The 48,069-nt window shown below is 74.3% G+C and carries 46 protein-coding genes and 1 riboswitch; of the genes, 24 read left to right on the top strand and 22 right to left on the bottom strand.

Going from position 1 to position 48,069, the window contains the following annotated elements; all coding sequences use genetic code 11:
• Positions 1–110 precede the first annotated feature (110 nt).
• A complete protein-coding gene (locus AB0O40_RS24235; protein ID WP_365045403.1) occupies positions 111–554 on the bottom strand; it encodes a subtilase-type protease inhibitor in 444 nt (147 codons plus the stop codon).
• 415 nt (positions 555–969) lie between these two features.
• Between AB0O40_RS24235 and AB0O40_RS24230 the strand changes: the two genes are divergently transcribed.
• Positions 970–1,884 carry a glycoside hydrolase family 19 protein gene (locus AB0O40_RS24230; protein ID WP_365045400.1) on the top strand — a complete coding sequence of 305 codons (915 nt, stop codon included), beginning with the start codon at positions 970–972 and terminating at the stop codon, positions 1,882–1,884.
• A 36-nt stretch (positions 1,885–1,920) separates the two neighbouring features.
• On the opposite strand, the gene AB0O40_RS24225 is transcribed toward AB0O40_RS24230, so the two are convergent.
• Positions 1,921–2,523 carry a short chain dehydrogenase gene (locus tag AB0O40_RS24225; protein WP_365045397.1) on the bottom strand — a complete coding sequence of 201 codons (603 nt, stop codon included), beginning with the start codon at positions 2,521–2,523 and terminating at the stop codon, positions 1,921–1,923.
• 81 nt (positions 2,524–2,604) lie between these two features.
• Between AB0O40_RS24225 and AB0O40_RS24220 the strand changes: the two genes are divergently transcribed.
• The 3 genes from AB0O40_RS24220 to merB all read left to right on the top strand — a co-directional run bounded on the left by AB0O40_RS24220 (position 2,605) and on the right by merB (position 4,879).
• A complete protein-coding gene (locus AB0O40_RS24220) occupies positions 2,605–3,474 on the top strand; it encodes a LysR family transcriptional regulator (RefSeq protein ID WP_365045394.1) in 870 nt (289 codons plus the stop codon).
• Positions 3,475–3,566: 92 nt separating this feature from the next.
• Positions 3,567–4,121: a GNAT family protein gene (locus AB0O40_RS24215; RefSeq protein ID WP_365045392.1), complete on the top strand. Its 555-nt coding sequence runs from the start codon at positions 3,567–3,569 to the stop codon at positions 4,119–4,121.
• A 137-nt stretch (positions 4,122–4,258) separates the two neighbouring features.
• Positions 4,259–4,879, top strand: coding sequence for an organomercurial lyase (gene merB, locus AB0O40_RS24210; RefSeq protein WP_365045389.1), 621 nt, complete (start codon positions 4,259–4,261; stop codon positions 4,877–4,879).
• A gap of 44 nt (positions 4,880–4,923) precedes the next feature.
• Here merB and AB0O40_RS24205 read toward each other — a convergent pair whose 3' ends face one another.
• From AB0O40_RS24205 to AB0O40_RS24195, 3 genes are all read right to left on the bottom strand, one after another.
• On the bottom strand, positions 4,924–5,655 hold the full coding sequence (locus AB0O40_RS24205) for a GNAT family protein (RefSeq protein ID WP_365045387.1): 732 nt from the start codon (positions 5,653–5,655) through the stop codon (positions 4,924–4,926).
• A gap of 429 nt (positions 5,656–6,084) precedes the next feature.
• Entirely contained in the window at positions 6,085–7,824 is a 1,740-nt protein-coding gene (locus AB0O40_RS24200; protein WP_365045385.1) for a serine/threonine-protein kinase, read from the bottom strand.
• A gap of 93 nt (positions 7,825–7,917) precedes the next feature.
• Complete coding sequence (locus tag AB0O40_RS24195; RefSeq protein WP_365045383.1) at positions 7,918–8,547, bottom strand: alpha-ketoglutarate-dependent dioxygenase AlkB; 630 nt, start codon at positions 8,545–8,547, stop codon at positions 7,918–7,920.
• An 88-nt stretch (positions 8,548–8,635) separates the two neighbouring features.
• On the opposite strand from AB0O40_RS24195, the gene AB0O40_RS24190 reads away from it, so the two are divergent.
• On the top strand, positions 8,636–10,177 hold the full coding sequence (locus tag AB0O40_RS24190; RefSeq protein ID WP_365045380.1) for an ATP-dependent DNA ligase: 1,542 nt from the start codon (positions 8,636–8,638) through the stop codon (positions 10,175–10,177).
• 81 nt (positions 10,178–10,258) lie between these two features.
• Positions 10,259–11,320 (top strand): alpha/beta hydrolase-fold protein, encoded by a 1,062-nt coding sequence (locus tag AB0O40_RS24185; protein WP_365045377.1) that lies wholly within the window; start codon positions 10,259–10,261, stop codon positions 11,318–11,320.
• 39 nt (positions 11,321–11,359) lie between these two features.
• Here AB0O40_RS24185 and AB0O40_RS24180 read toward each other — a convergent pair whose 3' ends face one another.
• The 4 genes from AB0O40_RS24180 to AB0O40_RS24165 form a co-directional block, all read right to left on the bottom strand.
• A complete protein-coding gene (locus AB0O40_RS24180) occupies positions 11,360–13,030 on the bottom strand; it encodes a PA14 domain-containing protein (protein ID WP_365045374.1) in 1,671 nt (556 codons plus the stop codon).
• Between the two features lie 9 nt (positions 13,031–13,039).
• On the bottom strand, positions 13,040–13,639 hold the full coding sequence (locus AB0O40_RS24175; protein ID WP_365045371.1) for a CBS domain-containing protein: 600 nt from the start codon (positions 13,637–13,639) through the stop codon (positions 13,040–13,042).
• A gap of 124 nt (positions 13,640–13,763) precedes the next feature.
• Positions 13,764–15,920, bottom strand: a complete 2,157-nt coding sequence (locus AB0O40_RS24170) for an alpha/beta fold hydrolase (RefSeq protein WP_365045368.1) — start codon at positions 15,918–15,920, stop codon at positions 13,764–13,766.
• A 287-nt stretch (positions 15,921–16,207) separates the two neighbouring features.
• Positions 16,208–16,693: a universal stress protein gene (locus AB0O40_RS24165; RefSeq protein WP_365045414.1), complete on the bottom strand. Its 486-nt coding sequence runs from the start codon at positions 16,691–16,693 to the stop codon at positions 16,208–16,210.
• Between the two features lie 251 nt (positions 16,694–16,944).
• Here AB0O40_RS24165 and AB0O40_RS24160 point away from each other — a divergent pair, with 251 nt between their 5' ends.
• From AB0O40_RS24160 to AB0O40_RS24150, 3 genes are read left to right on the top strand one after another with little or no spacing between them, the layout of a single operon-like run.
• Positions 16,945–17,184 carry a hypothetical protein gene (locus AB0O40_RS24160; RefSeq protein ID WP_365045365.1) on the top strand — a complete coding sequence of 80 codons (240 nt, stop codon included), beginning with the start codon at positions 16,945–16,947 and terminating at the stop codon, positions 17,182–17,184.
• Between the two features lie 2 nt (positions 17,185–17,186).
• The gene (locus AB0O40_RS24155; RefSeq protein WP_365045363.1) at positions 17,187–17,756 is read left to right on the top strand and encodes a sigma-70 family RNA polymerase sigma factor; all 570 of its coding nucleotides are present in this window, start codon (positions 17,187–17,189) and stop codon (positions 17,754–17,756) included.
• A complete protein-coding gene (locus AB0O40_RS24150) occupies positions 17,749–18,411 on the top strand; it encodes a hypothetical protein (RefSeq protein WP_365045360.1) in 663 nt (220 codons plus the stop codon). The genes AB0O40_RS24155 and AB0O40_RS24150 overlap by 8 nt, the downstream gene beginning before the upstream one ends.
• Before the next feature lie 11 nt (positions 18,412–18,422).
• Here the strand turns inward: AB0O40_RS24150 and AB0O40_RS24145 are convergent, their stop codons facing one another.
• On the bottom strand, positions 18,423–18,815 hold the full coding sequence (locus tag AB0O40_RS24145) for a TOBE domain-containing protein (RefSeq protein WP_365045357.1): 393 nt from the start codon (positions 18,813–18,815) through the stop codon (positions 18,423–18,425).
• A 51-nt stretch (positions 18,816–18,866) separates the two neighbouring features.
• Positions 18,867–19,694 (bottom strand): slipin family protein, encoded by an 828-nt coding sequence (locus AB0O40_RS24140; protein WP_365045354.1) that lies wholly within the window; start codon positions 19,692–19,694, stop codon positions 18,867–18,869.
• A 280-nt stretch (positions 19,695–19,974) separates the two neighbouring features.
• On the opposite strand from AB0O40_RS24140, the gene AB0O40_RS24135 reads away from it, so the two are divergent.
• Positions 19,975–20,565, top strand: coding sequence for a SigE family RNA polymerase sigma factor (locus AB0O40_RS24135; RefSeq protein WP_365045351.1), 591 nt, complete (start codon positions 19,975–19,977; stop codon positions 20,563–20,565).
• Positions 20,562–21,473 (top strand): hypothetical protein, encoded by a 912-nt coding sequence (locus tag AB0O40_RS24130; RefSeq protein ID WP_365045348.1) that lies wholly within the window; start codon positions 20,562–20,564, stop codon positions 21,471–21,473. Before AB0O40_RS24135 ends, AB0O40_RS24130 begins: the two co-directional genes overlap by 4 nt.
• On the opposite strand, the gene AB0O40_RS24125 is transcribed toward AB0O40_RS24130, so the two are convergent.
• On the bottom strand, positions 21,470–22,108 hold the full coding sequence (locus AB0O40_RS24125; RefSeq protein ID WP_365045346.1) for a DUF6629 family protein: 639 nt from the start codon (positions 22,106–22,108) through the stop codon (positions 21,470–21,472). The genes AB0O40_RS24130 and AB0O40_RS24125 overlap by 4 nt on opposite strands.
• A 172-nt stretch (positions 22,109–22,280) precedes the next feature.
• On the opposite strand from AB0O40_RS24125, the gene AB0O40_RS24120 reads away from it, so the two are divergent.
• Positions 22,281–23,138 (top strand): GNAT family N-acetyltransferase, encoded by an 858-nt coding sequence (locus AB0O40_RS24120; protein ID WP_365045343.1) that lies wholly within the window; start codon positions 22,281–22,283, stop codon positions 23,136–23,138.
• Positions 23,139–23,159: 21 nt separating this feature from the next.
• On the opposite strand, the gene AB0O40_RS24115 is transcribed toward AB0O40_RS24120, so the two are convergent.
• Positions 23,160–23,774: a histidine phosphatase family protein gene (locus tag AB0O40_RS24115; RefSeq protein WP_365045411.1), complete on the bottom strand. Its 615-nt coding sequence runs from the start codon at positions 23,772–23,774 to the stop codon at positions 23,160–23,162.
• Between the two features lie 201 nt (positions 23,775–23,975).
• On the opposite strand from AB0O40_RS24115, the gene AB0O40_RS24110 reads away from it, so the two are divergent.
• Positions 23,976–24,935 carry a D-2-hydroxyacid dehydrogenase family protein gene (locus AB0O40_RS24110; protein WP_365045340.1) on the top strand — a complete coding sequence of 320 codons (960 nt, stop codon included), beginning with the start codon at positions 23,976–23,978 and terminating at the stop codon, positions 24,933–24,935.
• A gap of 28 nt (positions 24,936–24,963) precedes the next feature.
• Here the strand turns inward: AB0O40_RS24110 and AB0O40_RS24105 are convergent, their stop codons facing one another.
• Positions 24,964–25,440, bottom strand: coding sequence for a MarR family transcriptional regulator (locus AB0O40_RS24105; protein WP_365045337.1), 477 nt, complete (start codon positions 25,438–25,440; stop codon positions 24,964–24,966).
• Positions 25,441–25,591: 151 nt separating this feature from the next.
• On the opposite strand from AB0O40_RS24105, the gene AB0O40_RS24100 reads away from it, so the two are divergent.
• Positions 25,592–26,146, top strand: coding sequence for a DoxX family protein (locus AB0O40_RS24100; RefSeq protein ID WP_365045334.1), 555 nt, complete (start codon positions 25,592–25,594; stop codon positions 26,144–26,146).
• 14 nt (positions 26,147–26,160) lie between these two features.
• Here AB0O40_RS24100 and AB0O40_RS24095 read toward each other — a convergent pair whose 3' ends face one another.
• Positions 26,161–26,631, bottom strand: coding sequence for a hypothetical protein (locus AB0O40_RS24095; RefSeq protein WP_365045332.1), 471 nt, complete (start codon positions 26,629–26,631; stop codon positions 26,161–26,163).
• A complete protein-coding gene (locus AB0O40_RS24090; RefSeq protein WP_365045329.1) occupies positions 26,628–27,653 on the bottom strand; it encodes a MerR family transcriptional regulator in 1,026 nt (341 codons plus the stop codon). The genes AB0O40_RS24095 and AB0O40_RS24090 overlap by 4 nt, the downstream gene beginning before the upstream one ends.
• A 109-nt stretch (positions 27,654–27,762) precedes the next feature.
• On the opposite strand from AB0O40_RS24090, the gene AB0O40_RS24085 reads away from it, so the two are divergent.
• From AB0O40_RS24085 to AB0O40_RS24070, 4 genes are all read left to right on the top strand, one after another.
• Positions 27,763–28,011, top strand: coding sequence for a hypothetical protein (locus AB0O40_RS24085; RefSeq protein WP_365045326.1), 249 nt, complete (start codon positions 27,763–27,765; stop codon positions 28,009–28,011).
• Positions 28,012–28,361: 350 nt separating this feature from the next.
• Positions 28,362–28,829, top strand: a complete 468-nt coding sequence (locus AB0O40_RS24080; RefSeq protein WP_365045323.1) for a DUF6232 family protein — start codon at positions 28,362–28,364, stop codon at positions 28,827–28,829.
• Entirely contained in the window at positions 28,829–29,173 is a 345-nt protein-coding gene (locus AB0O40_RS24075) for a hypothetical protein (RefSeq protein WP_365045320.1), read from the top strand. Before AB0O40_RS24080 ends, AB0O40_RS24075 begins: the two co-directional genes overlap by 1 nt.
• Before the next feature lie 144 nt (positions 29,174–29,317).
• Complete coding sequence (locus AB0O40_RS24070; RefSeq protein ID WP_365045318.1) at positions 29,318–29,971, top strand: DUF6232 family protein; 654 nt, start codon at positions 29,318–29,320, stop codon at positions 29,969–29,971.
• 45 nt (positions 29,972–30,016) lie between these two features.
• On the opposite strand, the gene AB0O40_RS24065 is transcribed toward AB0O40_RS24070, so the two are convergent.
• Positions 30,017–30,964 (bottom strand): XdhC family protein, encoded by a 948-nt coding sequence (locus AB0O40_RS24065; protein WP_365045315.1) that lies wholly within the window; start codon positions 30,962–30,964, stop codon positions 30,017–30,019.
• 290 nt (positions 30,965–31,254) lie between these two features.
• On the opposite strand from AB0O40_RS24065, the gene AB0O40_RS24060 reads away from it, so the two are divergent.
• Positions 31,255–31,590 (top strand): hypothetical protein, encoded by a 336-nt coding sequence (locus tag AB0O40_RS24060; RefSeq protein ID WP_365045313.1) that lies wholly within the window; start codon positions 31,255–31,257, stop codon positions 31,588–31,590.
• A 24-nt stretch (positions 31,591–31,614) separates the two neighbouring features.
• On the opposite strand, the gene AB0O40_RS24055 is transcribed toward AB0O40_RS24060, so the two are convergent.
• Complete coding sequence (locus AB0O40_RS24055) at positions 31,615–32,286, bottom strand: NAD(P)H-dependent oxidoreductase (RefSeq protein ID WP_365045310.1); 672 nt, start codon at positions 32,284–32,286, stop codon at positions 31,615–31,617.
• Positions 32,287–32,733: 447 nt separating this feature from the next.
• Positions 32,734–32,893, top strand: a riboswitch (cyclic di-AMP (ydaO/yuaA leader).
• A 4-nt stretch (positions 32,894–32,897) separates the two neighbouring features.
• On the opposite strand from AB0O40_RS24055, the gene AB0O40_RS24050 reads away from it, so the two are divergent.
• The gene (locus AB0O40_RS24050) at positions 32,898–33,707 is read left to right on the top strand and encodes a transglycosylase SLT domain-containing protein (protein ID WP_365045307.1); all 810 of its coding nucleotides are present in this window, start codon (positions 32,898–32,900) and stop codon (positions 33,705–33,707) included.
• Between the two features lie 10 nt (positions 33,708–33,717).
• Here the strand turns inward: AB0O40_RS24050 and AB0O40_RS24045 are convergent, their stop codons facing one another.
• A complete protein-coding gene (locus tag AB0O40_RS24045) occupies positions 33,718–35,304 on the bottom strand; it encodes an FAD-binding oxidoreductase (RefSeq protein WP_365045304.1) in 1,587 nt (528 codons plus the stop codon).
• A gap of 365 nt (positions 35,305–35,669) precedes the next feature.
• Here AB0O40_RS24045 and AB0O40_RS24040 point away from each other — a divergent pair, with 365 nt between their 5' ends.
• A complete protein-coding gene (locus tag AB0O40_RS24040; protein WP_365045301.1) occupies positions 35,670–37,067 on the top strand; it encodes an APC family permease in 1,398 nt (465 codons plus the stop codon).
• 67 nt (positions 37,068–37,134) lie between these two features.
• On the opposite strand, the gene AB0O40_RS24035 is transcribed toward AB0O40_RS24040, so the two are convergent.
• Complete coding sequence (locus tag AB0O40_RS24035; protein ID WP_365045298.1) at positions 37,135–38,025, bottom strand: squalene/phytoene synthase family protein; 891 nt, start codon at positions 38,023–38,025, stop codon at positions 37,135–37,137.
• 104 nt (positions 38,026–38,129) lie between these two features.
• Positions 38,130–40,313 (bottom strand): M4 family metallopeptidase, encoded by a 2,184-nt coding sequence (locus tag AB0O40_RS24030; RefSeq protein ID WP_365045295.1) that lies wholly within the window; start codon positions 40,311–40,313, stop codon positions 38,130–38,132.
• Positions 40,314–40,447: 134 nt separating this feature from the next.
• Between AB0O40_RS24030 and AB0O40_RS24025 the strand changes: the two genes are divergently transcribed.
• The gene (locus AB0O40_RS24025) at positions 40,448–41,407 is read left to right on the top strand and encodes a LysR family transcriptional regulator (protein WP_365045292.1); all 960 of its coding nucleotides are present in this window, start codon (positions 40,448–40,450) and stop codon (positions 41,405–41,407) included.
• Between the two features lie 284 nt (positions 41,408–41,691).
• Here AB0O40_RS24025 and AB0O40_RS24020 read toward each other — a convergent pair whose 3' ends face one another.
• The gene (locus AB0O40_RS24020) at positions 41,692–42,348 is read right to left on the bottom strand and encodes an HAD-IA family hydrolase (RefSeq protein ID WP_365045408.1); all 657 of its coding nucleotides are present in this window, start codon (positions 42,346–42,348) and stop codon (positions 41,692–41,694) included.
• Positions 42,349–42,945: 597 nt separating this feature from the next.
• On the opposite strand from AB0O40_RS24020, the gene AB0O40_RS24015 reads away from it, so the two are divergent.
• Both AB0O40_RS24015 and AB0O40_RS24010 read left to right on the top strand, forming a co-directional pair.
• Complete coding sequence (locus AB0O40_RS24015; protein ID WP_365045406.1) at positions 42,946–44,514, top strand: alpha/beta hydrolase; 1,569 nt, start codon at positions 42,946–42,948, stop codon at positions 44,512–44,514.
• A gap of 297 nt (positions 44,515–44,811) precedes the next feature.
• The gene (locus AB0O40_RS24010; protein ID WP_365045289.1) at positions 44,812–48,021 is read left to right on the top strand and encodes a TIM-barrel domain-containing protein; all 3,210 of its coding nucleotides are present in this window, start codon (positions 44,812–44,814) and stop codon (positions 48,019–48,021) included.
• Positions 48,022–48,069: the final 48 nt, after the last annotated feature.

Here is a 48,069-nt window from a genome sequence, read left to right as displayed (position 1 = left end):
GCCGCGGCCGGGGCAGGTACGGCAGCGCCCCGAGCGCGCCCGGCAGCCGCAGCGGGTACGAGGTCGCACGACCTGCCCGCCCCGCCCCGGTACCCCCCTGGCCCGGTGGGTCAGAAGGTGAACACCGTGCCGCTGCCGTGTTCGAGGTCGCAGCGGTTCGCGAAGGTGTGGGTGTAGGCGACCCGGGTGCCCTCCCAGACGCCGTCGACGGTGACCGTCATCGGCATCCACTCGCGGGTGCACATCGCGGTCGAGCCGCTTCGGGTGATGCTGTCGAACTCGCCGCCGCGGGCCCGCAGTTCGTCGCAGGCGCCCTTCGGGTCGGGGTGGGTCCCGCTCGGGCCGGGCCGACAGCTGAGCGTCACCGCGCGCAGGATGGTGCCCTCGGTGGGGGTGTCGCCGTCGACGAGCGTGAGGACGAGCGCGGACGGTGCGTACAGCCGGGCCGCTCCCGTCGGGGCGGCGTCGGCCGCCCCGACGCCGGTGACGGCGGTGGCCGCCGCGAGCGCCATGGTGGTGGCCGCCAGACCCAGACCCCTTGCGATGGACCGCATGTCGAACACTCCCTGTGTGTGGGTTTCGGATTCCGGACGGGAGTCTTGCGGAGTCCGGGGCGCATTGCATGGTCACACCATCGTTTTCGGTCGCGCCATGTGACCGCCCGTGTGCGGGTGGTGGCCGCCCCGACGCGCTGACCAGTGCGAATGCCTGTTCGTAGAACGGCCGGAAGAAAGCCCTCCGGGTTAATTGATCAAGCAAACGTAAGGTGAATAAACCCTTGAACCGTTGAACAGAAGGCCGCGCGGGGGAGTGGCCGCTGTGACGTGCGGGGGTGACGGTCCATCAGCGGGGCGGCGGTCCGGGGGAGTTCTGTGTGGGAGCTGGTCTAGACCTTGACAGGTTCAGACCAGTTCGGTTCAGTGACGTCAGCCCCCCCACGGCAACTCCCCCCACACGAGGAGCGGTTCCATGTCCCGTGCGTTCCACCGTCGTGCCCTCGCCCTGCTGGCCGCCGCCACCGCCGCGGCCGGCGCGCTGACCGTCGCCCTGCCGGCCTCGCCGGCCGCCGCGGCCGCCTGCGCCAGTCCCTGGAGCTCCGGCGCCGTCTACACCAACGGCATGACCGCCGCCTACAACGGCCACAACTGGCTGGCCAAGTGGTGGACCCAGGGGGAGACCCCGGGCACCACCGGCCAGTGGGGCGTCTGGTCCGACCAGGGCACCTGCGGCGGCGGCACCCCGCCGACCGACCCCGGCACCCCCAGCGGATTCGTCGTCAGCGAAGCCCAGTTCAACCAGATGTTCCCGAACCGGAGCGCCTTCTACACCTACTCCGGGCTGACCGCCGCCCTCTCCGCGTACCCCGGCTTCGCCGGCACCGGCAGCGACACGGTCCGGCGCCAGGAGGCCGCGGCCTTCCTGGCCAACGTCTCCCACGAGACCGGCGGGCTCTACTACGTGGTCGAGCAGAACACCGCCAACTACCCCCACTACTGCGACGGTTCGCAGCCCTACGGCTGTCCCGCCGGGCAGGCCGCGTACTACGGCCGGGGACCGATCCAGCTCAGCTGGAACTTCAACTACAAGGCCGCCGGCGACGCCCTGGGCATCAACCTGCTGGCCGACCCTTACCTCGTCGAGCGCGACGCGGCCGTGGCCTGGAAGACCGCCCTGTGGTACTGGAACACCCAGAACGGCCCCGGCACCATGACCGCGCACGCCGCGATGGTGAACGGCGCCGGCTTCGGCGAGACCATCCGCTCCATCAACGGCTCGCTCGAGTGCAACGGTGGCAACCCCGCCCAGGTCCAGAGCCGGATCGACAACTACCGGCGCTTCACCCAGATCCTGGGCGTCGACCCGGGCGGCAACCTGAGCTGCTGACCGCCGCCCGCCCGCCGGCCGGGCCCGGGGGCCCCGCTACTGGCCGAGTTCGAAGACCCGGCCGGTCTCGGAGCCCTCGATGGACCGGACGTACGTCTGTGCCACCTCGGCCAGCGGGACCGGCGTGAAGCCGGGGAAGAAGTCGCCGTAGGCGTCCAGGGACTCGGTGAAGACCGTCGGGCTGACGGCGTTGATCCGACGCGGGGCGATCTCCGGCGCGGCCGCCTGCACGAAGGCCTCGACCGCCCCGCTCGCCATCGCGGCGGCGGTGGCCGTGGCCACCGGGCGGCGCGCGGTGATGCCCGTGATCAGGGTGAAGGAACCGCCCGGCGCGAGCCGGTCCAGGCCCTGCCGGACCAGCTCCAGCTGGCTGAGCACCTTCCCCCGGAAGGCGGCGGTCCAGTCCTGCGGCGTCATCTCGGCCACCGGCTTGTACGGCACGTCGCCGGCCGCGCTCGCCACCGCGTCCAGCGGCCCCGCAGCCTCGTACAGGGCGGCGATCTGCGCCGGGTCGGTGATGTCGTGGCGCAGGTCGCCGCGGGTGCGGCCGACGGTCAGCACCTCGTGGCCGCGGGCGGACAGGGTCGTGTGCAGGGCGGAGCCGAGCGTGCCGGCCGCGCCGATCAGGAGGATTCGCATGCCCCGACGCTAGGCGAGCCCCGCCCGGCGAGGGAAATACCTCTCGTGCAGCACTTATGCTTGGACGTTATGAATGTGGGCGTGACCAATGTGGAGCTGCGGCACCTGCGGGCCCTGGCCGCCATCGGCGACGAGGGGACCATCACCGGGGCCGCGGCCGTCCTGCACATCAGCCAGCCGGCCCTCTCCCGGACCCTGGAACAGCTCGAGTCCCGGCTCGGCACCCGGCTGGTGCAGCGCACCACCCGGAGCCTGTGCCTGACCGACGCCGGCCGGCGGCTGTACGAGCAGTCCCACCGGATCCTGCACCAGGTCGAGGACGCCCTCACCGAGGCGGCCGCCGGCTCCCGCCCGCTGCGGGTGGGATTCGCCTGGGCGGCCCTGGGACCGTACACCGTCGGCCTGCTGCGCGAGTGGCGCGCGGCCCATCCGGACACGCCCGTCAAGGTGCACCGCCTCGAGGACCCCGAGGCGGCGCTGCGGCGCGGCGAGCTCGACGCCGCCTTCCTGCGCGAGCTGCCCGCCGGCCGCGACCTGGACAGCCTGGCGCTGTACCGGGAGCCCCGGATCGCGGCGCTGTGCGAGGACGATCCGCTGGCCGCCCGCCCGGAGGTGACGGTGGCCGAGGTCGCCCGGCGGACCGTGGTGCTGTGCGCCACCGCGGCCACCACCGGCGAGGACCTGTGGCCGGCCGGGGCCCGCCCGCCGGCCACCCTGGAGGTGTCCAACGTCGACGAGTGGCTGACCGTCATCGCCACCGGGGACGCGGTGGGCGTCACCGCCGCGGCCACCGAGCACAGCCACCCGCACCCCGGCGTGGTCTACCGTCCGCTGGCCGGGGCCGGACCGGTCACCGTCCGGCTGGCCTGGCCGCGGGTCCCGGCCCACCCGGCCACCGCCGCCTTCCGCGAGCACACCCGCCGCACCCTCGCGGCCCTGCGCACCGCCTGACCGGCCCCGCCGCCCCCGCGCGCCGGGGCGCCCGTCCGCACCGCACCGGAAATCGGTTGTCCGGCACCGCACCGGTGGCCTAGAACGGCCCGGTGATATACGGACAGAAGACCGGGCTCCGGGCCCGCACCGCGGCCGACACCCCTGTGCTGCACGCCGAGTTGTACGACCACGTGCCCACCCAGGCGCGCTCCGACACCCGCCCCTGGCGACCCCTGCCGGCGGACAGCGAACACGGCCCGTACGCCGTGCGCGCCCCCGACGCCACGGCCGAGCCGTTCTCCGTCGTCGAACTGGCCTCCGGCGAGCTCGCCGGCGAGGCCATCCTGTGGAGCATCGACCTGCACAACCGCTCCGCCCACCTCGGCCTGGCCCTGCGCCCGGCCTTCCGCGGCCGGGGCCTGGGCGCCGACGTGGTCCAGGCGCTGTGCCGGTACGGGCTCACGGTCCGCGGGCTCCAGCGCCTCCAGGTCGAGACCCTGACCGACAACGCCGCGATGATCAGGGCGGCGGAGAAGGCCGGCTTCGTGCGCGAGGGCGTGCGGCGCCGGGCCGGCTGGGTGTACGGCCAGTGGAAGGACGAGGTGATCCTGGGCCTGCTCGCCGAGGACTGGACCGAGGTCCCCGAGGCCCGCCCGGCCGCGTAGCCCCGGAACCGGAGGGCGCCCGCCCCGGGAATTCACCCGACCGGCTGTGGACCCCGGGCGCGGGGCGCCCCGCCCGCCCCACTGCGGTTACGTTGAGCGCAGGGGGATCCCGTCCGATCCGAGGTGAGGAGCGCGGCATGGACCTCCGCGTGCGCGAGCTGTCCGACCACCTGGTGGCCAAATGGACCTCCCCCACGGGCACCGAGCTGATGGCCGCCGGCGCCGCCCTGGTCGGCGGCCTGCTGGACCAGGGCGCGCTGTCCCCGGCCCGGGCCGGCGCCCTGCTCGGCTGGCCCGAGGACGAGGTGCTGGCCCGCTTCCACGAGATGCGCTTCGACCTGGAGACCGACCCGGTGGGGCACATCATCGGCGCCGGGGTCTCCCTCGACGGGTCCCGGCCGCACAGCATGGAGCTCCAGGGCCGCACGCTGCACGGCTGGTGCGCCATGGACGTGCTGATGTTCCCGGTGGTCTTCAAGGAGACCGCCAGCCGGGTCGGCTCCCGTTGCGCCGCCTCCGGGGCCCCGGTCACGCTGACCGTCACGCCGGACGGCGTCCGCGACCTCAGCCCGGCCACGGCCGTGGTCACCCTGGCGCCGGCCACCGGGGCGGACATCCGCCAGGTGTTCTGCGACCGGGTGAACTTCTACGCCACCCCCGAGCTGGGCCGCCGGGCCGTGGACGAGGACCACGACCTGGCGTACTGCACGGTGGCCGAGGCCTGGGCCATCGGCAAGCGGCTGGCCGACCTCTTCTGACCCCGGCGCCCGGCCCCCGACGGGGGCCGGGCGGTGGCGGGCCCTCAGGCCAGGATGAGCCGCCCGGCCGCGCCGCCGTCATGACCGATGCACTCCCGGTCGATGGCCCGGTTGATCGCCGAGGGCGAGGTGATGGTCGCGATCCGCAGCTCGATGATCGCGCGGACCGCCGGCCACTCCTCGTCGAGGATCGAGTAGAAGGCGGTACTGCGCACCGCGCCGTCCAGACCCCGGGAATGGGCCCGCCGGACGCCCTCGCAGGTCGCGCCGATCCGCTCGATGGCCGCCCGCGAGCGGGTGTTGCGGGCGTCCGCGCGCAGCGAGATCCGGCGCACGCCCCAGGTCTCGAAGGCGTGCCGCAGCATCAGCAGCTTGATCTCGGAGTTGATCCCGGTCCCCTGGGCCCGCGGGGCGAGCCAGGTGTTGCCGATCTCGGCGGCGTCGGGCACCGCCGAGGCCGGATCGCCGTAGGGGACGCCCGGTACCGAGGGCCACACCAGTGGGCCCTGCCAGTAGTCGAGCTCCAGGAATCTGGTGGCACCGACCACCCGGCCGTCCGCGGCGCTGATCACCGCGAACGGCAGCATCCGGCCCGCCGCCTGTTCGGCGACGGCATGGTCGATGTACCGCTCGGTCGCCTCCAGGCCCTGGGGCACGGGAGTGAAGGCGTACGACGTACGATCCTCGGCCGCGGCCTCGGCGAGAGCCTGGGCGTGGTGCGGGGCGAGGGGCTCCAGCCGCGCGGTGCGGCCGGCGAGGGCTACGGATACAGGCACGGGCCCTTCGGTCCTTCGGATGTCGGAGTGTGCCCCGCACCGTGGTCGATCGGTGCGAAGGCGGTGGTACAGCATGCGGCGACGGCATGCCGGATGTGGGAAAGGAAATGCAAAGACCTGCAGACGGTCAGGTGAACGCGGAGGTCCTACCCGCCGGGTGCCGCGGAGCCGCGATGCGGATCAGCGCCGCGCTCACCATAAGGCCTCGTCGGGCCGTAGAAAAGGTGCCGGGGGGATGTGGCCGCGGACGTCTTCGCGGCGTCTTCGCCGGCGGCCGGAAACCAGCCGCTTTCACGCCCCGGACCTGCGTAAACGTCCGGTCGGCGGGGGCGGCGCGCGGCACTCGGCGGCGCGCCCTCCCGGCGCGGCGCGCGGGGGCCTCGCGGGGGTCCGGGCGGCGGGCCCGGCCGGGGCCCGCCGCGACCGATTTCAGGAGCGCGGCATCGACCGCGTGACGGTGCCCTTGAGGTCGGACTCGAGGTAGCCGCCGCCGTACTCGTCGGACAGGTACAGGCGCATGCTCGCCACCTTGTCGATCAGGCCCCGGTCGACGATGACGTAGCGCATGGTGGGCTTCTCGACGTTCAGCTCCTTGTCGGCGCGCTTGAACAGGCCCGGCAGGGCGTCCCAGTTCACCGTGGCGAGGTCGATCGGCTTGTCGTCGGGGTCGAGGGTGCTGCCGGGGCCGAGCCGGCGGGCCACGCCGTTGCGGTACTCGTACTTGTCGTAGATGCCCGTCTTGCCCTTGGGGGTGATGGACGCCCAGGCGAAGTCCTCGTAGAAGTTGACGTCCTTGACCTTGTCGGTGCCGGCCACCTGCTTGAAGGCGGCGATGGCGGCCCGCACCCCGGCCGGGGTGAGCTGGCTGCCCTTGACCGCGGTGCCGGTGGCGGAACCGCCGGTGGCGGGGGAGTCGTCGCCGGAGGAGGCCGAGGGATCCGACGCGCTCGGGGCCGGGTTGTTGCTGCTGGAGCTCCCGCCCCGGGCGCTGTTGTTCCCGTCCGAGTCGCCGTCCGGGAGCAGCTTGACCACACCGGCGGTCCCGGCGGCCAGGACCGCGACCACCGCGAGGGCGGTGAGCGGTCCCCGGCGGCGCGTGCTCCGGGCCGGGGTGGGCAGCACGGGCGCGGTGGCGCCCGGATACCCGGGCAGGGGGTACCCGCCGCTGGGGTGCCCGCCCTGCTGCGGGTGCGGCGCGTACGGGTTCGCGGGCCCGAAGCCGGGCGTGGTGTGCTGCGGCGTCGGGCTGCCGTACGGTCCCGCCGGTACGAACGGCCCGGGCGCGGCCGTCGGGGCGGCCGGGGCGGAGCCGGAGGCGGTGGCCGGGGACCCGTTGGCCGCCGCCCGCAGCAGCAGTTCCAGGCGCTCCGCGTCCGGCCGGGCGTCCGGGTCGCGCACCAGCAGCTGCGACAGGACCGGGCCCAGGGCGCCGGAGCGGGTGGGCGTGGGGATGGGCTCCTCGAGGACGGCGACCATGGTGGCCATGCCGGTGGTGCGGCGCAGCGGGTGCACGCCCTCGGCGGCCACGTACATGAGCATGCCGAGCGACCACAGGTCGGAGGCCGGGTGCCCCTCCTCGCCGCGGATCCGCTCGGGGGCGATGTACTCCGGGGAGCCGATGAGGTCGCCGGTGGCGGTCAGGCCGGTGGTGCCGCGCAGGGCGGCGATGCCGAAGTCGGTCAGTACGGCGCTGCCGTTGGGCCGCATCAGGACGTTGGCCGGCTTGACGTCGCGGTGCTGGACGCCGGCGGCGTGCGCGGCACGCAGGGCGGAGAGTACGTCGAGGCCGATGCGCAGGACCTCGGAGACGGGCAGCGGGCCGTGCTGGAGGCGGTCGTGCAGCGAGCCGCCGGGCACCAGCTCCATGACGATCCACGGGTGCGAGCCGTCCGGGGGCTCCACGATCTGGTGGATGGTGACCACGTGCGGGTGGGCGAGCCGGGCCAGCGCCCGCGCCTCGCGCACGGCGCGTTCGCGCAGGGTCAGTGCGAGGGCCGGATTGGCTTCGGTGACGGCCGGATCGGGCGGTTGCACCTCCTTCAGTGCGACCTCGCGGTCGAGGGAGACGTCCCGCGCCCGCCATACCGTGCCCATGCCGCCGCTGCCCAGCCGTGCCAGCAGCTCGAAACGCCCGTCGACCAGCGGTCTGCCGGCCCCACTCGTATCCATAGCCGGTCATAGTAGGAGTACCCCAGGACAGCCGGTGACCGTGGACCGCCCAGCGGACCGACCGGCTCCGTTCGCTGCCCGCCGGACACCTCCCTAGCGCACGCCCCGGGTGCGGAACTGGATGCTGATCCGGGGGCCGTTCGCGCGGGTGGACTTGGGGATCGCGTGGTCCCAGGTGCGCTGGCAGGAACCGCCCATCACCACCAGGTCGCCGTGGCCCAACGGCAGCCGCAGCACTGCCGCGCCGCCGCCGCGGGGGCGCAGGGCCAGGTCGCGCGGGTCGCCGACCGAGAGGATGGCGACCATGGTGTCCGCGCTCGCCGAGCGGCCGGTGCGGTCGCCGTGCCAGGCGACGCTGTCCCGGCCGTCCCGGTACAGGCACAGCCCGGCGGTGGCGAAGGGCTCCCCGAGTTCCGCCGCGTAGTGGGCGCCCAGCGCGTCCCGCGCCCGGTCCAGGACCGGATGCGGCAGCCGCTCGCCCTCCCGGTACGAGGCCAGCAGCCGCGGTACGTCCACCAGCCGCTCGTACATCTGCCGCCGCTCGGCCCGCCAGGGCGCCTCGGCGGCGAGGTGTTCGAACAGCGCGTCGGCCCCGGCCAGCCAGCCGGGCAGGTGGTCCAGCCAGGCGCCGGAGCCCAGGTCGGTGCGGCGCAGGCCCGCCAGGCCGCCCAGCCGGATCTCGTCGGTCTGGTCGAAGAGGGAGCCCTGCAGGTGCGTGCGCATGGGACCCAGCGTACGCCTGGAATCGAACACGTGCACGAATGTGTTCGGCCGGGTGGTCGGCCCCCCGGGCCCGGGGGAGGATGACGGCATGCTGCTGGCCGATGTGGCGCGGGTGGCGCGGGAGGTGGCCGCCGCCCCGGCCCGGTCCCGCAAGACCGCCCTGCTGGCCGGACTCTTCGCGGCCACCCCCGCCGAGGACGTGGACCTCGTCATCGCCTACCTCTCGGGCCGGCTCCCGCAGGGCCGGCCGGGCGTGGGCTGGAGCACCCTGGGCCGGCCGGTCGCCCCGGCCGCCGCGCCCGGGCTGACCGTACGGGCCGTGGACGAGGCGGTCACCGCCCTCGCGGGCCTGTCCGGGCCCGGCTCCCAGGCCGCCCGCCGCGAGCTGGTCGAGGAACTGCTGGGCGCGGCCACCGCCGAGGAGCAGCCCTTCCTGACCCGGCTGCTCGGCGGGGAGGTGCGCCAGGGCGCGCTGGACGCGATCGCCCTGGAGGGCGTGGCCAAGGCGGCCGGCGTACCCGCCGCCGGGCTGCGCCGGGCGGTGATGCTGGACGGCTCCCTGCCGCGGGTGGCCCGGGCGGTCCTGGCCGAGGGGGCCGGGGCGCTGGCGGGCTTCACCCTGCGCGTCGGGCAGCCGGTCCAGCCGATGCTGGCGCACACCGCGAAGTCGGTGGCCGAGGCGGTGGCCGCGCTCGGCCCGTGCAGCGTGGAGGAGAAGCTGGACGGCATCCGGGTGCAGGTGCACCGGGACGGCGGTGCGGTGCACGTCTACACGCGCTCGCTGGACGAGATCACCGAACGGCTGCCGGAGGTCGCCGAACTGGCCCGGCGGCTGCCGGGGGACCGGTTCGTGCTGGACGGCGAGCTGGTCGCGGCCGGTCCGGCCGGGCGGCCGGCGCCCTTCCAAGAGGTCGCCGGCCGGGTGGGCTCCCGGGTGGACGTGGCCGGTGCCCGGGCCGCCCTGGCGGTCCACCCGGTCTTCTTCGACCTGCTGGCCGTCGGCGGCGAGGCGCTGCTGGACCGGCCGTTGGCGGAGCGCCGGGCCCGGCTGGAGGAGCTGGTCGGCGCGGAGGCGCGGATCCGCCGGCTGCTGGTGACCGATCCGGCCGGGCAGGCGGCGGCCGCCGAGGAGTTCTGGACCGACGTGCTGCGCCGCGGCCACGAGGGCGTGGTGGTCAAGGCGCTGGACTCGCCCTACACGGCCGGCCGGCGGGGCCGGTCCTGGCTGAAGGTCAAACCGGTCCACACCCTCGACCTGGTGGTGCTGGCCGCCGAATGGGGCCACGGCCGGCGCACCGGGCTGCTGTCCAACCTGCACCTGGGCGCGCGGACCGCCGACGGCTTCGTGATGCTGGGCAAGACCTTCAAGGGGCTCACGGACGAGACCCTGCGCTGGCAGACCGGGCGGCTGCGCGAACTCGCCGTCGAGGAGGCCGGGTACACGGTGCGGGTGCGGCCCGAACTGGTCGTGGAGATCGCCTTCGACGGCCTCCAGCGCTCCACCCGCTACCCGGCCGGGGTCACGCTGCGCTTCGCCCGGGTGGTGCGGTACCGGCCCGACAAGAGCGCGGCCGAGGCGGACACCATCGAGGCGGTGCTGGCCGTCGGGGGACCCCCGGAAGCCGAGTGACCCGGTGAAAGCCGCCCGCCACCGGGGAGAAATAGGGGCAAAGTAGGCATTCCGCCGGGCGATTTGGTACCCATGGTGTCCATGGGCCTCACCAGTACGTCGTTCCTCGCCTCCCTCGCCGTGGTCACCGGCCTGGCCGTGCTCGCCACCCTGCTCCTGTGGGGACGGGTTCCGGGGCCCGGTTGGTTGCGCTGGTGCGCGCGCGTGCTGATGATCGGGGTCTGCCAGCTGACCGCCGTCTGCGTGGTCGGCGCCTGGGTGAACAACAGCTACGGCCTGTACGCCTCCTGGGACGACCTGCTCGGCCGCACCGGCGCCGAGACCGCCGACGCCGCCATGCCCGGACCGCCGGTCGGCCGGGCCCGCTTCACGCCCAGCGCCGGCGGCACCCGCACCACCTACTTCCGCGGCATCCACTCGCGGCTCTCCGGCGAGGTGCTGGTCTCCACCCCGGCCGGCTACGACGACCCGGCCAACCGCACCCGCCGCTACCCGGTGGTGATGCTGCTGCACGGCGTCCCCGGCGGCCCCGAGTCCTGGCTGGAGCACGGCGACATGCCGGACGCCTGGCGGCAGTCGACCGAGCAGGGCACCACCGAGCCCGCCATCCTCGTCATGCCGGCCATCGCCCCCGGCGGCTTCGACACCGACTGCACCGACACCCCGCAGCGCAAGAACGCCACCTGGCTCGCCGCCGACGTCCCCGAGCTGGTCGCCCATCACTTCCGGACCCTGCCGCACCCCCGCGGCTGGGGGCTGCTCGGCATCTCCACCGGGGCGTACTGCGCGGCCCATCTGCCGCTCCAGTACCCCAAGGTGTTCGCCGCCGGCGCGGCCCTGGACCCCGATCCGCTCACCGGGGACCCCGACGTCATCGCCGACCCGGTGCTGCGCGAACGCACCAGCCCGATGGCCCTGGTCCGCGGCAGCACGGCGGACGTGGCGCTCCTCCTGGCCACCTCCCGGCAGGACCGGGACAGCCCGCCGCGCTACATCGAGGAGTTCGAGAACGCGGCGGCCGGCACCCCGGTGCGGGTCACGACCCGGATCGTGCCCAGCGGCGGCCACAACTTCCAGACCTGGACGGCCATGTACCCCTTCGCACTGCCCTGGCTGAGCGAGCAGCTGACGGCCGGGTCCTGACCTGCGCCGGGCGGGCCGCCGCGGCCCGCCCGGCGCGGGTCAGCCCACGACGAAGTCGAAGGTGGTGCTGGCGCCCACCGTGCCGTAGTGGCCGATCGTCCAGACCTCCACCCAGTAACCGCCCTTGGCGGGCGGCGTCCAGCTGAAGGACGGGTCCGTGATCGCGTTCCAGGGGGTCTCGTACGTGTCGTTGAAGACGCGCCACGCGTACCGGCCGACCTTGCCGGGGGTCTCGTCCGCGGCCGGCCGCAGGGTGAACTTCGCGGCCACGCCCGGGCCGCCGTGGCCGGTGCAGTCGGTCGGGGTGCACGGCTTATAGGGCGCCCCCAGCGTGACCCGGGGCGCCAGGGTGGGGATGGGCGAGGCCGCCGCCGCGCGGTGGACGGAGAGCCAGGGGGTGGGCGCCGACTCGGCGCCCGAGGGGTCCACCGCCACCACGTAGTAGTCCGAGCCGCCCGCCGGCGCGGTCCGGTCCTCGTACGACCCGGCCCGCGAGGTCAGCGAGGCGATCCGGGTCCAGCCGCCGTACGCGGTGGTGCGCCGGTAGACGCGGTGCCCGACCACGGAGTCCGGGCTGCGGTCCCAGGTCAGGAAGGTGTCGCTGTCCGCGCGCTCGGCGTCCAGCTCCGACGGGACGCCCACGGCGGACGGCTCGGGCCGGGTCACCGGCCCGGCGACGGCCGCGGCCGAGACGTTCCCCGCCGCGTCCACCGCCTCGACGCGGTACACGTACGGCGTGCCGGCCGGTGCGGACACGTCCCCGTAGGAGGCTCCGGTCACCGTCTGCGGCCCGTCCGGGTCCTGCTGGCCCAACGGCGCGGCCCACACGCGGTAGTGGTGCACGCCGTCGGTGCCGGGCGTCCACCGCACCAGGTTCCCGGCGGTGGTGCCCTCGGCGGTCAGCCCCACCGGGACCGCGGGCGGGGTCCGGTCGGGCGTCACCTTCGCGTCCGGGCTGCCCGGCGACACGTGCCCCGCCTTGTCGACGGCCCGTACCTCGTAGGAGTACGCCGCCGCGGTGCCGGGCACGGCGTCGGTGTACGAGGGGACCGTACGGGGCCCGGCGGTCAGCCGGGTCCAGGCGGTGCCGCCGGCCGGGCGCCGGTAGACGTGGTACCCGGCCAGGTCCAGCTCCGGGCTCGCGGCCCAGGTCAGCGCGGCCTTCCCGGTCGCGTCGTCGTACCGGGCGACGGGCCGGGCGGGGGCCAGCGGGGCGACCTCGTCGACGTCGGGGGAGGTGCGGGGCGCGTAACCGAAGCGGATGTCGGCCCGGCCGGTGCGGGCGGCGAAGTCCACCCGCAGGGTGTGCCGGCCGGCGGGCACGGTGACCTTGGCGGACGCGGTGCGGCTGCGGCTCACGTCCGACCAGGCGTCGATCGTGCGGACCCCGTCCAGGTAGACGCGGACGCCGTCCTGGGCCCGGGAGGTGAAGGTGAACGGTCCGCCGGAGCCGAAGTCCCGGGTCAGCGACCAGCGGACGCCGAAGCCGTCCACCGGCAGCCGGACGCCCCCCGGGTCACCGGTGCCGTAGTCCTCGTCGATAACCGGGTCGCACGCGGTGTGCGCGGGCGTGCCGGAGAAGGTGGTGTCGGCGAAGAACTGCGCCTTCCAGACGGGGGCGGCGCAGGTGACCGCCGCCGCGGCGGTGGGGAACGCCAGCAGGCCCCCCAGGGAGATGCCGGCGAGGCTCGTGGCGCAGGCGGCGCGCAAACGCGAGGATCAGCCGGCCGTGTCGTCCGCCTCGTACTCCAGCCGGTCGACCACCTCGACGACCCCGTCCACGCTCTCGCAGAGCCGCACGGTGATCGGTACCAGGCTGCGCCGCGCCACCGTGCCGCTGAGGATCACCCGGCCGTCGGCGACCTCGACGGTCAGCGCCGAGGGGGACAGCCCCAGGGTCCGGGTGAGCACGTCCTCCAGGATCTCCTCCTGGATGGCCCGGTCCCGGCGCAGGAAGACCCGCAGCAGGTCGCTGCGGCTGACCACGCCGATCAGGAGGCCGTCCGCGTCCACCACAGGGAGCCGCTTGATGCGGCCCTCCTCCATCACCCGGGCCGCCTCCACCGCGCTCCACTCGGGGTGTGCCACCACCGCCGGGGAGGTCATCAGCCCCTCCGCGGTCGAGGCGGGCGTCCCGCCGGTGTGCCGGCGCAGCAGGTCGGCCTCCGAGACCACGCCCACCGGCCGCTCCCCGTCCACCACCGGCACGGCGGTGATCCCGTACTCGTCCAGCAGCCGGGCGATCTCCTTGAACGGAGTGCCCCGTTGCACGCTCACGGCGGTGGGCGTCATCAGGTCGGCGACCCTGCGGTGCCTCATGCGGTACCAGTCCTCTGCGGCGGTTGCGGCGAATGCTCCCTGTGCGACCCATTGTCCCGTATGCCCCACGGTCGTCCGTGAGGGGACCGTGGGGCAGGCGCGCGGGAGGGGAGAGCGGATCGGGTCAGGGCTTGGGCAGGGTGCACTCCCGGCGCTCGAGGTCGATGGTGTTGCCGGCGCCGATGCACGCGGCGATCGCCGCGGTCTGGGTGGCGTATCCGTGTCCCTGGTGGACCGTGGTGCCCGTCTCGTCGACCTCGCACGGGTTGTTCAGTTCGCACGTCTTGCCGTCGCGGTTGCTGGTGCTGTTCACCGCGACGAGTTCCCGGGTCTCGGCGTCGAGGACGGCTGAACCCGAGCTACCGGGCAGGGTGTTGCATTCCTTCGCGTACCGGATCGCCCGGGTCGAGGTGTAGTCGCCTTCCTTGAGCGTCGGGACCACGGCCTCGGCCCGGCACGACCAGACGCTCTCCAGGAAACTCGACGCCACCTTGATCTGCCGCCCGGCGACAGGGCCGGTCGAGGCCAGCGGGAACGCCTCGGTCTTGTACTTCTGGCGGAGGTCCGCGTACGTGGCATCCAGCTGCGCCAGCGTGATGTCGGTTCCGGTCATCGTCGCGTAGACGACCCGCCCGGTCACCGGGCCGAGTTCGCGGCCCGCCGGGCTCAACACGCTGCCCTCGATGGGGGCGCCCTCTCCGGTGATCATTTCACCCGGCTTCGGCCGTCCCTCGGGGTGGCAGTGCCCGTTCGTGAGCAGCAGCGCCTTGTCCTCGTCGCGGGCGGTGCGGGGGCGGACCAGCGAAGCGGAGCAGTTCGGGAGCTTCACGGTCCCCGCCAGGTCGCCGGCAGGTCCGGAGTCCTGCGAGGGGACACCGGGGCAGCTGCCCTTGGCGGGCGTGCCGTTCCGGAAGAAGTCCAGCACCTTGGAGCCGCATGCGAGGGCGTTGGACTTCATGGTGGAATGCGACGCATCCGTGACGGTCAGCAGCGATCCCCCGATCTTCTTGTGCATCATCTCGGCCCACACGTAAGGCGTGACGATCTCGAACTTGTGGCCGGACAGCTGCAGCCGGCTCTTGCCGGGCTTCAGGTCCCACGGCTTGCCCGCCGGCCAGCCGGCGCAGTACGTGATGCCCTCGTCCTCGGTGTCCGTGGAGAACGCGTACGTCGCCCGCCGCTCCTTCCTCATCCTGACGAGATCGTCGTACGTGCGGCCATCGGGGCTCGCGTTGCACATGAAGGCGTCATGGGTGAACCCGTAGTTGTGCCCCATCTCCCCGAAGCCGAAGGCCTTCCGCTTCATGTCCTTCTGCTGGGGGACGGCCTTGCCCGTCCCCTCGTTCCGGAGTTCCAGCAGCTTTGCGGCAGCGCGCTCCCAACGGGCCGGCAGGGCTTCCAGGTTGGGGTCGAGGAAGGGGCCGAGTTCGTTCCGCCCCACCTTCGCCTGCAATGCCTTCATCGCGGATTCGACCTTCTTGGGAGAGTTCCCGAAGTGGTACGTCGCATCCTTTCCGGCCAGCCACTCGAAGAACCGCCGGTATCCGGCGTGGTTCTGCGCGACTTGTGCGGTGATGGCTGCGTTCTGGCCGACCGGGGACATGATCGAGTCCAGCCACATCCGGTCGACACGGCTGTCGAACATGGAGCGGTAGACCGCGCCCAACGCCGTTCCGCCGGAGTTTCCGTAAAAATTGATCTTGCGGTAGCCCAGCACCTGCCGGATGCGGTCCATGTCCCGGGACGCGTTCTCCATGCTGATGGAGAGCGCCAGTTCCCGGTCCTTGGCGATGCATGCGCGCTGCGCGTCCGCCTGACGCTCGAAGGCCGCCCGCTCGCTCTCCCCTTCCGGGGATTCGGGGGTATCGCAGGAGATCTGGGCGCTGTAGCCGGTACCCCGCGTATCGATGCCGATGAAGTCCAGTTCCTCGTTCATCGGCGCCAGCCGGCTGCCGAGCAGATCGTACGGGGACGGGGTGCCGGCCAGGCCGGGTCCCCCGGGGTTGCCGAACAGGGCCCCCGTGCGCTTTCCGGTGGCCTTGACCCGGCTCACCGCGATGTCGATCTTTCTGCCCGCGGGCTTGGCGTAATCCACCGGAACGGGAACGAGCGCGCATTCGCTGCGGCTGTCATTGCGGTTCCAGTCCGGCGCCGCATCCCGGCAGAGCTGCCACGTCACGCCCTCCGGGGTGGCGCTTGAAGCCGCATCGGCGGGAACGGCTGCCAGGGACATCAGCGAGGCGGCGAGGCTGATGCCGACTGCAATGGATGGGACGGTCACATACCGCAAGATGATCTGCACCTCTTCGGTGGGGCACGGCAACTCGGTCGATGAAGCGATCCAGCAGGCGGCCGACGGGAGGAAACTCCCCCTACGCCGCTGCTGGACCAGACTCGCCGCCGAAGGCTGCAGCCGTACTCCGAGAATGTTTCAACCAGCACTCGGTGGAGCCCGAAGCCCACGGCGGGCCACGGAAACGGCACGACCCGCCCGCACGAGCTGCCGATGCGGTTCTCGGGCCACGGCCTACGGGCCTCCCGGCGAAGGCCGCGCCGGAAAACCCGGGCCTACCGGACCGCGCCGTCCAACTCCCTTGCGTCCAACGGCATCCGCCACCGGTTCCGCCGGTGTACGGCGGCCAGATCGGCGGCGAGCGGGGAGGGCGGCACCACCAGGACCGGGCAGGCCGCGTGGGCGAGGCAGAAGCGGGCCGGGGACGGGCGCAGGGCACGGCGCAGCAGGCCCCGCGACCCGGCGCCGACCACCAACAGGTCCTCGGGCGCCCGCGCGACGTCCACCAGCACGGGACCCGGCGCCCCCACGGCCGTCATCCCGGCCAGCGGCACGCCCGGCCCGGCCGGCCCGAAGGCCCCGTCCAGCAGTTCCCGCAGCCGGGCCGCGGCCGCCTCCCGCCAGGCCTCGCGCGCCCCCGCCGCCCGGCCCACCGGCTGCCAGGCCAGCACGGCCCACAACTCGCCGCCCCTGCAACGGGCCTCCGCCGCCGCCCGATGCACCGCCGTCACCCCACCCACCCCGGTCCCCACCCCGACCACCACCCGCACCCGCCCCACCCCTCCCGATAGACCCCCATCAAACCCCCGCCCACCCACCCGACCGGCCCCCCTGACACCTCCCTGACGCGGGGCCGCCGGAACCTGACACGTCATTGACGCGGGTGGGGTCGGAGCGGCGTGCGGACGGCGGTCTCGAGGAACCACGTTGCCGATGTCACACTCGGGGCCGCTCGTTGCTTTAAGACCTGGACGCGGTGCGCAGGGTGCCGTGGGGGTCGAGGGGTAGGCCGGTGGATCCGACGTTGGTGACGATGATCGTGACGGGGGCGGTCCCGCTGCTCGGGCTGTGTGCGCGGCTGGTGTACAAGGCCGCCCGCGATCGTGCGGAGGTGCGGCAGGCGCAGCTCGCGCAGGACGGCCTCTCGGAGCGGGTCCGGGCGCTGCCGCCCGGTAGCCGGCTCTCGGAGCGCTCGCCCGGCCGGAGCGTGGAGGTCGTCATCGGGGCCGCGGGCCACGGCGGGGAGAGGTGACCGTGACAGACCTCCCGGCGCCCCCGGCGGCCCAGACCGCAGGCCTGGCGCTGCCTGCGATCGGAGTGTCCCGGCAACCGGACCACCGCGAGTTCAACCGGCTCTACCGCAGCGAGATGGGCCGGGTGACCGTGTTCCTGCTGAACCTGGGCGCCAGTCCCTACGAAGCGGCCGACGCGGCGCACGAGGCCTTCCTCACGCTGCTCCCGGACAAGTGGCGGGACCTGGAGTACCCCGGGGCGTGGCTCCGCACGGTCGCCTACCGGAAGTACCTCGCGCAGACCGTCCAGCGGGCGTTGCCCACGGATCCCGTGCCGGACCGGCCGGGTGGCACCTGCCCCATGGAACTCGTGCTGCTCACCGAGGAGCAGAACGACGTCCTCGAAGCGCTGCGCCTGCTCACGCCGGCCGAACGCCACGCCGTCGTCTGGAAGATGGACGGCTTCACGCACGAGGAGACGGCCCGGGCGACGGACAAGGACCCTGCGGCCGTCCGGCAGGCCTACGCGCGGGGGCGGAAGAGACTGATCTCCATCCTGGTGCTGAGGAAAGGGGATGACTCCGGTGAGTGACGCGCACGAGGACGTCGACATGGCCGCCGAGGACGCCCTCGACGCGTTGCTCGCCGACCACCAGCGCGGCCTGCTGGCAGCCGTAGGCCCTGCGCTGGACACCGAAGGCGGCCTGCGCCAGGCCATGCGGTCGGACTCGCACGGGGGGCAGTCCGTCGAGGTCGTCCTGGAGGACCCGGCGAACGTGGTCGTCCGCAGCGCAGACGGCTACGTGGTGGTGGTCAGGAACCCGAGCGGGGCGCTGAACGGCGCGCTGGACGCCGTCTCGACGGAGGTGGGTCTCCTCAAGGACCTCGCCACGGAGCTCCTCGAGCGTGGACCCGACGGGCCTGCGCCCGGGTACGTGGTGCATCCGGCGTCCGCCGCCGTGGCGGCAGCGGGGATGCTGGAGGCCTTCAAGGTCAAGTTGGCCAAGGGGCTCGTCACCAGTGAGTCGGCCGCATCCGCGTTCAACATGCCGCTCTCCTGCGTCCGGGGGCAGCTGGACGCCTGGGGCGCGGTACTGGAGTCGGCACCGCTGGAGGCGGCTCGGCTGGAGCAGGTGCTCTACCTGGTGGAAGCCTTCACCGTTCGGCTCAACGCTCTCCGGTCGCTCAAGAAAAGGATCGTCCGGCTCTTCGAGGATGCCGAGGAATCGGCCTTCCAGCTGAGCTGACCGGGACGGGGTCAGAGCCGGTCGACGAAGACGCTCGTGGACTTCACCCGGGCGGTGGCCTGCATGCCGACCTCGATGCCCAGTTCGTCGACCGCCTCGCGGGTCAGCAGGGAGACCAGGCGGTGCGGGCCCGCCTGGATCTCGACCTGGGCGGCCACGTCACCGAGCTTGACGGCCGTCACGATGCCGGGGAAGGCGTTGCGGGCCGAGGTGAACGAGCCGTCCTCGTCCCCCTCGGCGTCCTGGGCCACCTCCACGCAGAAGGCGGCCAGTGCCCGCCCGTCCACGAACCGGCGCCCGCCCTCGCGGCGGGTGACGAAACGGCCCGCGTCGGCCCAGCGACGGGCGGTGTCCACGCTCACGCCCAGCAGCCGGGCCGCCTGCCCGATGGTGTAAGACTCCATGCCCCCACCCTAAGGCCCGGCCCGGGGCCCGGCCGCCGGACCCGGGCGGGGCTACGGCGCGTCGCCCCCGGACTCGCCGTCCCGGGGCGCCGGCACCTGGCCCGTGCCCTCGCGGTCCATCGCCTTGGCGGCCCGGTCGAAGTACCGCAGCAGCTCGACGGGGAAGGGCATGACCAGGGTCGAGTTCTTCTCCGCCGCCACCTCGACGACCGTCTGGAGCAGCCGCAGCTGCATGGCCTCCGGGGTGTCGGCCATGATCCGCGAGGCGTTGGCGAGCTGCTGGGCGGCCTGGAACTCGCCGTCGGCCGTGATGACCCGGGCCCGCCGCTCGCGTTCCGCCTCCGCCTGCCGGGACATCGACCTCTTGAGGGATTCCGGCAGTTGCACGTCCTTGATCTCGACCCGGTCGATGTGCACGCCCCAGCCGGCCGCCGGGCTGTCGATCATCAGGGCCAGGCCCTCGTGCAGCCGCTCCCGGTCCGAGAGGAGGTCGTCCAGGTCGCTCTTGCCGATGATGGACCGCAGCGAGGACTGGGCCACCTGCCCCACCGCGAACACGTAGTCCTGCACCTCGATCGTGGCCCGCACCGGGTCGGTCACCCGGAAGTACACGACGGCGTCGACCTTCACGGAGACGTTGTCGCGGGTGATGCCCTCCTGGGTGGGCACCGGCATCGTGACCACCTGGACGTTCACCTTCCGCATCCGGTCGGCGAAGGGGATCAGGAAGGTGATCCCCGGCGGCCGGTACGAGGGCAGTGCCTTGCCGAAGCGGAACACCACGCCCCGGTCCACCTGGTTGACCACCCGCATGCCGCTGCGCAGTACGACGAGCACCACCGCCGCGACGACGAGGAACCCCCCGAGGGTGCCGTTCATGCCACCATCCCCTTTCGGCCATCGATCGACTGCGAGGATGGCACCGCCGGCGCCGGCGGGATCCCGTCCGGAGCGTCAGGAATCCGTCAATTCCCACGTGGCGGAGCGGGGTTCGCGGCAACGCCCGGCCCCGGTGATTCACCCGAACCGGTCCACCGCGCCGGGTCCCGCCGGCGGGCCGGCCGGACCCGCGGCCGGGGCGCCGGAAAAAGGCCCGGCCCGCCGGGCAACCGAATCCGCGCAGGTGGTGGTCTGGAGGGCGGAAGGGGGAGGCGACTCCATGCAGAGCGAGCAAGAAGAAGAGTTCCAGGCGTTCGTCCGGGCGAGATGGACGCATCTGGTCCGTACGGCCTACCTGCTGACGGGTGATCCGCACGACGCGGAGGACCTGACGCAGACCGCGCTGGCCAAGGCCTACCGGTCCTGGCGGCGGGTGCTGCGCAGCGAACGCCCGGAGGCGTACGTGCGGCGGATGCTGGTCACCTGCAACAGCGACCGGTTCCGCAAGCGGCGGGTCAGGGAGCGGTTGACGGGCGCGCCGCCGGACACCGCGGCCCGCCCCGACGCGGGCCTGGCCTGGGCCGGCGAACGCAGCGCCTTGATGCGCGCGCTGGCCGAACTGCCGCCCAGGCAGCGGGCCGTGGTGGTGCTGCGGTACTGGGACGACCTCGCCGAGAGCGAGGTCGCGGCGGCCCTCGGCTGTTCGCCGGGCACCGTCAAGAGCCAGTCCTCGAAGGGGCTGGCGAAGCTGCGCGCCCATCCGGGGCTGGCGCAGGTGTGGGACGGAGCCGGCGGGGACGGGCCCGGGCCCGCCGAGGCGGACCGGTACGCACGAGTGGCGACGACGACGGAGCGGGGAGTACGGCGATGAACGAGCGGACGGACACGTTCGAGGGGAACCTGCGGGACCTGCTGGCCCAGGACGCCGGGGCGCTGGCCCCCGGCTCCGCGCCCTACGCGGCGATCGTCCGGCAGGGCCGCACCGAGCGGCGGCGCGCCGCCACGACCGTGGTCGCGGCCGCGGCCGCCCTGGTCCTCGTACCGGTGGGGGCGTACGCGCTGACCGGCCTGCCGGGCGACGGGGCCGGGACCGCGGCCCCCGTGGCGGTCGCGCCGGCGACCAGTGCGCCGCCCCGGCCCGTGGTGCACGGCCCCGCCGGGCCCGCCACCCCGGGCCAGCTGGCCGACGGGATCACCCTCGCGCAGGCCTCGGACGGGCTCACCCGCTGCCTGACGGGCCGGTTCGCCGCCAACGCCGTCAAGGACGGTGTGCCGGGCGGGTACGGCGACCCGGACGACTACCGGATCCTGCTCGCGCTGCGCTCCACCGGCGACGACAACGCCCCCGGCGACGGGATCCACGTCGTCGCGGTCCGGGACAAGGGCCCCAAGGGCCCCCGGAGCCGGGTCACCTGCACGCTCAAGAAGGGCAAGGCCGACGGCATCAACGCCTCGATGGGGGTCGACGAGCCCGGGGCCCTCCCGGTGGTGCCCGACATCAACGCGCAGCAGCTCTACCGGCAGGCGATCCTCTCCAGCCCCGGCTACCGGCTGCCGTTCCGCTGGGGCGCCATCGGCACGGTCGCGCCCTCGGTGGCCCGGGTGACCGTCTCCTACGAGGGCCCCGCGGTCGAGGCCGCCCTGGACCGCGGCTGGTTCGCGGCCACCGGAGTGCTCACCGTCCAGCCGCGGCACGCCCCGCACGTCCTGGGGTACGACGTGACCGGCAAGCAGGTCTACGACTCGGACCGGGACCCCTCGTACGACAAGGCCCTCTAACCGGACGCCTGTCCGGGACGGGGGTCCGGACGGGCGCGCCGTACCCAGGCCAGCACCAGCAGCGAGGCGACCGCGGCGAAGGCGCACCAGGTGGAGGCGAACTCCAGCCGCCACAGCACCGCGCAGAGCACCGCTCCGGCCGCCAGGAGCGCACCGAGGGCGCGCAGCAGCCGGTCGCCGGAGAGGAGCAGCGCGCCGAGCGTGGCGAACAGGTAGAGCGCCACGAGCAGCGGGGCGTACGGGATGCCGAGCGCATAGCCGACGGTGTGCCCGCGCACCTCGGCCGTCACCGTGTGCCGGGCCAGCCCGGCCACCAGCGCCGCGCCGCTCACCAGGCCCGCCAGGGCCGGGGCGGACAGCCGGCGCCGGGCCTCCGGCGGGGCCGCGAGCAGGACGGCGAAGGGCACCCAGAGGGCGGGTACCGGCAGGGCGAGCACCGCCCAGGCGGTGGTCGCGGGACCGGTGCCGCCGCCCGCCCGCCACACCGCGGCCTCCACGATCTGGTGGGCGCCGAGCAGCAGCGGCAGGGCGGCCAGCGGCAGGTCCCGGGGCCGGCGCACCCGTGCGACGCAGGCCGCCCCGGCCGCCGTGATCACCAGACCCGCCGTCAGATCGGCCGTCGCGCTCCAGCACATGCGCCGAGTCTGCCCCGGCGGGCCGGCGCCGGCCGGTTGCCCCACCGGGCGGCGGCCGTCCGCGGGCCCGGGGGGCCGGTCCGTCCGGCGCGGCCGGATCGCGCCCCGGCCGGGCGCCCGCCGGCCGGGCCCTCTGGTAGAAACGCACCAGCTACCGCCGGGAGGTGTCCTGATGACGGACCTTGAGATCGCGAGCGCCAGCGCCGCGGACCTGAAGCTGATGCGCGACTGGGCGGACCGGGAGGGCTGGAACCCGGGCGAGAGCGACCGGTTCGCCTTCGCGGTCGCCGACCCGCGGGGGTTCCTGGTCGGACGGGTCAAGGGCGACCCGGTGGCCTGCATCTCCGCGGTGCGCTACGGCTCCGGCTTCGGATTCGTCGGCTTCTACATCGCCCGGCCCGAATCCCGCGGCCAGGGGTACGGGATCCAGCTCTGGCGGGCCGGCATGGCGGCCCTGGAGGGCCGGCTGGTGGGGCTGGACGGGGTGGTGGAGCAGCAGGCCAACTACCGGAAGTCCGGCTTCCGTCCGGCCTGGACCAACACCCGCTTCGAGGGGGTGCCGGCGCCCGGCTCGCTGCCGGGGTCGCCGCCCGCCGGGGTGTCGCTGGTCGACGCCGCCTCGCTGCCGTTCGCCTCGATCGCGGCGTACGACCGGCGCTTCTTCCCGGAGCCGCGGGAGGCGTTCCTGGCCGCCTGGACGGGGCTGCCGGGGCGCACCGGGTACGCGGCGGTGCGGGGGGACGAGATCGTGGGCTTCGGCGTGGTCCGGCAGGCCGCCGGGCCGCACCGGATCGGTCCGCTGTACGCGGCGGACCCGGAGGTGGCGGGCGTCCTGCTGCACCGGCTGGCGGCCGCGGCGGGCGGCGGGCCGGTGGCGGTGGACGTACCGGAGGCCAACCCCGCGGCGGTGGCGCTGTGCACCGCGGCGGGGCTGACCCCCGCCTTCGAGACGGCCCGCATGTACACCGGCCCCACCCCGGACCTGGACCTCCCCGCCCTCTACGGCCTCACCAGCCTGGAACTGGGCTGACCGGCGGGCCGGCGGCGGGTGTCAGGACCCGGGCGGGGCCGGCAGGGGGCGGGTGTTCCAGCCGGAGATGACGGGGGTGCCGTGCTCGGTGGAGAGCCGGCTCACCGTCCCGGTACGCAGCAGGAAGAGGCGGCCGTCGGCGGGCGGCAGCCCCAGGTAGCGGGCGGTCAGCACGCGCAGGAAGTGGCCGTGCGCGACCAGCACCGCGTCCCCGCCGCGCTCGGCGAGCACCCCGGCCACCCGCGCCAGCACCCGGTCCGCCCGGGCGCCGACCTGCTCCGGGCTCTCCCCGGGGTGCTCGGCGTCGCCCGGCGGCACGCCGTCGCGCCACAGCGTCCAGTCGGGCCGGTCCCGGTGGATCTCGGCCGTGGTGATCCCCTCGTAGCCGCCGTAGTCCCACTCGTGGAGCTCCGGATCGGTGGTCGCGGTCGGCAGGCCCGCGAGCCGGGCGGTGCTCATGGCCCGCCGGAAGGTGCTGGTCAGCACCAGCGAGGGGGCCAGTCCGGCGAAGTAGGGGGCGAGGGAGATCGCCTCCTCGACGCCCTGCGGGGCCAGCGGCACGTCCGTGAGCCCGGTGTGCCGCCCGGTCGCGCTCCACGCCGTCTCGCCGTGCCGTACCAACAGCACATCACCCATGCCGCCGCCCCGTCCCGTCATCCATGCCGCACCCCGGTCTCGTCAGCCCTGCCCTACCCCCTTACGGTGCGCCACCGGCCGCGCGTGCGGCCGTTGACACGCCTGAGGGGGCGCACCGCCGATCATGCCGGGTGGCCCTGTCCGGCCCGGAGGGGACCCCCTAGGCTCGGCGGGAGCGGAACGATCTCGGAGGTGGGGGCGATGGTGCTGCGCTGTGCGGTGCTGGACGACTATCAGGGCGTGGCGCGGGGACTCGCGGACTGGGACCGGCTGGCGGGGCGGGTGGAGACCCGCTTCCTGGACGGCCACCTGGACTCGCACGACGCGCTGGCCGAGGCGGTCGGGGACTGCGAGGTCCTGGTGGTGATGCGGGAGCGCACCCCCTTCCCCGCCGAGCTGTTCGGCCGGCTGCCGAAGCTGCGGCTGCTGGTCACCTCGGGTCTGCGCAACGCCGCCATCGACCTGGCGGCCGCCGCGCGCCACGGCGTGACCGTGTGCGGTACGGGCAGCAACTCCGAGCCCCCCGTCGAGCTGGCCTGGGCGCTCATCCTGGGGCTGGCCCGGCAGGTGGTCCCGGAGAACGAGGCCCTGCGGACCGGCGGCCCCTGGCAGCAGAGCCTCGGCGCGGACCTGCACGGCCGCCGGCTGGGCCTGCTGGGACTGGGCAAGACGGGCCGCCGGATGGCCCGGATCGGCGCGGCCTTCGGCATGGAGGTGAGCGCGTGGAGCCGCCACCTCGACCCCGCCACGGCCACCGAGCACGGCGCGCGGGCCGCCGCCACGAAGGAAGAGCTGCTGGAGGGCGCCGACTTCGTCTCCGTGCACCTGGTCCTCGGCGAGGGGACCCGGAACCTGATCGGCGAGGCGGAGCTGCGCCGGATGCGGCCCACCGCGTACCTGGTGAACACCTCGCGGGCGGGCATCGTGGACCAGGCGGCGCTGCTGCGGGCCCTGCGGGAGGGCTGGATCGCGGGGGCCGGCGCCGACGTCTTCGCGGCCGAACCGCTGCCCGCCGACGACCCCCTCCGCACCGCCCCGCGCTTCCTGGGACTGCCCCACCTGGGGTACGTCACCCGCCGCAACTACGAGGGCTACTTCACCCAGGCGGTGGAGGACATCGAGGCCTACCTGGCGGGGCGCCCGGTCCGCGTGCTGGGCTGACGGGGCGCCGCCCCGCCCGGCGGCCGGGTCAGCGGGTGCGGAGGCGGCGGGTGACCTCGCCGAGGCCGTCCGCCAGGGCCAGGATCTGCTCCGGGGTCAGGACGTCGATCAGGTGGTGGCGGACGGTGGCCACGTGCCCCGGCGCCGCGCCGTCCAGCTTCTCCCGGCCGAGGTCGGTGAGGACCGCGAAGACGCCCCGGACGTCCGAGGGGCAGCTGCGGCGGCGCACCAGCCCGGCCTTCTCCAGCTGCGTGACCTGGTACGTCAGCCCGCTCTTGGAGTTGATCAGACCGTCGGCGAGCTCCGTCATGCGCAGTTCGCCCGCGGGGGCCGCGGCGAGCCGGACCAGGATCTCGTACTGGGGGTGCGAGAGCCCGGAGTCGTCCTTGAGCTGCTGGTCGAGGCGGCGGTTGAGGAGCGCGGAGGCGGCCAGGAAGGCCTTCCAGGCGCGCATCTCGTCGTGTTCCAGCCAGTTGGGTTCCGGCGTGTCCGCCACATCTGCCATGCCCCCACCCTACGGCAGTTGTTCCAATTTGAACGACGGGCTATGGTCGGTCGGAGTGTTTCGAATTTGAACCACGTCCCACCGGGCCCGCCCCCACCAACGGCACCCACCGGCCCGGCCGCATCCGCCGCCCCCAACGAGAGGGACCTCCATGTCCTCCCCGTCCGCGACCCTGCGCACCAGCACCGAGACCGGCCTCCGGCCGGCCACCGCCGCCGGCACCACCCCCGTCGACGCCGGACTCCTCCTGATCCGCCTCGCCCTCGGCCTCACCATGGCCGCCCACGGCGCCCAGAAGCTCTTCGGCTGGTTCGGCGGCGGCGGGATCAGCGGCACCGGCCAGTTCTTCGAGATGAGCGGCTACCCGGCCGGCGAGGCCATGGCCGTGGTCGCGGGCCTCTCCGAGGTCCTGGGCGGCCTGGGCCTGGCCGTCGGCCTGCTCACCCCGCTGGCGGGCGCCGCGCTGGTCGGCACCCTGGTCAACGCCCTGGCAGTGGTCTGGAACGGCAGCTTCTTCGAGCCCGCGGGCGTCGAGTTCGAGCTGCTGCTGACCGTCGCCGCGGCCGGACTCACCCTCACCGGGCCCGGCCGGTACGCCCTGGACTCCTTCGTGCCGGTGCTGCGCACCCACCGGCTGCGCACCGGGGCCGGCGCCCTGCTGCTCGGGCTGCTCGCGGCCGGGGTCGTGCTGCTCGTCCGCTCGTAGCGCCCGTACCCCGGTCAGCGGGCCGGGGTCACCTCGAGGAAGCGGCGGTTGCGGGGACCCCGGTAGACCGGGCAGTCCCAGCCCAGGGGCTCCAGCGCCGCCGCGCAGCCGGCCAGCCGGTCGGCCTCCTCCTCGGCGGCCCCGCCGCCCGGCGGGCCCAGCCAGCCCACCCGGACCCGGCCGGACTCCCGGTCCGTGCGGACCACGTAACCGGTCGCGGTCCGGCGGCCGTCCGCCGCCACCGCGGAGGGCGGGATCCCCTGCGCCTCCAGGGCCAGCGCGACCGCCCGCACCGGCTGCTCCCGCTCCCAGGGGGCCGGGACCGCCGCCGGATCCGCCGGCCCCTGGTTCATCAGGCGGCGGATCTGCCGCAGTCCCTCGAAGGCCACCCGCACCTCCGCGGCCCGGCGGTCCGCCGCCGGGCCGGTGGGCGCCGGCCCGTCGCCGGTGGCCGCCTCGAAGCCGCCCGCCCCGGCCCCGCTCACGCCGGGCCGCCGTCCGCCGGGTGCGCCCGCAGCCAGGACAGGACCTGCCGGGCGTGCTCGTCCGGCGGGAAGACCGGGTAGAAGACGTGCTCGACCGCGCCGTCCCGGACGATCATCGTCAGCCGCTTGTACAGCCGGCTCCCCGACGCCTCGAAGGTCGGCAGCCGCAGCTCCCCGGCCAGCGCGAAGCCCGGGTCCGAGAGCATCGCGAACGGCAGCCGCAGCCGCTCGGTCACCTCCTGCTGGTAGGGGGTGTCCTGGCTGGACAGCCCGTACACCCCGGCCGCCCCGGCCGCCAGCAGGTCCTGGTGGTGGTCGCGGAAGTCGCAGGCCTCGGGGGTGCAGCCGCGGGCGCCGGGGATGGCCTCCCAGCCCTCCGGCAGGTCCCGGTCCGGCCGCCCGGTCAGCGGGTACAGGTACAGCACCGTCCGCCCGGGCCCCAGCTCCGCCAGCCGGACCGGCCCGCCCGAGGTGGCCGCCAGCTCCAGCGGCGGCAGCGGCAGCCCCGGCAGGTGGTCCGCGGCCCCGTCGTCCGCCGGTACCGGGAGCCCTTCGGGCAGCCTGGTGTGGTCGGCCGGTGCCTTCTCCGGGGCCCCGGCGGGGTGCTGCGGCGTGCTCATGTACGTCTCCTCCTGAGGGACCCGCGCGGCCGGCGGCCGGACGGTGCTGTTGCGGTAGGCGGCCCGCTCCAGGTGGGCGACGAGCACCGCCCGCCGCTCCGTGAGCGCCTCGATGCGGGCCGAAAGGTCGTCGATGGCCTCGCGGTACCCGGCCAGCGAGGCCGGGCAGTCGTCGGCGTGCTCCCCGCCGGCCGCCAGGCAGTCGAGGAACGGCCGGGTGCCCTCCACCGGGATCCCCATTGCGCCCAGCGCCCGGATCTCCCGGACCACCCGGACGGCCTGCTCCCCGTAGTCCCGGTAGCCGTTGGGCAGCCGGTCGGGACGGAGCAGCCCCATGCCCTCGTAGTAGCGCACCGCCTTGACCGTCGCTCCCGCGCGACGGGCCAGCTCGCCGATCTTCATGCGGACCTCCCGGAGAAGAAGCTAAACCCTGCCCCGAGGGGCAGGGTCAAGCCGGGGTCCCGGCGGGCGTCCGGATGCGGGCGGCGCCCCGGCGTCCCAGGCTGGTGCCATGCAGCACGCACCGATCGTCGTGCACCGGCCCTCGCCCACCGGCGGGCGCCGGGTCACCCTGCGGGCCGGGGGCCACGAGGACATCCTCGGCCTGGCCCGGTCCGACGAGGACGTCATCGAGTTCCTGCGCCGCGCTGAGGTCCCGGACCCCGACGAGGTCGTCCTGGGCGACTCCCCGCTCATCGACTGGATCGGCGCCGACCCGCACGTCTACACCTACGACTCCCCGGAACCGGACCTCGCGTAGCGGGGCCTCCGGATCCGCCCGACGGCCCGACTCCGGCCGGACGCCGGTCGATTGGCGGTTTCGGGACTGTCCCGGCGGCCCGTCCGCATGCTTAATGGTGCTCCCGCCGAGGGCGGGGAACCGAGGACACGGGGGGAAACGTGGACCACATCGCAGGAAACGGCGGACCGCCGCACGGGGAGCCGCCGCGGGCGCCGTCGGACGGACGGGCGGCAGGACCGGCGGCTGACCGGGCGACGGGTCCCGCGCCCGGACAGCCGCGGCCAGGGACACCCGGGCCGCCGCCGCGGCCGCTGCTCGAGGCGCCCGAGGTACGGCGGGGGCGCGGACCGCGCGTCCTCCAGCTCCGGGTGAGCAACCACATGCTGTTCGTGGGCTCGGCCGTCGTCCCGCTGCACAACATCACCTGGGTCGAGCCCTACATGCAGAAGCCGGACCGGCGGAAGGCGGCGCTCAACGCGCTGCTGCTCTCCCTCGTCGCGGCCCTGGTCCTGATCGTGGCGGGGGCCGCCGGAGGCACGGACGAGGATTTCCAGGCGAAGGCGCCCCTCCTGCTCCTCTTCGTGCTCGTGGCCGTGGTCGTCGCGGTGGCCAGGCCCGCCAAGCCGGCCCTGGCCATCCAGTCGTCCGGCGGCTCCACGGTCGTGCTGACCCTCCCCACCCTGGAGGAACTGCGCACCATCGCCGGTGGGATCGTGAACGCGATCGAGAACCCGGAGCGCGAATTCAGCACGGTCGTCCACCAGTTCAACAACACCAACCATTTCGGCCCGGTGGTCAACATGACCGGCGGCCGGGGGAACACGGGGATCGGCTGATGAGCGACGCGTCCCACTACCACGGCCCGGTGGTCAACATGACCGGCGGCCGGCAGAACGTCGGTGTCAACTACGGCACCGTCGGCGGCGGAGCCGGCGAGGACGACGGGCTGCGCGCCGCGGTGGCGGAGCTGGTCCGTCTGTTGGGGGAGCTCGGGCCGCGGCTCGCGCCGGAGCAGGCCCGCGCCGTCGAGGAGGCGCTGCCCGAACTCGTCCCGGACCGGGCCGCGTTGCGAGAACGAGGTCTGGTGCTGGCGTCCGTCGCCCAGATCGCGGCGGCCGCGGGCGCGGTCGGCCGGCCGGTGGCGGAGGCGGTGGGGCAGCTGATCGGGCTGCTCCGCTAGCCGGCGGGTGCGGGCCGGCCCGGCGGGCCGGTCGCCGGCCGGTCGGATGCCGGTCGGGGACCGGCCCGCGGGCCGGGGGCCGCACGGGTGCCCGATGATGTTGCCCTGAGGCGCCGGGACGGCGGCGGGGGAGCGGGGGAGCACATGGACGAGGCGGAGCGCGCGGACGGACCGCGGTCCGGGGTGGCGGGGCCCACCCCGGCGGGCGGACCGTACGGGCCCGTCGCGTCCGAGCCCCCGTACGAGCCGCCGCTCGGGGCGGTGGTCGGGCCCTGGCGGCGGACCGGGAACCGGGACCTGTTCCTGCGGATCACCGGGGGCACGCTCTGGATGGGGACGACCGGTGTGCCGCTGGCCCAGGTCACCCGGGTCGACGCCTTCCGGTACACCGCGCGCGCCGGCTGGGCGGGGCGCCTGCTGCTGTGGCTGGGCGCGACCGGGCTGCTCTGCGCGCCGCTCCACCGCGTCCTCGAGGGCGACTGGCGCTTCTGGGAGGGCCGGTACGCGATCGCCGCGCTGGTGCTCGGGCTGGTCGGCTGCGTCCTCGGGGAGCTGTACCAGCGGCCGAGGCCGGTGCTGGCCGTGGAGACGGCCGGCGGTTCCACGATCGCGGTGACCCTCCCGGACCACGACCGACTGCGAGCCACGGCCGGGCGGATCCTGTACGCCGTCCAGCACCCGGACGCGGAGTTCGGCATCGTGGTCCAGCGGCTCGGCACCCGGACCCGCCACTACGGCGCGGCCGTGCCCGCGCGCGGGGTCCGGCGCACCGAACCCCTCCGGCGCCGGTCGGGGTGACGCCGGCCGCCGCCCCGCCCGGCCGGCGGGGCGGCGGAGGAGGCGTCAGCGGGAGCCGGCCGTCAGGGTGCTCAGGATCTCGGCACAGATGGCGAGCGCGGTCTCGGCGGCCGTCCGGGCGCCCAGGTCCAGGCCGATCGGGCCGTGGATCCGGGAGAGTTCGGCCTCCGGGGCGCCCCCGGCGAGCAGGTCCTCACGACGCCGGGCCTGGGTGCGGCGGGAGCCCAGGGCGCCGACGTACGGGACGCCCAGCCGCAGCGCGGTCCGCAGCGTCGGGGCGTCGAACGACGGCTCGTGGCTCAGCATCACCAGGCAGGCCGACCCGCGCCGCTCGGTGAGCAGCTTCTCCGCCTCGGCGCCGGACTCCGTGGTCACCCACTCCCAGCCCAGCAGCCCGGCCTGGGCCCCGATCAGGCCCGCCAGTTCACCGGCCCCGCCGATCACCAGGTACGGGTCGGCCGGGTAGGCCTCGATCAGCACCAGCCCCTCGTCGGAGTAGCGGGCCTCGCGCCCCGCGCGGTGCCGGCCCAGCAGCTCCAGGGCCTCCCGGGCCGCCTCGGTACCGGGCGCGGCGCCCGCCCGGACGACGGTGCTGGACGCCTGGGTGCCGTCCTCGCTCAGCCGGGTCACCAGGGCCGCACTGGAGCCCAGCGCCAGCTCGTCCCACCACTCCGCGGGGACCGAGTCCAGCGGCTGGAGCAGGATCTCGGACTCCCCGCCGCAGGTCAGCCCCGCTCCGGTGGCTTCGGCCCCGTGCACCGAGACCTGGCACACCCGGGCCGTGACGCCCGCCGGCACGGCTGCCACCTCGGCGGTCAACTGCTCGTCGAACACGCCTCGGTACAGGCTCCCGGCACGCTCGCCGCGCGCGTCGACGAGCAGCGCCCCGGACGGGTCGCGGGGGCCGAAGCCCTGCTCGGTGACCGGCCGCGCCAGGAACGCCTCGCGGCCTTCGGCCGTCCACCGCCGCGCCGTCTCCACCAGCTCACGCATCACACGCCGCCCTTCTCGCCTCTGCCCGGTCCTCCCAGGTCAGACCCCAACGTAAGCCGGAAGAGGGCCGTCGGCTCCCTGTTGCCGCGAGGTTCGGCGGGTCCGCCAACCGGGCGGCTTGGACGATCACCCGACGGCCGCGCTGGCTGTTCTTGGGCGGGAAGACAACGAATGCATACCGGTGCCCGGGGGTGCCGTTTCCCGTGGAATCGAGGGCGGGTTGATCGGACGTGACGACTTCCTCCGGTCCGGTTCCGAAGCCGGCTGTCCCGGCGCCGCGGCGCGCCCCCGTGGCTGCCCTGGACGGCGCGTACTGGCTCGACTCGCCGTCGCGGCACCAGGGCGAGGACTGCGCCCGGTGCGCACGGCTGCGGCGGGTGGCCCCCGGGGCGGACGGCCCGGCCGGGGAGGGCGGAGAGGCCGGTGCCGCCGCGGCGGGCGGGCCGGCCGGCGGCCCGGCGGCCCGGGAGCCGGCCGCGGCCGTGCCCCCGGTGCTCGCGGCGGCCGAGGAGCCGGCCGCGGTCGTCCCCGTGGTGCTCGGGGCGGCCGTGCTGCGCGTGGTGATGACCGCGCTGGCGGTGGTGTCCATCGTGACGGCCCTGGCCCTCACCGGGCGGGGCCGCTGAGCCCGCTCCGGCGCCGGGGCGGGCTCAGCCCTCGGCGCGCTCGGTGACCAGCGCGTCCGTGCGGTCGCCCAGGAACTCGTACCAGCGGCGCTGCAGGCACACGTAGCGGGTGTCGGCTTCGACCAGGCGCAGGAACGCGGCGACGGTGTCCGCCAGCCGGCCCTGGAGGCCGGCGTCCGTGAGGTCGCCGTCCGGGGTGAACCCCTCGTGGGCCTTGGCGAGGCTGAACATGTCCGGGTACACGCGGGTGCCGAGGTGTTCCAGGGGGACCCGCAGCGCCCACAGGCCCCGGTTGCCGCCGACCATCGAGGGCGAGGCGGACACCAGCAGCGCGTGCTTGTCCTTGAAGGGCTGCGGCCGGACCCGGGAGACCCAGTCGACGGCGTTCTTGAGCACGCCGGGCATCGAGGCGTTGTACTCCGGCGAGGCGATGACGAAGGCGTCGCAGGAGGCGATCCGCTCGCGCAGGGCCAGCGCGCCGGGCGGCAGTCCGGTGTCGGTCTCGGCGTCGCCGTCGTAGACCGGCATGGCGAACTCGGACATCAGGGCCAGGTCGACGTCGGCGCCGGCCCCGGTCGCGAGCCGGCCGACGAGCGCGGCCAGCCGCGTGTTGAGGGAGTCGGCGCGCAGGGAGGCGCCGAAGACCAGCACACGGACCGGCTGCCGGACGTCGGCGGGATCGGGGTCGGCGGTCATGGGGCGGCCTCCAGGACGGGGGGAACGCGGCGGGAATCACCACCACCGCATTTCGGGCGCGCCCAGGCTAGACCAGGACATCCCGGAAAGCGGCGAGGGCGCACGGGGTGGGAGTGAATAGTCCGATTTCGCAGGGGCTGTGCCGGTCTTTCGCGTGCCGTCGGAATCGGTCAGTTAGCGGGCGTTTTCGGGGTTATGGCGGGGAGGCTCCGGGGCGGTGATGTGTGTCACGCGGATTTCCGGGCGGCGGCGGCCCGGCGGTACCGGCTCCCGTGCGGTTGAGCCGGAGTTGAGGGTTCACGGGTCGAAGGATCTTGCTGATTTGCATGAAGAATTCCGTCGGCAACTTTCTTTTCGCCTATTCGTGACTTGTTCCGTCTCCTGACTCTCGCCTACGGTCACGCTCATTCCGGGTGGAACGCCGAATCCTGCCGCTGCCCGGGCCCCTCACATCACGAGTCCATCCAGCACGGCAGGAGCGGGGGAACCAGGTAAGCCGCCGAACCGGAACACCGGCTCGGCTCGGGGTGAAGTCGCACCTGACGGTGCGGCCGGACAGCTCCCGTCCGAACCCGACAGCTCACCTCGCAGGCGACGGAGAGGAATGCGCCATGCCCGGAAAAGGCAAGCACCGCCGCCCCAAGAACACCCGTCTCGGCCGCTCCGTCGCGGCCGTCGGTACCGGCGGGGCCGCCCTGGCCCTCCCGGTGCTCGGCGCCACCGGCGCGGTCGCGGCGCCGAACGCCGGGGCCGTGCATTCGGTCGCGACGGCAAATACCGCCGTGGTGACGGCCGCTCAGAAGGCCACCGTGACCTATTCGGTGATCGCCGGGGATTCCCTCGCCAAGATCGCCGAAAAGCACTCCATGAAGGGCGGCTGGGAGAAGCTGTACCAGGACAACCGCGCGCTGATCGGTGACGACCCGTCAACCATCCGCCCGGGCCTGAAGCTCAGCATCGACCTCATGGCGACCCCGCTGGCCGGCACCGCCGCCGCTCGGGACGCGGCCGCCGCCCGGGCCGACCGCTCGGCCCGCCCGGCCACCCTCACCGCCGCCAAGCCGGCTGCCGTGACCCCGGCCGTGGCCAAGAAGACGTACGCGGACAACCTCGACGGCTGGATCCGCGAGTCGCTGGACATCATGGCGCAGCACCGCATCCCCGGTACGTACGACGGCATCTACCGGAACGTCATGCGCGAGTCCTCGGGCAACCCGCTGGCCATCAACAACTGGGACTCCAACGCCGTGGCCGGCACCCCCTCCAAGGGCCTGCTCCAGGTCATCCAGCCCACCTTCACGGCGTACCACGTCCCGGGCACGGCCCTGGACCTGTACGACCCGGTCGCCAACATCACGGCCGCGTGCAACTACGCCGCCGCCCGCTACGGCTCCATCGACAACGTCTTCGGCGCCTACTGACCCGCCCGCCTCACAGGCCCTGCGGGAAGCGGAAGAGGCGGTCCGGGTCGTACGCCCGCCGGGCCGCCTCCAGACGGGGCAGGTTGGCCCCGTAGTACGCCCGCCGCCAGTCCGGCAGGCGCGGGTCCGCGTAGTTCTGGTACGCCGCCCCGCTCGCCCACGGCCGCAGCGCCGACCACAGCCCCGCCAGCCACTCCTCGTGCCGGCCGGCCTCCTCGGGGGAGGCCGGCTCCGGCCAGTACGCGAGGTACTGGGTGAGCAGTGCCCGGTCGCGGTGCACGAAGGCGGTGTCCCCGGCCGGTACCCGGTTCAGTGCCCCGCCGCACACCCCGTCGAGCTGCACCACGCCCCGCCCGCCCGGCGGCACCGCCGCCGGGTACCGGGCGAGCGCGTCGAGCAGGGCGTCCACCGCCACCGGCGGCAGCCCCGGCGCGTCCCAGAAGTCCGACCGCCCGGCGTAGGAGTCCCGGCCCAGCTCCCCGGCCGGATCGCGGCCCGGCAGCACCCCGGGCAGGTGGCAGCGGTCCGGGGTGAGCTCCGCGCAGCCCGCCATGAGCCGCGTCAGCCGCTCCTGGCCGCCGGTGACCACGTACACGTCCCGCGGTCCGCCGCCCACCAGGGCGGTCAGCCGGTCCAGCTCCTGCTCCAGGCCGCCGCGGCCACCCGCGCAGAAGACCCGCACGGCCGGTGCGGGCACCCCGGCCGCCCCCTCTCCCCCTCCTTGTGGGTCCCGGCGGTCCCGCGCCCGCGCGCCCGTGCCGACCGTGAACTCCAGCTGGCTCCAGAACGGCTCCGGCAGCCCCGCCAGCCACCGCTGCCAGCCGGCGACCAGCCCGGGGGTCCCCCGGGCCTCCCAGTGCAGCTCGGCGAAGGCGCAGTCGACGGCGGGGTGCGTGCGGAAGCGGAACTCGGTGACCACCCCGAAGTTCCCGCCGCCCCCGCCGCGCAGGGCCCAGAACAGCTCTGGCTCCCGCTCCGCGCCCGCCTCGCGCACCCGCCCGTCCGCCGTCACCAGCCGTACGCCCGTCAGGTTGTCGCTGGTGGTGCCGTACGCGCGGCTGCTCAGCCCCAGCCCGCCGCCGAGGGTGAGTCCCGCGATGCCCACCGACGGGCACAGCCCGGTGGGCAGGACCGCCCCCTGCGCGCCGAGCACCGCGTGCACGTCCGCCAGCCGGGCGCCGGCCCCGATCCGGGCGGTGCCCGGGCCGGGCGCCACCGCGGCCAGCGCGCCGACGTCGATCACCAGCCCGGTCCCGGTGGACCACCCCGGGTAGCTGTGGCCGCCGCCCCGGGCGACCACCGGCAGGCCGGCGGCCCGGACGAACCCGAGACAGGCCGCCACGTCCCCCTCATGGGCCGGGTAGGCCACCGCGGCCGGGGCGGTCCGGTCGTACCGCGGCTGGTAGAGCTGCCGGGCCTCCGGGTAGGCGGGGTCCCCCGGCAGCACCAGCCGGCCGTCCAGCCCCCGCGCCAGCGCCCCGAAGTCGGGCCCCCGGTGCAGCGGGCCCCGGCGGAAGGGGTCCCGGCCGCCCGGCGGCGCCGGGGCGAAGGCCGCGGCCAGCGGGAGGCCGAGGAACGTCCGGCGGTGCAGGGTCATGCCCCCACTACACCCGCCGCGCCGGTGCCGGGCCCGGGCCCCCGCCGCGGCCCGGCCCCGGGCCAGCCGGACGGCCGAGGCGACGGGGCGTACCGGCGGTAAAGCGGGAGAAAATTCCTGACCGTTCCGCTGCGGTTCCCGCACTCGTCATTTTCGTTGTCTTATCGCGTTCTTAACGCACAACTGCTCCACTGCACCCTGTCGGAACGACGGATTCCGCAGCAGGTGGGCCATTGACCTGCGGTTCCGTGGAGGCTTCCATTCAGCCCTGGAGCCACGGACCAGCAGACCATCACCCAGCCGCCCCGGAGGCGATACCGGCTCCACTCCCAGATTCGCTTGCACACGCCGATCGGAACCGCCTGATGACCGACACCCTCAGCGCACCGCACGCGCTGGCCCCGCAGACCGGCCCCGTGCCGCAGAAGCTCAAGCGCTCCATCGGTGTCGTGGGCGGCACGCTGCTCACGCTCTCCTGCGTGACCCCCGCCTCCACCCTCTTCGTGGTCGTACCCGACCTCTTCCACGACGTCGGCACGTACGCCGCGCTCACCATCGCGATCGGCTCGCTGCTCTGTATCGGCGTGGCGTTCTGCTACTCGGAGCTGGGCACCCTGATCCCCAGCGCGGGCGGCGAGTACGCCATGGTCTCCACCCTCGCGGGCCGGCTCGCCGGCTGGCTGGTGTTCGTCCTGTCGCTGCTGGTGGTGATGATCGTGCCCCCGGTGATCGCGATGGGCACCGCCGACTACCTCGCCCCGCTGGTCCACATCCCCGCGCCGCTGGCCGGCGCCGGCGTGATGCTGCTGGCCACCCTCGCGGGCCTGCTGGACCTGCGCGCCAACGCCTGGATCACCGGCATCTTCCTGGTGCTCGAGGTGATCGCGGCCGCGGTGGTCGCCGTCCTGGGCTTCGCCCACTCCGAGCGGGGCGTCACCGCCCTCACCCACGGCACCACCCTCTCGGACGGCGGCACCCCCACCACGGTCACCGCCATGATGGTGGTCTCCGGCCTCGCCATCGCCCTCTTCATCACCCAGGGCTTCTCCACCGCGGTCTACCTCTCCGAGGAGCTGGAGAACCCCCGCAAGAACGTCGCCCGCACCGTGCTGGCCACCCTGGCGATCTCCACCGCCGTCATCCTGGTCCCGGTCATCGCCATCACCGTCGGCGCCCCCGACCTCGCGGCCCTCACCAGCGGCGACATCAGCGGCATGATCACCGCCTGGTCCAACTCGGCCGTCGGCACCTTCGTCAGCCTCTGCGTGGCGCTGGCGATCATCAACGCCGGCATCGTGATGGTCATCCAGAACTCCCGGGTGCTCTTCGCCTCGGCCCGCGACAAGGCCTGGCCCGAGCCGGTCAACCGCGGCCTGTCCCGGCTCGGCCGGTTCGGCTCCCCGTGGGTGGCCACCCTGCTGGTCGGCCTGCCCGGCGCGGCCCTGTGCTTCGTCAACCTGGACACGCTGACCGGGGTCATCGGCGTCGCCGTCACCGGCATGTACCTGCTGGTCGCCGTGGCGGCGCTGTTCAGCCGCAAGGGTGAGCACCGTGTCGCGGCCGCCTGGCGGATGCCGCTGTGGCCCGCGGTGCCGGTGCTCCTGATCGGCGTGATGGGGTACGTGATGTACATGCAGGACGTCGAGTACCTGCTGTGGACCGGCGGCATCGTGGCCGTGGCCACCCTCTACTGGGCCTTCTACCTGCGGCCCCGCCAGGACACCCGCTGGCTGGTGACCATCCCCGAGGACGCGCACCTCTGACCCCCTCCCGAAGAGGCGCGACGCCCGAGGGCCGCAGCGGCACCCGCCGCCGCGGCCCTCGGGCGTTTCAGGCCCGGCCGCGCCGGGCCCGGGCGAGGATGCGGAGCGGGGCGACGATCCCGTAGCCGACGTCCCGGCGCAGGGCACCCGCCCCGGCGCGGGCCACCGTGGTCAGCTGGTGGTCCATCAGCTCGATCATCGTCCGGCCCACCGGTCGCAGCCCCGGCACCGCCAGGTCCACCACGTCCGCCGCGCCGGCCAGGGCGGTCCGGGCCCGGCCGCACTCCTCGGCCAGCAGGGCCCGGACCCCGGGCGTGTCGGCCGCCCCGGCCAGCTGCTGGTGGCTCACCCCGTGCGCCACCAGCCGCTCGCGCGGCAGGCACAGCCGTCCCTCCTTCAGGTCCCCGGCCAGGTCGGCCAGGAAGTCCACCCGCTGCGCCGCGTCCACGAACCGCCGCCAGCCCGCGGCCGCCTCGGCGTCGGGGCCGCCCTCGTACTGGAGCCCGGTGAAGGCCACCACCCCCGGCCAGGCGTACGCGTCCAGGTAGGCCTGGAAGTCCGCCTCGGTGCCGAAGCCGGCGAACTCCGCCTCGGCGGTGGCCGCACCGGCCAGGAACCGGGTCACCCAGGCGACGGGCAGCCGCCGCTCGGCCACCGCGTGCGCGTACGCCCGCAGCACCGGGTGCTCCTCGCGGCCCGACTCCAGGGCGGTCACGGTGCGGTCGGTCAGCCGCACCAGCCCGTCCCGCTCGCCGCTCTCGGCCACGTCGTCGACCAGGTTCATGAAGGCCAGCCCGGCGGTCAGGAACGGCACCAGCGACGGCGCCGCCAGCAGCCGCAGGGCCAGGTACGGTGCCTGCTCGCGCCGCACCACCCGACGGGCACAGGCGGTGTAGTCCGCGCGGACGGCGGGCTCGACGAGCCGCGCGGCGGTCAGGGTGGCGCGCCAGGTGGGCACGGGGACGGTTCTCCTCGGTCGGTGGGGACGCCCGTCCCGCGGGGGGCGGACGGCGAAAAGCGCCCCCGGCCGGACGGACCGGCCGGGGGCGCTTCCCCCTTACCTTACGGCGCGGTCAGACCCAGCGTGTACGAGCCGGAGCCGCTGTAACCGTCCACGACGTAGCGGTAGTAGCCGGCCGAGCCGTAGTAGCTGATGTCCTCGTCCGCGACCTCACTGCCGGAGACGGCCACGTCCACCCACGTGGATCCGTTCCACTTCTGCAGGTACAGGTCGAAGTCCGCGCCGCTCGGGCCGCGCAGGCAGCCCACGTGCGTGCCCGCGGTGCGCGAGTAGTAGTACGAACCGTTGGGCTGCACCTGGGCCTGGCCCTGGCTGAGCGTGCCCCGGTACGTGTACTGCGCGTTGCTGCACCCGGTGGGCGGCGTGGTGCTGCCGACGGTCAGGCCGTACGTCACCGAGTGGGTGACCGAGCCGGTGCCGGTCACCGTGATCGAGTACGTGCCGTTCGCCGTGCCGGCCGCCACCGCGACGGTCATCGTGGAGGAGCCGCCCGAGGTCACCGCGTCGGGGCTGAAGGAGACCGTGACGCCGCTGGGCGCGCCGGAGGCCGACAGGGCCACCTTCTGCGCCGCGCCGCCGGTGGTCTGGGTGCTCACGGTCGAGGTGGCCGAGGCGCCCGCCTGCACCGAGCCGCTGGTCGGGTTCAGCGCCAGGGAGAAGTCGGGGGTGGTGGTGCCGCCGCAGTCGGTCTCGCCGGACTGCGCCGGCACGCCGACCGCGTTCCAGGCCGCCTTGACCGCGTTGCACTCGACGCTGCCGTACGTGTTCTTCGCGCTCGCCAGGGTCGCGCGGCGGGCGGCGAGGTGGTTCCAGGAGGAGGTCTTGCTGAGCAGGGCGCCCATGAAGATCTTGCCGGCCTTCTGGATGCCGACCCCGGTCACCGACGCGGGGCCGCCGGAACATATGGGGCTGGCGGGCTTGCCGCCGCCGGGGTTGGAGCCCTCGGCCAGCAGGTAGAACCAGTGGTTCTGCGGGCCGGCCGCGGCGTGCACCTCGGTGCCGGAGTTCAGCTGCGGGTAGCAGTTGGGGTCGCCGGCCAGCGACGGGTTGTACATGTAGCGGATCGGCTTGCCGTCGCCGAGGAAGTCGAGCTTCTCGCCGACCGTGTAGTCCGGGGTGTCGTTCGGGTTGTTGGCGTACGCCTCGGTCAGGGCGCCGAAGATGTCGCCGGTGGACTCGTTCATGCCCCCGTTCTCGTTGCTGGAGCCGGAGCTGCCGGGGGTCTTGTCGAAGACCTCGTGGCCGTACTCGTGCGCCACCACGTCGATGCCGGTGAGCTGCATCGTGGAGTTCTGGTTGTGGCCGTACGTGGTCTTCGAGCCGTCGTAGTAGGCGTTGACCTCGCCGAGGCCGGCCTTGGCGGGGACCATCGAGCCCTGGCCGTTCTGGCCGTTGTAGCCGAACCACTCCTTGAGCATGGAGTGTTCCTTCTGGGCCGCGTACATGATGTCCACGCAGGCGGTGACCAGGTTGTTGGCCGTGCCGTTGCCCCACGGCGAGGAGCCGGTGTAGGCGCCGCCGGTCTGGCCGCCGCACTGGAAGCCCGAGCGGGTCGGGTCGGTCATCGACGAGGCGGCGGTGTCGATGGTGACGTTGCCGTTGTGGTAGCCGCGGCCGTCGGCGTCCGACACCTTCTGGACGGCCTTGGCCACCGCGCCGGTGCGCGCGTCGACGTACGTGTCCAGGACGCTGGGCGCGCCCTTCGCCGACCGGCCGCTGACCCGGGTCTGCCAGGTGAGCAGCGCCTTGCCGTCCTTGACCAGCACGGTCAGCGCGGGCTTGGTGGCGCTCTCCACCCGGGCCAGCTGGCGGCGGGCGGTGGCCGCGGCGGCGGAGGCGGAGACCGTGGCCCTGGTGCCGACCTTGATGGCGGGGGCCGGAGCGGCGGCGATGTCGCGCACCTTGCCGGTGCTGTCGGTCAGCACGACCGCGTCGCCGCCGACGACCGGCAGACCGCGGTAGGTGCGGGTGTAGGCCGCGTAGTACAGGCCCTTGGCCCACGGGGTGACCGAGGTGCGGACGAGCTCTTCGTCGGCGCCGTGGCGCAGTCCGTCCAGGCCGCTGGCGGCGGCCCGGTCGGCGGCGCCCAACGCGAGCGACTTGCCCTGCTGGGGAGGCGCGGGCTGCGTCGTGGGGGCGGCCGATGCCGTGCCGGCGAGGGCGCCGGCCAGGCTCGCGGACAGCGCCATGGCTGCCACGGTGGCCGTCAGTCTGGTGCGGTGCACGTCCACTCCGTTCGTGGGGGGAGGTTGCTGGGGACGGGCTGAGTATGGGCGTGAACATGACGGGAATGGGACATCTCGCGCGGCATAACACCGGAGTTATGGTGCGGTGCCCAACTGCTGCGTACGCTGCTGAAATGCAGCTGGAACTGAGGCATCTGGAAGCCGTCTGCCGGATTGCCGAGGCGGGAAGTCTGGGCCGGGCGGCGGCTCGTCTCGGCGTGTCCCAGCCGGCCCTCTCGGCCCAGTTGCGACGGATCGAACGCGTCGCGGGCGGGGAGCTGTTCGTCCGCGGCCGGCGCGGCGTGGAGCCCACGGCGCTGGGGCAGTTCGTGCTCACCAAGGCCCGCCGGGTGCTCAGTGAGATGGACGACCTGGCGGCCGGTGCGCGCGCCGCGGACCCCGGGACCCCGCTGCGACTGGGCTGCATCCTGCTGGTGTTGCTGGACGGCCTGTGGGAGCAGATCGACCAGGCGGTGGCCGGCCGGGAGATCACCGTCGACCTCGAGGACTCGGTGACCGCGCTGACCCGGCTGCTCGGCTCGGGGCGCTACGACGTGATCCTGTACGGCGAGGTCAACGACCATGAAGTCCCGCTGCCGGAAGGGGTGTCGGCGCGGACGCTGATATCGCGCGAGCCGTTCTGCGTCCGGCTCTCGGAGCGGCATCCGCTGGCCGCCGCCGAGCGGATCGAACTCGCCCAGCTGGCCGGGGAGTCGTGGATGACGCTGGTCGAGGACGACGACGGCGGCCCCGAGGCGCTGGTCGCGGCCTGCGCCGAGGCCGGCTTCACGCCGACGCTGCGCTACCGCATCACCGACCGCAAGATGCACTACGACCTGATCGCGGCCGGCCGGGCCGTCTCGGTGAGCCAGCCCACCGCGCCCGCGGTCCCCGGCACGGTCATGCGCCCCCTGGTCGGCGACCCGGTCACCGGCCGCATCCGCCTGGCCTGGAACCGGGCGGCGGTCTCCACACCCCAGGCGGAACTCCTGTACGGGGCGGCGGCCCGGGCGTACCTGGCGAACGTGGCCAACCACCCGTTCCACCGGGCCTGGTGGGACGCGCATCCGGAGGTGCATCCGCAGGGGGTGTGAGGGGGCTTCGCGCTGCGGCGGTTTGCGGGGGCTCCGCCCCCGGCCCCCCGCGCCTCAATCTCCCCCAGCTACCGCTGGGAGGTGCCCCCAGCGGGGCTGGATGTGCCGGGTCTCCCGGCGGCACGCGTACATCTCTAGCCGCGCGGCGTTTGAGCGCACCGGCGCGGAGCGTCGGTATGGGGTCCGGGGCGGAGCCCACGGTTTCGGGAAGGGGCGGGTAGGGGAACTGCTCCGCGCAGCGGCTACGGGCACCGCTCCGCGCACGGGTCGGGGGTGACGACGCCTCAGCCGGCCGCGGCGAAGGCCAGGATGTCGGCCGCGGCCTCGTGGAGCGAGGGGAAGTGGCGGTGCACGCCCGCCGGCGCGACGGCCGTGTTGACGCCCCAGACCGTCATGCCGGCCGCGAGCCCCGACGCCACCCCCGACGCCGCGTCCTCCACGACCAGGCAGTCCTGCGGCTGGACCCCCAGGCGTTCGGCCGCCAGCAGGTAGGGGGCGGGGGAGGGCTTGCCCTCGGTCACCGCGGCCGCGTCCACGATCAGGGCGGGGAAGGGCAGGCCGGTGCGGGCGAAGCGGCCGCGGACCCGGTGTTCGTAGTTGGAGGTGACCAGCGCCCAGGAGCCGGCCGGCAGCGCGGTCAGCAGCTCCGCCGCCCCCCGGTACGCCGCGTACTCCCCGCTCCGGACGTCCTCGTCCTCGAGGGCGTGCAGCGCGGCCAGGCACTCCTCGGGGTCCCGGCCGGGCGCCACCAGCGCGAAGGTCTCCAGCGGGCGGGTGCGCAGCGCCACCCGGTGCACCTCTTCGGCGTCCAGGCCGTACTGGTGGGCCCAGGAGTGCCAGACCCGGCGCTGGTTGTCGAGGGCGTCGACGAGGGTGCCGTCGACGTCGAAGAGGACCCGGCGGCGGCCGGTGGGAGCGGGGCTCCGGTGATCTTGTCGCATGGCGGCATCGTGCCAAACGGTCCGCGGCCGTCCGAGGCCGGTGTCCGCCGTCGCCGTCCGGTGCTCCCGCGCGTACCCGACCGCCGTCGCGGAGCCCCCGGCGGTGCGGCCGCCCGGCCGGGCGGCCGGGCGGCCCTCGGAGAGGTCTGCGGACTCGGTGGACTCGGTGAACGATGCGTGGTTGTCGTCGGACGAACGGTGTGCGCGGATCTCGGACATGGGAAGGAGCATCTTCGGTGGCGGCGGTGGGCCGCCACCTCATTTCCGGTGTGCGGGGGCCGTCGGGGGCGGTCTTCGGCCAGCCCCGTCGGCCCGGCAGGTCTCCGACCACGACCGGTCCGCGGCGCCGGCCCGGCCCGGTGGCTGGAAACGGCCCCTGGCGCGGAGGCCGGCCGCCGGCCGGACCTTCCGGGCCGATGGCCCTTCGTCCGGCATCACCGAACATCACCAACGATCACGCAATTTCGGCCAGTTGTCCGAATCCGCCCTCCGTCGCGAGTCTGACAGGCTCTGCCCCGAGGGATGATTCGCCGCACCCCTCGCGTAGCGGAGGGTGGTGACGACCAGTCACCACCGAAAGGAACCCCTTTCGTGCGCATGCGCCGATACGCCCCGCTGCTCGCGGCGGGACTCTTCGCGACGACCCTGCCCGCGCTCGCCCCCGTGACGGCCGTGGCCGCCGAGGGCCCCGCCGCCGAAGCCGGCTACCTCCGGCAGACCCCGGTCTGGCACCGCTGCGACGCGCGGCAGCCGGCCGCCTTCCAGTGCGCCACCATCAAGGTCCCGCTGGACTACCGGCACCCCGAGGGCCGCAAGATCGACCTGGCCATATCGAAGCTGAAGAGCGCCACCCCCGCCAAGCGGCACGGCGTGCTGTTCCTCAACCCCGGCGGCCCGGGCGGCGAGGGGCTGGACCTGCCCCTGTACCTGGGCGACGCCTTGCCCAAGAAGGTCAAGGAGCAGTTCGACCTGATCGGCTTCGACCCGCGCGGCGTGGGTCGTTCCACCCCGGTCACCTGCGGACTGACCAACGACGAGCAGAACTTCGACCGCCCGTACACGAAGGCCACGTTCAAGGACGACGTCGCCTGGGCCAGGACCGTGGCGCGCAAGTGCGCGGCCACGTCCGGTGACCTGCTGCCGCACGTCACGACCCGCAACACGGCCCGTGACATGGACGTCATCCGGCAGGTGCTCGGCCAGCGCAAGATCTCGTACCTGGGCTACTCGTACGGCACCTACCTCGGCGCCGTCTACGCGCAGATGTTCCCGGCCCGCACCGACCGCGTCGTCCTCGACAGCGGCGTCGACCCGGCGCGCGTCTGGCGCGGCATGATCCAGGTCTGGGCCTCCGGCAGCGAGCCGGCCTTCGACCGCTGGGCCACCTGGACGGCCGCCCGCAACCGCACGTACCACCTGGGCACCAGCCGGGCGGCGGTGACCAAGACCTTCTACGGCCTGGTCGCCCGCGCCGACCGAAACCCGATCCCCATCGACGGGGAGAAGGTCACCGGTGCGCAGATCCGGTCCGGCCTGCGGGGCGTGTTCTTCAGCCCCAAGCCGGCCGCCGAGATCGTCTCCCGGCTCAAGGACGCGGCCGACGGCCGTCGCGTCGCCCCCGGTCCGGGCCTGCCGGAGCCCGTGGCCGCGCCCGCCCCGAAGGCCGCGCCCGCCGACAACGGCACCGCCGCCTTCTGGACCGTGGTCTGCGGGGACACCGCTGCCTGGCCGCGCGACCCCGAGCAGTACCGCCGGGACTCGATCCGCGACAAGAAGCGCTACCCGCTCTACGGCGACTTCGCGTCCAACATCAAGCCCTGCGCCTTCTGGTCCAAGCCCCTCGAGGCCGCCACGCCGATGAAGACCAAGGCGCCGGTGCTCACCGTGCAGAACGAGTGGGACTCGCAGACCCCGCTGAGCAGCGGCAAGGGCATGCACCGCGCGCTCAAGGGCTCGCGGATGGTGCTGGCGCTGGGCGGTGAGGGGCACGGCGTGTACCTGACCCCGGGCTCCTGCGCCAACGCGCCGATCACCGCCTACCTGGCCACCGGCAAGCTGCCGGCCAAGGACGTGACCTGCACGACCCGCAGCGGGTCGCAGCAGCAGCGGGGCGAGATCAGCGGTCCGTTCCCGGCTCCCTTCCCGTCGCTGCCCGGCCGCTTCTGAGCCGCGGCTGAGCGGGTCCGGGACGGGGGCGAACGCCCGGGCCCGCAGCGTCACCACGGCACCGGCCGTCCGGTCCTTCGGGACCGGGCGGCCGGTGTTTTCGCGCCACCCGCCGAGCCTCCGCTTCCTCCGGGGCCGCATCCTCCGCTTGCTTGATTGTGCTCGTTTGGAAGGAGTTTCGAGCAACATCCTCCAAATTCCGGCGAGGGCGCGCTATGTTGCCATGCGCATGCCCATCGCACGGTGTGGTGCGGAGCCGCGGCCCCGCCATGCCCGGACCGCATGAGGAGCTGCTCCATGAGACTCGGCTTTGCGCGCACCCGGCACCGGGGACGGCCCCCCGGCCCCGCCCTCCGCCGCGGCCGGTGGCGCACCCTGGCCGCCGCCCTCGCCGGCACGCTGGCCGGCGCCGCCCTGTTCGCCGGGGGCGCGGCCGGACCGGCCGCCGCGGCCGCCCCCGCGACCACGGCCGGCTCCGCCACCGGCATCAGCCGGTCGGGCAACACCTTCACCGTGACCACCTCGACCGCCGCCAAGGCGCGGGTGGTGATCGCCCGGGCCGACATCTTCCGGCTCTGGCTCTCGCCCGACGGCACCTTCGGCGACGACCCGGCCGGCTCGGACCTCGCCGTCACCACCGACTTCGGCTCGGTGACCGCCTCCGTCACCGACGCCGGCAGCCACTACCGGATCACCACCCCGGCCCTGTCGATCCACGTCGAGAAGTCGCCGCTGCGCTTCTCCGTCTTCCGCGCCGACGACACCACCCCCGTCTGGTCGGAGAGCCAGCCCACCTCCTGGTCGGGCGGCAAGACCACCCAGTACCTCAGCCAGGGCGCGGACGAGCAGTTCTACGGCACCGGCCTGCGGCTGGGCGAGTGGGCGCTGCGCGGCAAGACCGTCCCGGTGGCGGTGGACAACAAGTGGCGCGAGAACGACAACGCCAGCCCCGCGCCCTTCTACATGTCCACCAGCGGCTACGGCGTGATGCGCAACACCTGGGCCCCCGGCTCGTACGCCTTCACCGCCCCGGGCGCCTTCACCCACAACGAGACCCGCTTCGACGCCTGGTACTTCACCGGCGGCTCGCTCAAGTCCGTGCTCGACGCGTACACGGACGTCAGCGGCAAACCCTTCCTCGCGCCCCTGTGGGGCTTCGAACTGGGCAACGCCGACTGCTTCAACGCCTCCAACCCCGACTACCAGGGCGACCACGACCGGCTGCGCCACCAGACCACCCCCGACGTGGTCGGCTACGCCGCCGACGCCCGGGCGGCCGACATGCCCTCCGGCTGGTTCCTGCCCAACGACGGCTACGGCTGCGGCTACACCGCACCGCTGAAGTCCACCGTCGACGCCCTCAAGGCGAAGGGCTTCCAGACCGGCCTGTGGACCTCCACCGGGCTGTCCGGGATCGCCGACGAGGTCGGGGTGGCCGGCACCCGCGGGGTGAAGACCGACGTGGCCTGGATCGGCGGCGGGTACAAGACCGCCTTCACCGGGGTGCAGCAGGCCGTCGACGGCATCGAGAAGAACTCCGACGCCCGCCGCTTCGTCTGGACCGTGGACGGCTGGGCCGGCACCCAGCGCAACGCGGTCGTGTGGACCGGCGACACCTACGGCACCTGGGACGACATGCGCTGGCACGTACCGGCCATCGCCGGCGCGGGCCTGTCCGGCCTGAACTACGCCTCAGGGGACGTGGACGGCATCTTCGGCGGCAGCCCCAAGACCTATGTCCGCGACCTCCAGTGGAAGGCCTTCACCCCGTCCTTCATGACCATGTCCGGCTGGGGCGCCACCAACCCGGCCGCCGGCTACCAGGACAAGCAGCCCTGGCGCTTCGCCGAGCCCTACCAGAGCATCAACCGGAAGTACCTCCAGCTCAAGATGCGGCTCACCCCGTACCTGTACACGATGAGCGCCGCCGCCCACGAGAGCGGCGTGCCCAGCACCCGCGCCATGGTCCTGGAGTACCCGGACGACCCGGTCGCCCGCGGGAACCTGACCAGCGGTCAGTTCATGGCCGGCGACTCCTTCCTGGTCGCCCCGGTGGTCTCGGACACCAGCACCCGCGACGGGATCTACCTGCCGGCCGGCACCTGGACCGACTACTGGACCGGCCGCACCTACGCCGGCCCCGGCTGGCTCAACGGCTACGCGGCACCGCTCGACACCCTGCCGCTGTTCGTCAAGGGCGGGGCGATCGTCCCCATGTGGCCGAAGATGAACTACGCGGGGGAGAAGCCGGTCTCCACCCTCACCTACGACATCCACCCGCGCGGCGCCTCCAGCTTCACCCTGTACGAGGACGACGGCCTGACCCGGGCCCACCAGAGCGGCGCGTACGCCCGGCAGCAGGTGGACGTCAGCGCGCCGGCCACCGGCACCGGTGACGTCACCGTCTCGGTCGGCGCGGCCACCGGCTCGTACACCGGCAAGCCCGCGGCCCGCGGCTACGAGCTGAGCCTGCACGTGGCCGGCGCGCCCACCGCGGTGACCGCCGACGGGACCGCGCTGCCCGCGCTGGACAGCAAGGCCGCCTACGACGCGGCCGCCACCGGCTGGTTCCACGACCCCGCCGACCGGGCGGGCGTCCTGTGGGTCAAGACCGGTTCCCGGGCGGGCGCCTTCAGCGTCACCGCCACCGGCGTCCGGCTGCCGGCCGCCGACCCGGTGCCCGGCTCGGCGCCGATCCCGCAGACCGGCTGGTCGGTGGTGTCCGCCGACAGCCAGGAGACGGCCGCCGAGAACGGCGCCGCGGCCAACGCCGTCGACGGCAAGCCCGGCACCCTCTGGCACACCGCCTGGTCCACCGGCACCCCCGCGGCCCTGCCGCACGAGATCCAGATCGACCTCGGCGCCCGCTACAGCGTCGACGGCCTGGGCTACCTGCCGCGCCAGGACGGCGGGGTGAACGGCCGGATCGGCCGGTACGAGGTGTACGTCTCGGACACCACGGCCAGTTGGGGGACGCCGGTGGGCACCGGCAGCTTCGCCGACACCGCCGGGGCCAAGAGCGTCCCGCTCGCCGCGAAGACCGGCCGCTACCTGAGGCTGCGGGCGCTGACCGAGGCCGGCGGCCGGGGGCCGTGGACCAGCGCGGCCGAGATCACCGCCACCGGCCGGGCGGCCCCGCTGCCGGCCGACGCCACGCTGGTCAACGGCGCCTCCGGCACCTGCGTGGACCTGCCGGGCAGCGCCACCGCCCCGGGGACCGAACCGACCCTGTACACCTGCCACGGCGGGCCCAACCAGCGGTGGACGCTGGCCGCCGACGGCCGGCTCACCGGCCTGGCCGGGGTCTGCCTCGACGGCGCCGCCGCGGCCCGGATCACCGTCCAGACCTGCAACGGGAGCGCGGGCCAGAGCTGGCAGCTCGGCCCGCAGAGCACCCTGCGCAACGCGGGCCGGTGCCTGACCGCCGCCGGCTCCGCCAACGGCACCAAGCTCACCCGCGCGACCTGCGACAACGGCGCCGCCCAGCGCTGGTCGACGGGCTCCTGAGCCCGGCCGCGGGGTCGACCGCAGGCCGGGCCGGCCGGAAGCCGACCC

It is taken from the genome of Streptomyces sp. NPDC089919 (assembly GCF_040684615.1).
Taxonomy (GTDB): Bacteria; Actinomycetota; Actinomycetes; order Streptomycetales; family Streptomycetaceae; genus Streptomyces.
This window is presented reverse-complemented; position numbering and strand designations above follow the sequence as displayed.

Bases quoted from the DNA above. Each gene is read 5' to 3' on its own strand.
- AB0O40_RS24050 (WP_365045307.1), top strand. From the start codon at position 32,898: ATGCCCGGAAAAGGCAAGCACCGCCGCCCCAAGAACACCCGTCTCGGC.
- AB0O40_RS24235 (WP_365045403.1), bottom strand. From the start codon at position 554: ATGCGGTCCATCGCAAGGGGTCTGGGTCTGGCGGCCACCACCATGGCG.
- AB0O40_RS24090 (WP_365045329.1), bottom strand. From the start codon at position 27,653: ATGAAGATCGGCGAGCTGGCCCGTCGCGCGGGAGCGACGGTCAAGGCG.
- AB0O40_RS24015 (WP_365045406.1), top strand. From the start codon at position 42,946: ATGCGCCGATACGCCCCGCTGCTCGCGGCGGGACTCTTCGCGACGACC.
- AB0O40_RS24130 (WP_365045348.1), top strand. From the start codon at position 20,562: ATGAACGAGCGGACGGACACGTTCGAGGGGAACCTGCGGGACCTGCTG.
- AB0O40_RS24010 (WP_365045289.1), top strand. From the start codon at position 44,812: ATGAGACTCGGCTTTGCGCGCACCCGGCACCGGGGACGGCCCCCCGGC.
- AB0O40_RS24105 (WP_365045337.1), bottom strand. From the start codon at position 25,440: ATGGCAGATGTGGCGGACACGCCGGAACCCAACTGGCTGGAACACGAC.
- AB0O40_RS24025 (WP_365045292.1), top strand. From the start codon at position 40,448: ATGCAGCTGGAACTGAGGCATCTGGAAGCCGTCTGCCGGATTGCCGAG.
- AB0O40_RS24065 (WP_365045315.1), bottom strand. From the start codon at position 30,964: ATGCGTGAGCTGGTGGAGACGGCGCGGCGGTGGACGGCCGAAGGCCGC.
- AB0O40_RS24200 (WP_365045385.1), bottom strand. From the start codon at position 7,824: ATGGATACGAGTGGGGCCGGCAGACCGCTGGTCGACGGGCGTTTCGAG.
- AB0O40_RS24070 (WP_365045318.1), top strand. From the start codon at position 29,318: ATGGACGAGGCGGAGCGCGCGGACGGACCGCGGTCCGGGGTGGCGGGG.
- AB0O40_RS24045 (WP_365045304.1), bottom strand. From the start codon at position 35,304: ATGACCCTGCACCGCCGGACGTTCCTCGGCCTCCCGCTGGCCGCGGCC.
- AB0O40_RS24145 (WP_365045357.1), bottom strand. From the start codon at position 18,815: ATGGAGTCTTACACCATCGGGCAGGCGGCCCGGCTGCTGGGCGTGAGC.
- AB0O40_RS24125 (WP_365045346.1), bottom strand. From the start codon at position 22,108: ATGTGCTGGAGCGCGACGGCCGATCTGACGGCGGGTCTGGTGATCACG.
- AB0O40_RS24020 (WP_365045408.1), bottom strand. From the start codon at position 42,348: ATGCGACAAGATCACCGGAGCCCCGCTCCCACCGGCCGCCGCCGGGTC.
- AB0O40_RS24110 (WP_365045340.1), top strand. From the start codon at position 23,976: ATGGTGCTGCGCTGTGCGGTGCTGGACGACTATCAGGGCGTGGCGCGG.
- AB0O40_RS24100 (WP_365045334.1), top strand. From the start codon at position 25,592: ATGTCCTCCCCGTCCGCGACCCTGCGCACCAGCACCGAGACCGGCCTC.
- AB0O40_RS24185 (WP_365045377.1), top strand. From the start codon at position 10,259: ATGGGCCTCACCAGTACGTCGTTCCTCGCCTCCCTCGCCGTGGTCACC.
- AB0O40_RS24085 (WP_365045326.1), top strand. From the start codon at position 27,763: ATGCAGCACGCACCGATCGTCGTGCACCGGCCCTCGCCCACCGGCGGG.
- AB0O40_RS24120 (WP_365045343.1), top strand. From the start codon at position 22,281: ATGACGGACCTTGAGATCGCGAGCGCCAGCGCCGCGGACCTGAAGCTG.
- AB0O40_RS24055 (WP_365045310.1), bottom strand. From the start codon at position 32,286: ATGACCGCCGACCCCGATCCCGCCGACGTCCGGCAGCCGGTCCGTGTG.
- merB (WP_365045389.1), top strand. From the start codon at position 4,259: ATGGACCTCCGCGTGCGCGAGCTGTCCGACCACCTGGTGGCCAAATGG.
- AB0O40_RS24230 (WP_365045400.1), top strand. From the start codon at position 970: ATGTCCCGTGCGTTCCACCGTCGTGCCCTCGCCCTGCTGGCCGCCGCC.
- AB0O40_RS24195 (WP_365045383.1), bottom strand. From the start codon at position 8,547: ATGCGCACGCACCTGCAGGGCTCCCTCTTCGACCAGACCGACGAGATC.
- AB0O40_RS24040 (WP_365045301.1), top strand. From the start codon at position 35,670: ATGACCGACACCCTCAGCGCACCGCACGCGCTGGCCCCGCAGACCGGC.
- AB0O40_RS24135 (WP_365045351.1), top strand. From the start codon at position 19,975: ATGCAGAGCGAGCAAGAAGAAGAGTTCCAGGCGTTCGTCCGGGCGAGA.
- AB0O40_RS24225 (WP_365045397.1), bottom strand. From the start codon at position 2,523: ATGCGAATCCTCCTGATCGGCGCGGCCGGCACGCTCGGCTCCGCCCTG.
- AB0O40_RS24190 (WP_365045380.1), top strand. From the start codon at position 8,636: ATGCTGCTGGCCGATGTGGCGCGGGTGGCGCGGGAGGTGGCCGCCGCC.
- AB0O40_RS24140 (WP_365045354.1), bottom strand. From the start codon at position 19,694: ATGAACGGCACCCTCGGGGGGTTCCTCGTCGTCGCGGCGGTGGTGCTC.
- AB0O40_RS24175 (WP_365045371.1), bottom strand. From the start codon at position 13,639: ATGAGGCACCGCAGGGTCGCCGACCTGATGACGCCCACCGCCGTGAGC.
- AB0O40_RS24075 (WP_365045320.1), top strand. From the start codon at position 28,829: ATGAGCGACGCGTCCCACTACCACGGCCCGGTGGTCAACATGACCGGC.
- AB0O40_RS24115 (WP_365045411.1), bottom strand. From the start codon at position 23,774: ATGGGTGATGTGCTGTTGGTACGGCACGGCGAGACGGCGTGGAGCGCG.